The organism is Streptomyces sp. NPDC027962 (assembly GCF_055566095.1).
In genome coordinates this window covers 56640-112259 of record NZ_JBVHTA010000018.1, presented here as the reverse complement: position 1 = coordinate 112259, position 55620 = coordinate 56640, and the positions used below count along the sequence as shown (strand labels likewise).

Genomic DNA, 55620 nt, shown 5'->3' with positions numbered 1-55620 from the left:
CGTCCAGGCACTCGCCTCCCCGATGAACTCGGGGACGGGGGCCTGTTCGGGACGCAGCCAGCCGTCGAGATGCTCCAGGGTGTGGTCGATCTCGCGTATGACGAAGTCGATCTCGGTGCGGTAGGCCTCGGTGGAGCTCTTTCCCAAGTCGGCGTGGAGCGCCGCGGCGAATGTCTCCCCCTGTTCGGTGAGCAGGGTACGCATCCGGTGCAGCTGCCCGGTACGCCAGGACACGGGCTTGGTGGTGCCGGTGCGGAAGGTGGCGCGCAGACGGGCGACGAGCTCGGCGGGCTGCTCGGGCGCAGGGTTGTTCATGGTTCCCTCACAGGTGCGGTACGTGGACGGGGGCGCCGGGCCGCCGCGGGGCAGGCCCGGCGGCGGCGTCGGCAGGGGGGTCAGCCGCGGTTCAGGATGTCGATGACGTTCCGGGCGAGCTGTTCGGAGGAGGCCGGGTTCTGGCCGGTGTGCAGGTTGCGGTCCGTCACCACGTGTGCGGTGAACGGGGAAGCGGCGTGGAAGTCGGCGCCGAGTTCCACCAGGCGGTCCTGGAGCAGCCATGCGGCCTTGTCGGCGAAGCCGGCCATGGTCTCCTCGTCGTTGGTGAAGCCGGTCATGCGGTAACCGGCGAACGGCCAGCTGCCGTCCTCGCGCCGGGCGGCGAGCAGGGCCGCGGGGGCGTGGCACAGCACCGCGAGCGGCTTGCCGGAGTCCAGCGCCGCGGTGAGGAGGCGGCCCGAGGCGGCGTCGACGGCGAGGTCCTCCATGGGGCCGTGGCCACCGGGGTAGAGGACGGCGGCGTACGCGTCGAGGTCCACCTCCTCGAGCTTGACCGGGTTCTCCAGTTCGGCGCGGATGGAAGCCAGGTACGCGGCGATGGCGTCGGCCTGCTCCTTGCCGCCGGTGGACTCGGCGGCAAGGCTGACGGCGTCGACGGTCGGAGCGACGCCGCCGGGCGTGGCGACGGTGACGTCGAACCCGGCCTCGCGCAACAGCCGGTGCGGTGTGGCGAGTTCCTCGGCCCAGTAGCCGGTGGGGTGCAGGGTGCCGTCGGCGAGTGTCCAGTGGTCGGAACCGGTGACGACGAACAGAACTGCGGTCACAACTGTCTCCTTCGGGAGGTGCGCGCGTCGCGCGGGGGTGGGGGGCTTCTCGTCCGGCAGGGGGTGTGCCGGCGATGGCGTGCGGGCAGTGGCCGGCTCAGCCGGCAGGGGGGTGCCGGCGATGGCGTACGGGCTGGGGCGGCTCAGCCGATGGTGACGATCACCTTGCCGCGGGTGTGACCCTCCTGGTTGAGCCGCTGGGCGTCAGCGGCCTGCTCGAGCGGGAACGTCGCGGCCACGTCCACGCGCAGCTGTCCCCGCTCCGCGAGGACAGTGAGCGCCTCGAGGTCCTCGGCGTCGGGCCGGACGAAGACGTACCGGCCCCCGAGGCCGAGGACGGCGCCGTCCGCGACGGATGCCAGCCGGCCGCCTTCGGCGAGCAGTCCCAGGGAGAGCTTCAGGGCTTCGCCGCCGATCAGATCGAGCACGGCGTTCACACCCTGCGGCGCCAGTGCGTTGACACGGTCGGTGAGGCCCTCGCCGTAGGCGACCGGCTCGGCTCCGAGCCCGCGCAGGTAGTCGTGGTTGCGCTCGCTCGCGGTGCCGATGACACGGGCGCCGAGCGCTCGGGCGATCTGTACGGCCGAGGAGCCGACCCCACCCGCCGCGGCGTGCACCAGTACGGTGTCGCCGATGCCCACGTTCAGCGCGCGGGTCAGCGCCTGGTAGGCGGTGAGACCTGCCAGCGGGATGCCGGCGGCCTCCTCGAAGGAGAGGTTGGCGGGCTTGCGGGCGAGCGTACGGACCGGGGCGGCGACATATTCGGCGAAGGTGCCGCGGGAGACGAAGTCCTCACGGACGTAGCCGATCACTTCGTCGCCCGGGGCGAACTCGGTGACCGAGACACCGGTCTCTTCGACGACGCCTGCCACGTCCCAGCCGGGGACGACGGGGAAAACGGTGTCCATGACGCCGTCCAGGTATCCGGCCTGGATCTTCCAGTCGACCGGGTTGACGGAGGCGGCCTTCACGCGGACCAGGACGGCGTCCGGGGCGAGCTTCGGGTTCGGGACGTCGCCGTATTCCAGGACGTCCGGGCCGCCGTAGGCGCGGTAGGTGATGGCCTTCATGGTGGTGCTCCTTGCTGTGGTGGTGCGGTCGTGCGGTGGTGCAAGATCGCAGAGGTGCGGATCGTTGGGTCGTCAGGCAGCCGCAGTGGCGACAGCCGGCTCGGGGGCAGGTTCGGTGACGGGCCGGTGTTCCGGACGGGGCGCCTGCCGCTGCCGCTTCAGGCCGAGCAGTGCGATGGCCAGGACGAAGGCGAAGGCGGCACCGGCGATGGTGAAGCTCAGGGTGAACTGGCTCTCGGCAGGCAGCGGGGGCACTCCGGCCGGAAGGTTCTCGATGGTCCTGGAGGCGAGCAGCGTCGTGATCAGCGCACTGCCGATCGAGCTTCCGACCGAGCGGGAGATGGAGTTGATGCCGTTGGCGACGCCGGTCTGGTGGGGCGGCACTCCCGCGACGATCAGTGCGGGCATCGCGGCGTAGCCGAGGCTGATGGCCGTTCCGACGGCCATTCCGGCGCCGATCACCGAGGGGGTCGAGGAGTGAGCGGCGGCCAGCCACGCGAAGCCGGCCGTGCCGATCACCGCGCTGAGCGCGAGGGTGAGGCGTGGGCCGATCCTGCGGATCAGCAGGCCGCCGAACTGGGAGGCGACGAGGGAGGCGATCGTGCTGGGCAGCAGGTACTCGACCGAGGCGCGGAGAACGGATGCGCCGAAGCCGTAGCCCGCGATGTCCTGCGGTATCTGAGCCAGATAGGAGACGCCCAGGAACTGGGCGAACATCCCGAATCCGACGAAGAGGCCCGCGAGGTTGCTGAACAGTACCGGGCGGTGGAGGAACATCCTCATGTCGACCAGTGGTTCGCGTACGCGGTTCTCGGTGAAGGCCCAGACACCGGCCATGACGATCGCTCCGGCGAAGCTGCCCAGAGTGCGGGCGGAGGTCCAGCCCCACTCGTGACCCTGCGAGATCGGCAGCAACAGCAGGACCAGGAAGAGCCCGAGGGTGAGGGCGCCGAGGATGTCGGTGCGCCCTCCGGTCCTGGTGCGGCTTGCCGGTACGAGGAGGACGACGGCGACGAGTGTGGCCAGAGCCAGCCCGGCGGCCAGCCAGAAGACGGGGTGGTAGTCGGCGTTGTCGCCGCGGGTCAGCAGGCCGGTGGTGACCAGCGCGAAGCCGCTGCCGAACGCCAGGGTGCCGCTGACCAGTGACATCGCTCCGGGCAGCCGGTGGGCGGAGACCTCCTCGCGGAGTACCGAGAGCGCGAGCGGGAAGATCGCCGTGGCGGCTCCCTGGAGAACGCGGCCGACGATCAGCCAGAGAAGCGAGTCCGTGGTGGCCGCCAGGACCGAGCCGGCGATCATCACCACCAGCACGCCGATGAGGGTCGGCTTCTTCCCGTGCTGGTCGCCCAAGCGGCCGAGCAGGGGAGTGAAGACGGCTGCGGAGAGCAGGGTCGCGGTCGTGACCCAGCTGACCTCGGCGGCACTGCTGCCGAGGCTGGTCCCGATCAGACCGAGTATCGGGATCACCAGTGTCTGCATCATCGACACGACCATGGCTGCGAGGCTCAGGACGAGAACGACTGCGATCTCACGTCGGTGTCGGCCGGGCGACGGGGCAACGGTTCGGGACACGGGTGCTCTCTTCGGGGCGGGGGCCGGGCGGGAGCCCGGAGAAGGGCTCGGCTCGAAACAGTTAGATGCTTGATGAACTCAAGCAACGACGTAGAAGGTAAACGTCAATGGTTGAGGAAGTCAAACTTTGAGTTCATCTAAACTGGAGACATGTCCCGAATCCCCGCCCCGCACCCGGCACCCGAAACCCCTGACCCGAAGGGGAGCGGCCCCACTCACGTCGATCTCCTGGAGCGCCTGGCGCGCGCCGCTGCCGGCTACTACCGGGACCTCGCAGCGGCGGCCGCGGTGCAGGGGCTCACCATGACGCAGGCCAAGATGCTCATCCTGCTCCGGCAGCCACTGCCGATGCGCGCTCTCGCAGGACTGCTCGCCTGCGACGCTTCCAACATCACCGGGCTTGTCGACCGGCTGGAGGCTCATGGACTGGTCTCCAGGCACCTCGACCCGGCCGACCGGCGGATCAAGAACGTGGTCGCGACGGAAAAGGGCCTGGAGGCCGTCCGTGTGATCCGCGCCGATATGCGGGCCACCTCGGCGGCGTTCAACCGTCTCGACGACGAGGGCCGCCGCAGCCTCTATGAACTGCTGGGGCGCCTGCACCCCGACGGCACGGTCTGACCACCACCGCCGGGGCAGCTGAAGGTGGCCCGTTCCTCTTTGACCACGGGCTCGGACGCTCTCGGGGCGGGCTGACGACCAAGCTCCACCTGGCGGTCGAACAGGCCCAGAAGCCGATGTCACTGGTGATCACGGCCGGGCAGCGCGGTGACTCCGCGCAGTTCCAGGTGGTCCTGGGCCGTATCCGGGTGCCCAGACTCGGACCGGGCCGCCAGCGCACCCGCCCGGACAAGGTCCGCGCCGACAAGGCGTACGGCTCCCGCACGAACCGTGCCTACCTGTGCAAGCGCGGTATCCGCTGCACGATCCCGGAGAAGCGCGACCAGATCGCCAACCGCAAGTAACGCTGTTCGCACGGCGGCCGGCCACCGAAGTTCGACAAGACCGACTACAAAGGGCGGCACGTGGTGGAGTGCGGCATCAATCGCCTAAAACGCCACCGCGCGGTCGCCACTAGATACGACAAGCTCGCCGTCCGATACGAGGCGACCGTGCTGGTCGCGGCCATCAACGAATGGCTGTGACCAGCACTTTCGAAACGCGCCCTAGGCTAGGTGGTGGTCCGTTCCTGGTCGGACATGACGACGGCTGCGAGGTCTGCGCCTGCTCGGAGTAACCCCACGGTCTGTGAGGCGATTTGGTCGAGACGTTGTCGCAGGATGCGTTGGGTCTCTCCCAGGCCGTCGAGCTGGTGCAGGGAGCCCATGATCTCCCGCACTGCGAGAATGCTGTAACCGGTGCCGCGGAGGGCCGCAACGATTCGGGCCGCTCTGATGGCTGAGAGATCGTAGCGGCGTGCTCGCAGTGAGGTCACTCGCTCGGGGGTCACAAGCCCTTCCTGCTCCCAGAACCGCAGGGTCGAGGGACGTACATTGAGCGCCCCGGCGAGCTCTGTGATCGTCATCGCGTCCCTCTCTTGCTCGAACTCGGGTGTGTTCGCTTCGGCCTGGATCGCACGCAACGCTTGCTGAGCGCGCAGAGCCTCGTCTCGTTCCCGCGCGAGCCGAACATGAACCGCGTTGATCGCCGAGGCTGCCTGCGCGATCGTCCCTGTTCGCAGCTCCGCGAGCATCTGCCGGGCTGCGACAGGCCCAACGGCACCTGCGAGGCCTCGATAGGCGCGAAGAGCGTGCACGTGAATCGGTGTGTAGGAACGGTAACCGTTGCTCGATCGAGCGGCCGGCGGAATGACTCCCAGGCGCTCCAGGTCGCGAACCTGTTGCACCGAGTACCCCGACTCCCTGGCGACATCGACTGTTCGAAGCAGCACCCGTTGCGAACCGCTCACCGGCTCGTCCATCAGCCAACCCCACATAAGCACTTGAAGGTGATGCTTGAACCATGAGTATGGAACAGATCATCGCGGCCGTGCGAGACTTCGACGGCGCGCTCGTGGTTGTCCCGGAGCCGGGAGGCGACTTCCCCGAGCTCGCGTGGGGGGATGCGTTCTTCTACTACACCCCCGACGGCCACATGTCCCAGAACGCCCAGCCCTACGGGACGATCGTCATCAAGAACTACCCCGACGACGCCGTTTCCGACCTTGATCCTCCGGGCCGCTGGCGTGTGAACATTCACGTCGACCGGCCGACGTTCCGGGAGCTCACCGGGGAAGAGCCGCGCAGTCTCAGCCGCCCCCGCGACTACGCAGCCGCCGACAGCGTGATGCCGCACCCGGTATACGGCGCGCTCGGCTGGATCTCTGTCGTCAATCCCGGTGAGAGAACGACGGACACGGTCGTGCAGCTTCTGCGCGGCGCCCACGAGGCCTCTCGCGCCCGGTTCGAGCGGCGACACGAACCGGGGAGGTCGCTGGAGAAATGACTGACACGGCTCCAGAGCAAGCGGACTTGCTCCTGCCCGAATCCGACCGCCGCGAGCTGCACACGCGCTCGCGGTGCACAAGCACCTGCCCCTGCGCTACGCCCTCGCGGACCTCCCCTTGCCGGACGGGCAGACGATTGCCCAGGGCGAGGCGATCCTGGCCTCTTGTGCCGCGGCAGGCGCGAAGCCGTCTTCTCCGCGCTCGGACCGGATGGGAAATGAGGAGTGGGCCTTGTCGCCGGCCACGGCAGCGGGCCACAGTGCGGGGACCGCACGGTGGAGTTGTCGCCCAGCCGTGCTACAGCGGGACATGGATGTCGAGGACGGGTCCGACGGAGCGAGGGGGCGGTGCGTCCAGACTCTCCAGGACGTGGAGCATCGGTACGTTCTGCGCAGCGACCGCCGCGGTCAAGGTGTGGTGGCCCGCCCGGCGGGCCACCACGGCCGCGTGTGCGGCCAGGGCGGTGCCCAGCCCCTTGGACTGCCAGGCGTCCTCGACCAGCACGGCGAGTTCGCCCACCCCTTGCCGGTCGGTGCGCATCACGTTGGTCATGGCGATGATGTGGTCCATGCGCTCGGCAGGGGTGGTCACCAACGTGGTGCCGCGCCCCGGGTCGGAGAGCAGTCGCCATCCGGCGGGAGAGAGCTGGGGTTTGCCGGCGTGGTAGCGCAGGGCCCGGCTGCCCGGCGAGCAGCGGCGGTGCAGAGCCTGGATCGGTTCGAGATCGGCGGGTGTCACTTCGCGGGTCCTGGTGGCGGTGCCGTCGTTCAACGTGATCGGGTGCGCGGTGTCTAGGCCGGCGTCGGGCATGCGATGGTCTCCTGACAATGGCACACGTGACGGGCGTGCGGGCGGACCCCTCGGGACGGATGTCCGCTTCGGCACACGAGCAGTCTTTTGCCACTCCTCGTCCGACTCAAGGCGGGTTTGCGCCAAAGCGATTACGCATCGTATTTGTTTTGTCGCTCAACGGAGTCGGTGCGGTCAGTCGGAAGACAGCCTCCGGACGGACTCGGCGCCGAACGAGCGGATGAGTTCGGCGCGCGATGTGATGTGCAACCGCTGGAAGACGCGGCGAAGGTGGTAGTCGACCGTGCGCGGGCTCAGGCAGAGCCGAGCAGCCGCTTCCTTGTTGGTGGCGCCCGCGGCGACCAGGCGGACGATCTCGTGTTGACGTGCCGTCAGGCCTTCCGTCCCCACCGAGCCGGCGGGGAGGCTACTCTCCCCGGCTTCGGCAGTCGCGTTGTCACCGCTGGCGCGCAGCTCCGCACAGGCTCGGTCGAGCCACAGCCGGGCCCGGTGCCTGCGGAAGGTCTCCGCGGCTTCCCGGAGCTGGACACGGGATTCCGCCCGCCGTCGTTCGCGTATGAGGTACTCGCCGTAGAGGAGGGCGGTACGTGCCAGTTCAAGTTCAAGTTCAAGTTCACGTTCACGGGGCGGGTGCAGGCGTAGAGCGAGGCGGAAGTACTCCTCGGGGTCTCCGTCTGCCAGTACTGCGCGGCACTGGACCAACAGCGCGGTCGGCCAGCGCCGGCCGACCCCCTCCGCCCACCGCGCGAACGCTGCGGTGGCCCGTTCCGCCCGCGGGCGGAGCCCGGCCCGGACGGCCGCCTCCACATAGGCGGGCACCGCCTGGTGTGCGACACCGGGGTGCCCCGGTTTCATGCGGGTGATCCGACGCAGCTTCGCAGTTGCCTCCTCCCAGCGTCCAGAGGCGAGATCCACATGCGCCAGGCCCCACAGGCCAAGGGCGCAGGCGAGCCCGTTTCCGTGTTCCGCGGCGTCGTCGACCACCCGGTCCGCGTAACGCTCGCAGGTCTCGACGTCACCGGCGAGCCCGGCGGCGAGCATCAGCATCCCCATCGGGTTGCGTACACAGGTGAGCCGGCCTGTTCCGCGGGCTGGCCGCAGTGCCTCGGTCGCGTGAGCCGCGCAGAGTCCGGTCCGCTCAGCCAGCATTCGCTGTAGGCGAGGTACTGCATGGCGTGCGCAACTGTTGGGACGTCACCTGCCCTACGTGCCAGTGCCACCGCACATGCCGCCAGTGAACGAGCGTGGGCGTCGTCGGCGGTGAACAGTGCCCCATGGGCCGCCCAGGCGAGCAGGAGTGGGTCCTGCGCCTGCGCGGCATCTGCGATGTTCTCGCGCAGCCGGATACCGGCGGTGGGCAACCATCGTAACGACTCGGCGACTCCGAGGAGGCAGTGGGCGGCGAGCCGGGCGTCGGGCTCGGCCGGGACCTCGGATCCACCGAGAAGCGCGCGTGCTTGCCGGGCCGCCCGTACCGGCAAGTCCTCGTTTCCCGCGTAGAGGCCGGCCTCTCCTGCCGCGGCCAGTGCCTTGGCCGCGAGACGGGCGTCCTGAGCGACCCCCAGCCCGTCAGTAGCGGCTGTGCGGACCGCAAGCCTTCGCACAGGGCACGCCTTCGGCCCCCCGGCCCACTCCGGCCTGTCCCACGGTCACCGGCCGTCGGGTGCACATGCGCACCCTGAAGCGCTGGTGACCGTGGCTGGCGCGATGGGGACGTGGTCGCGCGGACCGCGCTGTCACACCGCGGTGAGACCACCGTCCACCACCAGGTTCTGGCCGGTGATGTAGGAGGCCCGATCGGAGAGCAGGAAGGTGACGGCCTCCGCCACTTCCCAGGCGGTGCCCTGACGGCCGAGCGGAATGCGGGCGAAGGAGGCCGTCCGGGAAGTCCGGTTCGCAGATGCTTGGCGGCCCATCGGCGTGTCGATCAGGCCGGGGACGACCATATTGGCGCGGATGCCTCGTGCTGCTCCCTCCCTCGCCACATGGCGGGTCAGCCCGAAGAGGCCGGCCTTGGAGCTGTCGTAGGCCGGAGAGCCGGTCGCGGCTCGCAGTCCGGCGACCGACCCGATGAAGACGACGGCGCCTTCATCTGCCATGGACGGAAGGCCGTGTTTGGCGGCGAGGAAAGGAGCACGCAGATTCAGGCCGAGGACCTCGTCCCATTCCTCGGGCGACGAGTCCGCCAGCCCGGAGCCGAGGCCCACCCCCACATTGACCACCAGCGCGTCCAGCCCGCCCAGAGCGCGGACCGCTTCGGCGACCATGGCGGCCGACTGGTCCGCGTCCGTGGCATCAGCGAACACGGGAACACCCAGGGCACCTTCGGCGGTGACCAGGTCAGCGGTCACGGCGGCTGCCGGGCGGAGGACGTCGGCGCATGCCACGTCCGCACCTTCGCGGGCGGCGAGAACGGCGATTGCCCGGCCGTTGCCGACGGGCGCCTGCGGGGAGTCGTCGGGACGCGTGCCCGCGCCGACGACCAGCACTTTGCGGCCCGCGAGTATGCGGGCGGCGCGGTCCCGTTCCGCCGCAATCACCGCTCCCGTTCCCTTCCGTCAAGGCCTGCGCTGTCGAAGCCCGGGTCCAGCTCCACACCGACGGAGTTCAAGAAGAACGCCACCATGTGGTACTGCCCGACCAGCATGGTGATCTCGATCATTTCCGCGTCGCCGAAGTGCTCGGTCAGGACTTCCCACGTGGCGTCGCAGAGCCACGCATCGCGGTTCAGCTCGTCCGCGGCCCGCATGAGACTCCTTTCGAGGGCGGTCCACCCGTCGGCCTCCGGGCCCTGGACGATGCGGTCGATGTCCGCGTCGGTCAGGCCCGACGCCTTGGCCAGGGGGACATGGCGTCCCCACTCGTACGGGGCGCCGGTGTTGTACGAGGTGCGCAGGATCAGCAGTTCACGGAACCTTCCCGACAGCCGGCCCCGGCGGAGCAGCTGACCTCCGAAGGGCATGAACTGTTCGTAGAGCTCGGGATGACGCACGAGAGTGGTGAAGATGTTCGGAACCCGGCCCCCCGGGTCCCGCGGGAGGGCGGCCAGCAGGTGGCGGGTCCGCGTATCCCAGTCGCCCTCGGGCAGGGGCACGAGTCGAAGGAGGGCGTTGCGCACAGGGTCTCGCTCCGGCATGGAGTCTCCAGGTGAAGTGCCCACGCGATGCAGGGACGGGTGGGTGGTTTCGGCCATTGCGTGGGCTCGTGTCTGTCGGGGGCATGGCAGGTCCGCGTGGGACCGGGAGGGCCGGCCGGTGTGCGCAACCGCCCCTCCCGGTCAGCTGGACGTCAGCCGGTCACGGGGCCGAACTTCTGCCGGGTGTCGAGGGGTTCTCCGAAGAGGACCCAGCGTTCCCCTTGGAAGCGCACGAGTTGCATGGTCTCGATGGGGAATCGGTCGTCGGCGCCGGTGTTCAGAGCGACGCCGGGGAGCAGCATGTCCACCTTGACGTCCTTGAGCTTTTGGACGGAGTCCCTCAGCCCTTCTCGCGTCGGGCATTCCATGGCGTCAAGGGCCTTGTGCAGGCTGGACGCCACGGCCCAGCCGTAGGCGTTGAACTGGATCGAGGGATCGGCGTCCGGGGCGTACTTCTTCATCGCCGCCCGGTAGGTCTTCATCTCCGCGTCGTCAGCCCACTGGGGGTCGGCAGGATCCTTGAAGTAGGTGGCGGAGACGACGCCCTGCACGCGCTTGAAGCCGACGGGCTTGAGCACGCTGGTCGACGCCGAGACGCTGTTGACGATGTGCAGCGGGTTCCACTTGGGGTTCTTCGCGTCCGCGGCCAGGGCCTGGCTGCCGAACTTGGGCGTGGTGATGTTCAGCAGTACATCCGCCTCGGAGCGAGCGAGGCTGGTCATCTGGGCCGAGACGGACGGGTCGGTGACCTCGTAGCTCTCCTCGGCGACGACCGTGACATCGCTGCCCTTGACGGCCTGTTTGAAGCCGCCCAGCAGGTCCTTGCCGAAGTCGTCGTTCTGGAAGAGCACGGCCACCCTGGCCTTCGGCTTCTCCTTCTTGAGGTAGTCGGCATACATACGGGACTCGGCCACGTAGTTGGGCTGCCAGCCCATGGTCCACGGGTGCCCGGTGTCCGTACCCCACTTGGAGGCGCCGGTGGCCACGAACGGCTGCGGCACCTTCTGCTGGTTGAGGTAGTCCCACACGGCTGAGGTGGAGGGCGTTCCCAGTGTCTGGAAAACGGCGAAGACCTTCTCCCGTTCCACCAGTCTGCGGGCTTCCTCCACGGCCTTCGGCGGCTGGTAGCCGTCGTCCCGGACGACGAACTCGACCTTGCGGCCGCCGATACCGCCCTTCTCCGCGTTGACGTACTTGAAGTATGTGCTGACGCCGTTGCCGATGGTGCCGTAGGCGGAGGCCGGTCCGGACATCGGGTAGATGCCTCCGAGCTTGATGCTCTTGTCGGTGATACCGGTGGTCTGCTGGCCCTTGCAGGCGCCGTCGGCAGAGGCGGCGGCATCGTCCTGTCCCCGCTGACTTGAGCAGGCGGTGGCGGTGAGCAGGGCGGCGATGCCCGCGGCGGCTGCCCGCAGGGTGGTGGTGTGGCGCATCCGGATCATCCCTTTCCAATGGTGGGCGGAGCGGTGAGGGGCTGGGGTTCGGGCTGTGGGGGACCGGTCTGTTCCGCGGGGGAGGCGGGCTCCGGTCGGCGGCTGGTGTGGCGGAGGTGTTCCACACACCGCCGGACCCCCTGTCGGGCGCGGGCAGCCAGGCCGGCCAGTCCCGTCGGGGCCAGATACATCACGGCGATGATCAGAAGACCGAAGACCACTCCTGGCGCGGCGGGGCTGATGTCCTGTGCCAGGTTCGGCACGTACATCACGAAAGCCGCGCCCAGCAGTGGCCCGTACACCGATGCCAGGCCACCCACGACGAGGCCGGCCAGCAGGGTGATGGACAGGTTGATGCTGAAGGAGTCAGGAGACACGAAACCGATCACCCAGGTGTACAGGCACCCGGCGACACCTGCGAACATCGCGCTCCAGGCGAAGGCGAGCGCCTTGTGGAAGGAGAGTCTCACCCCCATCACCTCCGCCGCGCTCTCGTTCTCCCGGATGGCGAGCAGCGCCCGGCCGACACGTGAGCGCAGCAGGTTGCGCACGACCAGCAGCGTGACCGCGGCGACGGTGAGGGTAAGGAAGTACAGCCACTGGTCCTCGGCAAGGCCGGTCCAGGAAGGCGGCTGCGGCTTGGGGACGGTCAGGCCCATGGAGCCGCCCGTCACGTGCTCGAACCGCTTCAGCAGCGGGGGCAGGAACACGGCGAACGCCAAGGTGACCAGGGCCAGGTAGAGGCCGCGGAGCCGTAGCGCGGGTACCCCGAAGCCCAGACCGAGGAGGAAGCATCCTGCGGCCGCGACCGGGAGCGTCGCCAGATGGCCGATGGTGAAGCGGTCGAGCATGACGGCCGCCGTGTAGGCACCCACGGCGAAGAACGCGCCGTGGCCGAGCGAGATCTGTCCGCCGTAACCGACGAGCAGGTTCAGGCCGGCCAGCACGACGGCGTACAGCAGCACCATGGTCAGCTGGAAGACCCGGAATGGGGCGAAGTAGTACGGCGTCGCGATCAGGGCGGCCGCGATGACCAGCGCCGCGAGCGGACGTGCCCAGCGCGCGGTGCGCGAAGCGTGCATCGTGAGTTCTCCCGTGCTCATGCCCGCTCCACCGCCGCCCGGCCGAACAGCCCCTGGGGCCGCACCAGCAGCACCACGAGGATGATCAGCAGCGGTACGCCGATCTTCAGGTCGGCGCCGACGAATCCGACGTAGGCCCCGGCCAGAGTCTCGGCCACGCCCACGACCAGCCCGCCCGCCACCGCGCCCACCGGGCTGTCGAAGCCGCCGAGGGTGGCGGCGGCGAAGGCGTAGATGAGGGCGCCGCCCATCATGTTGGGTTCCAGGAACAGCAGCGGGGCGACCAGGACGCCCGACAGTGCGCCGACCGTCGCGGCCAGCCCCCAGCCGAGCATCAGCACCCGGCCCATCCGGATGCCGGAGAGCCTCGCCGAGGCGGGATTGGCCGCGACCGCCCGCATCACCAGGCCGGTCCTGGTGTGCTGGAACAGCAGGTACAGCAGTCCCATCACCACTGCCACGACGCCGATGACGCCCAGCGTCGACCAGCCGATGCCGACCCCGGCCAGGGCGACGCTGCCTTCGGGGAACGGCTGAGGGAAGTCCTTCACGGTGAACGACCAGATCAGGCCCGCAGCAGCGTTGACGAAGATGAACAGGCCCACGGTGACGATGACGATGGTCAGCTCGGGCGCTCCCTCGACCGGCCGGATGAGCAGGCGCTCGATGAGCATGCCGCCCGCGAAGGAGATCGCGAGCGTGACCGGCAGGGCCAGCCAGAACGGCATCCCCGAGGCGACCAGCTGCCACGCCACGTAGGTGGAGATCATGGCGAGCTCGCCCTGGGCGAAGTTGACGATGCCGGTGAACCGGTGGATCAGCACCAGGGCCAGTGCCAGGCTCGCGTAGATCGAGCCGGCGCCCACTCCTTCCACGACCTGCTGGAGGAATTCGCTCACGACCCTCACCCGCCTTTCCGGGCCTGGACGGAGATGCCGAGGTACACCTCGGCGACCTGGCCGTCCTGGCGGATCTGATCGGCCGGGCCCGACAGCACCAGGCGACCCGACTCCAATACGTGCGCCTGATGCGCGATGTCCAGCGCGAGCTGGGCGTTCTGCTCGACGACGACCACGGTCGTGCGCTCCTCCTCGTTGACGGTACGGACGATCCGGAACAGCTCACGGGTGACGAGGGGCGCCAGGCCCAGCGAGGGCTCGTCGAGGAGCAGCAGTGCAGGACGGAGCATCAGTGCCCTGCCGACCGCGAGCATCTGCTGCTCGCCGCCACTGAGGCTGCCGGCCGCCTGGCGGGAGCGTTCGCGCAGTTTGGGGAAATAGCCGTAGACCCGCTCCAGGTCCGCTGCCACCGCCACCCGCTCGCTCCTGGCCCGGCGCCCTCGCCGGTGGCGCAGATACGCGCCGACGTGCAGGTTCTCCTCCACGGTGAGGTCGTTGAACGTGCCCCGGCCCTCGGGTACGTGCGCCACACCGAGTCGGGCGGTCTGTTCGGGAAGGCGCCCCAGCAGCTGGGCGCCGTCCAGCGTCACCGATCCGCGTCCCTTGACCATGCCGCTCAGCGCCCGCAGGGTCGTGGTCTTGCCCGCGCCGTTGGGCCCGAGGATCGCGCAGATCTCGCCGCGGCCGACAGAGAAGCCGATGCCGTGCAGGACACGGGCCTGCCCGTAGCCGGCGTGCAGGTCCGACACCTCGAGGAAGGCCCCTGTCATGGGTTCGCCGGCGGGAGAGTCCTTGACCTGCTCGCTCACGCCGCTGCTCCCAGGTAGGCCTCGATGACGGCCGGGTCACGCTGTACCTGTTCCGGCGGCCCGTCGGCGATCGTGCGTCCGAAGTCCAGGCACACCACGCGATCGCACAGTCCCATCACGAAGCCCATGTGGTGCTCGACCACGACCAGGGTGAGGTCGAAGTCCTCGCGCACCGCCCGGATCAGGTCGGCGAAGACCTCGACCTCGCCGTGGCTGAGGCCGTTGACCGGCTCGTCGAGCAGCAGCAGCCGGGGCTCCGCGGCCAGCGCCCTGGCCAACTCGACCCGTTTGAGGGTGCCGAAGGGCAGGCCGGAGGCGGGATGGTCCGCGACGTCGGCCAGGTCCAGCCGCCGCAGCAGTTCCTGCGCAAGGGAGTGCAGCCGCGCCTCCTCACGCCGCACCCGCGGCAGCCGCAGCGCGGCGGCGAGATACCCGGTGCGGCCCCGGTGGTGAGCGCCGACCATCACGTTCTCCCGGACCGTGAGGTGCTGGAACAGGCCCAGGTTCTGGAAGGTGCGCGCGATGCCGTGCCCGGCCACGGCGTGCGGTGGCAGGGACAGCAGGTCCTCGCCTTCGTAGCGCACCGTGCCCTTGTCGGGAGTGCACCGCCGGGTCAGACAGTTGAAGAGCGTGGTCTTGCCCGCTCCGTTGGGCCCGATGAGTCCCACGGCGGTGCCCTGCTCGACGGCGAATCCGACGCCGTCCAGAGCCGTGATTCCGCCGAAACGCATGGTGATGCCGTCGACCGTGAGCATGTGCTGCGCCCTTTCGACAAGGTCCCTGGGGGGTGGGCGAGCGCCACAGTAGGAGGGCCCCGTCTGCGCGGGCATTGGGTGTGACCACTCAACTTCGCGGCCGTCGCCCTGTGCGCCGCGCACAATCCGATATGAAGAACCGGTCCCGACCCTGTTGACCGGTCACGATTCGGCGACGACGATCGCGCCATGCCTCCCGCGATCGTTCCGAGTGTGCCGCCCCTGACCGAGCAGCTGCGCCGCGAGCGGCTGCGGATCCTGTGCGCCATGAAGGAGCGCGTGGAGCAGGTGACGGAGTCCGCGCTTGCGATGATGCGCGCCGAGATCCCCGCCTACGCGGTGCAGGACGAGCACTTCTTCGAGGACGTGCGTCACCAGGTGCTCTCGCACTACCGGGTCCAGCTGGCGCTGCTGGCGGGCGAGCGGAGCTTCGCCTCCGAGGAGTTGGCCTTCAGCCGCGCGGCGGCGATGCGCAGGGCCCGCGAGGGGTTCGCGCTGGAGGACTACATCAGCGCGTTCCGGGTCGGCCGGCAGGTCTTCTGGGAGGCCCTGCGCGACTGCGCGGGCCCGTCGGCCGCCGGGCAGGACGCCGTGCTCACCCTGGTCGCCCCGCTGATGCGGTACATGGACTTCGCCAGCACCCAGGCAGCACAGGCCTACCTGGAGTTCCAGCAGTACGTCGTGGCCGACGCGGACCGCGAGCGCAGGGACCTGCTCGAGCAACTGCTCGCCGGCCACATGCCCGCCCGGGGGCCTCTCCTGGCCGCGGCACAGGCCTACGGCATCGGTGCGCACCTGCCGATGATGGTGGTCGTGGCGGTCGGCGTCGACGGCGCCCGGCACGGGGGAGCGGACACGGCGGCCGAGAGCGGGTACATCACCAGCGCGGCGATCTCCGCCGCCGGCGTGCGGGCCGCCAGAGTCCTGGTGGTCGTGCGGCACGGCGAGGTCGTGGCCGTGCCGGTGCTGCGCACGGGCACGGAGCCGGACGAGATATGCGCGCGCTTCGAAGAGGCGCAGCGTCACCTGGCCCGGGACGGAACGGTCCTGGCGATGGGGATCAGCACGGTGGCCGGGGGAACGGCCGAACTGCCGCGTGCCTACCAGGAGGCCAGAGCCGCCCTGGAGTTCGTACCCAGCGGGGGAGGGGTGGCGGCGCTACCGCGGCTGTCTCCGTTCCAGTACCTCGCCCTGCGCGCGGACGCCATCGCCCGCCAGCTGGTCGACCCGCGGATCAGCGCCCTGCTCGATGAGGACGTCCGGCGCGGGGGTTCGCTCGCGGCCACGGTACGGGCGTTCGCCGATGCAGATCTGAACCTGAGGCTGGCGGCGGAGCGGCTGCAGGTGCACCACAACACGGCGCACTACCGGTTGCGCCGCATCGAGGAACGCACCGGGCGTAACCCGCGCCGGATCGCCGATCTGCTGGAACTGCTGGTCGCTCTCGCCATCCGCGACGCGCCCTGGGAAACGGAGGACGTGCAGTGAGCCAAACTCGTCCGGAGCCGACGGCCGGTTCACCGGAGGTGTCGGCGAAGACCGTGGCGGAGGGGGTGGAGGCCGCGGCGGAGACGACGGTGCAGACTCCCGCAGACGCCGCGGCCGCCGCCGAAGTCCCGGTGCGGCGCGCGTTGCTGGACGCGGCGCTCGATGTGTTCACCGAGCGCGGCTACGGCAACGCGAGCGTGACGGAGATCGCGGCGCGTTCGGGCATCGCCGTCGGCAGCCTCTTCCACCACTACGGGGGCAAGAGGGGCCTGTACCTGGCGTTGTGGGAGGAGTTCCAGGAAGAGCAGGAGCAGCGGACCGCGGCGGTGGTGGCGGCAGCGCGGCAGCACGGCGTGACCGACCCGATGGCACTGTTCCTCGCGGGAGCGAGGGCGTATCTCGAGGGCGCCTGGGTGCGCCGGCGTATGGGCAGGTTGCTGCAGCAGGAGGACGGCCCGGCCGGTTTCGGCGCGCTGCGGCGGCAGTGGGACCGCTCGTGGGTACGGCGCAACGCCAAGCTGCTCAAGGTGGATGAGACGCGGCGCGTCGGCCGAGTCCGGGGCGTCGTGCTGACCAGGGTGATCAGGGGTGCCGCCGAAGAGCTGAGCGACTGCGCGGACATGGCCGAGGCCCAGGAGATCATCGAGGAAGTCCTCGGCATCCTGGCGCACCTGTCGGAGCCCCCCGGGTGACCGGCGCGCCACCAGGGGGCATCCACTCAGACGGTGTAACGGTTTCCGAACGATGTTCGGTTAGGTGTAGGATGAAACCAGAAGCAGGGCGCTGCCGACTGTGGCGCCTCACGGTGTGGGGGTGCATCGGTGGGCCGACCGACCAAGCCGATTCTCAGTCGCGGGCGCATCTGCGCCGCGGCGCTGGCGATCGTGGACCAGGACGGGCTTGCCGAACTCTCGATGCGCAGGCTCGCACGGGAACTCGGAGTTCAGGTCTCCTCGCTCTACGAGCACGTCAAGACCAAGGACGACGTCCTCCACGAAGTCGCCAACACCATCATGGAGGACGTGGACGTCTCCGGCTTCGAGACCGGCGACTGGCGACACGGCGTGGCCTCCTGGGCCCGGTCCTACCGTGCCGCGCTGGCTGCGCATCCTCAGATCGTCCCGTTCCTGGCCTATGGCCCCGCCCGCCGTGAGGCCTCTCTGCGGCGCGCTGACGCCGTTCATGGCGGTCTCGTGGGCGCCGGCTGGCCGCCACGCTATGCCACATTGATCGGTGCCTCGACCAAGTACCTGGTGGTCGGATCCGCGATGAGTTCGTTCGCCGGGGGGTTCGACGACGACGTCCAGATCTACGTCGAGCGCTATCCACACCTCGCGGGGGCCCACCGCCTGCGCGGCCGCGCAGGCGTGATCGACCGGGACAGCTTCGAACTCGCCCTGGAGATGTTCCTCGACGGCCTCACCGCACTGCACGCCCGTGTCGCTGTGCCTACGGAGCCCGCCGGGCCCTGATCTCCCGCAGGATCGCAGCCGACCCCGGGCCGGCGCGGAGGGCGACTCGCCGGCGACGTCTTGCTCTGCACGGTGGGCACCTCTAGGCTCCCCAACCGAACGCTGTTCGGTATTGTTCCGGTGCCGCGCGGCGCATCTTTCGCTTGCCCTGGTTCGACGGCGGCCGCCCGTGAACCGGAGGACCGTGGTCGACTTCCCTCGCTGATCGAGGAGATCAGGACCCCCAAGGGCTGAGCACGTCACTGCGACACGGCTCGGACACCGAGGCGTGCCCTGGCGGGGACCGACCCGGTCGACCGCCCTGCGGTGACGTCTCGCCCTCGACGCGGCCTGCAGCCAAGAGGAGTTGATGTCGTCTTGACCAGTCCCTTTGAGCCGTTCGAACGACCGCGATCGTACGTCGGCAGCCCCTACGTGCACCCGCCTTACGCCGAGCCGGCTCCCCCGACGGGGGTGGAACGGTTGCGCGCGGAGCGCCGCTCCAGGGTCCTTCCCGTTGCCGCCGCCGTGGTCGGCTTCTATCTGCTCAACGCCCTTCTGGCCAATGTGGCCGGCGGGTTGATGGCCGTGAGGCTGGTCGGCCACCTGAACCTCGGGCTCGCTCTGGCGCTTCTGCAGTGCGCCACCACGCTCCTCGTGTGCCGTTGGTACGCGCGTTACGCCCGCACCACCCTGGATCCGCTGGCCGAGAGCGTGCGGGCCGGGCTCGAACCAAAAGGGAGACTTCGGTGAGCGCCTCTCAGCTTTCCGCCCAGATTGCTCACAACGGAACAACCCTGATCGTCTTCGCCGTCTTTGTCGTCTGCGTCATTCTCATCGCCTTGTGGGGTGCGGCGGACAGCGACACCCCCCGCCGCTTCTTCGTCAGCGGCCGCGAACTGCCCTCCGCGCGCAACGGGATCGCCCTGTTCGGCGACTTCATCTCCGCAGCGACGCTTCTTGGCACTCCGGGACTGATTGCACTGGCCGGCTTCGACGGCATCCCGTATCTGGTGGGGCCCGTCGTGGTCTGGGCCGTCATTCTGCTGGTGATCGCCGAGCCGTTCCACAACACCGGCAGCTATACGGTGGGCGACGCGCTGGCGCGCCGGCTGCGGCCGCGGCCCGTCCATCTGGCCATGGGCCTCGCCACGTTGGTGATCTCGCTGTTCTACCTCACCGCCCAACTCGTGGGTGCCGGTGCGCTCGCGGCACCTCTGCTGGGCATATCCGGCGAGGCGGCCCAGAACTACCTGATGGTCTTCCTCGGCGTCCTGATGATCATCTACGTGGCCCTCAGCGGTATGCACGGCGCCACGCTCGTACAGTTGCTCAAGGCGGCCGTCCTGCTGATCGCGAGCATCTTCCTGGCAGGGCTCGTGCTGGCGAAGTTCCATTGGAACCCCAGTGACCTGCTGGGAACCGCGGCCCGCCGCAGCGGCGTCGGCGAGAACTTCCTCGCCCCCGGCGCCCGCGCCCAGGGCACCGGCACCGAGGCGCTGGACAGAGTGAGCCTCCAACTCGGGGCCCTGATCGGCGCCGCCGGACTCCCACACATCCTGATGCGCATGTCTGTGGTGCGCTCCGCGCGCGCCGCGCGGCGTTCAGTGCAGTGGACAGCGGTTCTGACGTGCGTGTTCTGTGTGACCGCGGGGATTTTGGGATTCGGCGCCGCGGCGGTTCTCGGCCCGGAGACCATCGTCGCCGGGAGCCCCTCGGGGAACACGGCCACCCTGCTGCTCGCCCACTCCCTCGGCGGCTCGTGGATGCTCACCGTCATGGCCTGCGTGGCGTTCGCCACGATCCTGGCCGTTGTTGCGGGCATCGCCCTCGCGGCAGCGACATCCGTGGCGCACGACCTCTACGGCGCGGTGCTCAAACGGGGACGCGCGACCGAGGAGAAGGAACTGATGGTCGCCCGCTGGGCAGTCGTGCTGATCGGTTGCGCCGCGGTGGGCCTGTCCCTGCGCGCCGAGCGCCTCAACGTCTCCTTCGCCGCCGGGCTGGCGTTCTGCGTCGCGGCTTCGGCGATTCTTCCCGCGCTGCTGTACGGCCTCTACTGGCGGAGCTTCACCACCACCGGCGCGCTGTGGAGCATCTACGGCGGGCTGGTTTCCTCGGTGGTCCTGGCCCTGCTGTCCCCGGCGGTTTCGGGAGGCCCGACCGCGCTGTTCCCGGACATGGACTTCAACCTGTTCCCCTTGCAGTACCCGACCATCGTCTCCGCTCCCCTGGGATTCTTCCTGGGATGGCTCGGTTCGGTGCTGGGGAGGGAAAAGCCGGACCCGGCCACGTACTCCGCGCTCGAGTTGCGCACGCTCGCGAGCGCGGACGACACCTCGGTCTGTTCCGGCGCTGGCGGCGGGACGGCACCTGGCACCGCATCTTCACGCAGTTGCAGGCCCGGGCCGACGCCGAAGGGCTGATCACCTGGGACGTCTCGGTGGACTCGACCATCGCCCGCGCCCACCAGCACGCGGCGGGTGCCCGCAAAAAGGGGATCTGCAGGTCGAGCCGCCCGGTGGTGTCTTCACCGAGCCCGACGACCACGGGCTCGGACGCTCCCGGGGCGGGCTGCCGGGCCCCGGCAGGGGACGCCCTGCGCCTCCTGCCGGTGGAGGTGCAGGCCATGCCCGTATTCCGGTAGGGTCCGCGCGCGACAGGGCCGTCCGAAGGATCACCGATATGACAAACAAATCCGCGTCGTTCGACGAGCTGGACCGCAAGATCGTCGCCGCCCTCGTCGCTAACGCCCGGACGAGTTTCACGGAGATCGGCGCCGCGATCGGGCTCTCGTCCACGGCCGTCAAACGCCGCGTCGACCGGATGCGCGAGAACGACATCATCACCGGGTTCACCACCACCGTGCGCCCGGCGGCGCTGGGCTGGCGGACCGAGGCGTACGTGGAGGTGTACTGCGACAGCGCCGCTCCGCCCCGGCGGCTCGCCGAGGTCGTGCGCAACCATCCGGAGATCACGGCCGCGATGACGGTGACCGGCGGCGCGGACGCGCTGCTGCACGTACGGGCGACGGACGTCGAGCACTTCGAGGAAGTGCTCGAACGCATCAGGTCCGAGCCGTTCATCCGCAAGACGATCAGCTACATGGTCCTGTCGCACCTGCTGACCGGCAGCCCGGAGGCCGGCGCCGGCCGCGCCGCCACCTCGGGCGACGCCGACATGTGACAGCCCGGGGCCCCGGCCCGGACAGCCGCCCGCGTCAGCGTCCCCCGCATGTCGCCAACAGCCGCAGCATCGCGCCGCCCCGTCACCGCCGACGACCTCGCCCGGGCCGTTCAGCTCGCCGTCGCCGCCCTCCGCGCGGTTCCCCCGGCCTCCTGGGACGGCAAGGCCGGCACGCTGGAGTGGGCGCCGCCCCCTGGCTTGCCCTGCTGTGGTGCACAGGCCGCTCCGACCTGCCGGAACGCTCCCGCCCGACCACCTGGCGCTGGTACGGCGCGCCTGCCGAGCAGCCGGAAAGGGCGGTGTGAGCCGACGGGCGACGCAAAACGCCGCCGAACGGCTCTATGACGCAGCATTCCTGCGTATACGCGCAGCACTTGTTCCTTGTCGCCCTAACCTCCCGATTCCTACCGTGGAGACGTCACCGGTCGTCACCGGTCGTCACCGGCCATCTCAGGAAGCGGGAGGATCCCGGGTGCCACCCAGCCGCGTGCCTCGCCCCAGGCGTTATCTGGTCTGCGAACCCCGTTACTTCGACGTGAAGTACGCCATCAATCCGTGGATGAGCGAGCACACAGAGGTCGATCTTGATCTCGCCCGGTCCCAGTGGACCGCGCTCGCCGACACCTATCGCGCCCTCGGCCACAAGGTCGAGAGCGTCGAGCCGCACGCCGAACTGCCCGACATGGTGTTCGCCGCCAACTCGGCGCTCGTCCTGGACGGCAAGGTCTTCGGCTCCCGTTTCCACGCACCGCAGCGCCGGCCGGAGGAGGAGGAGTACGCGGCCTGGTTCAAGGTCAACGGGTTCGACGTGCACCGGCCCGCATCCGTGGTCGAGGGGGAGGGCGACCTCGTGCCCGTCGGCGGCTACGTGCTGGCCGGCACCGGCTTCCGCACCACCGTCGAGGCACACCGCGAGGTGCAGGAGTTCTTCGGCGTGCCGGTGATCGGCCTCCAGCTGGTCGACCCGTACTTCTACCACCTCGACACGGCTCTGTTCGTCCTCGACGACGGGCACGAGGACCCGCACACGGCGAACATCGCCTACTACCCGGAGGCCTTCTCACCGGGCAGCCTTGCGGTGCTGCGGCGGCTCTTCCCGGAGGCCGTCGTCGCCACCCGCGACGACGCCATGGCCTTCGGTCTCAACTCCGTCTCCGACGGCCGTCATGTCGTCGTCGCCCCGCAGGCGGAGGCCCTCGTCGGACAGCTCGCCGCGCGCGGCTACGAACCCGTCCCCGTCGACATGTCCGAATTCCACAAGGCCGGCGGCGGCATCAAGTGCTGCACTCAGGAGATCCGCGCATGACGCTCACCCCCGTACGCACCCAGCGCTCCTCCGAGGAGCTGATCCGCGCCGAGGACACGGCGCTGGCGCACAACTACCACCCGCTGCCCGTCGTCGTCGCCCGCGCGGAAGGCGTATGGGTCGAGGACGTCGAGGGCCGCCGCTACCTCGACATGCTGGCCGGCTACTCGGCACTCAACTTCGGTCACCGCCACCCCGGCCTCGTCGCCGCCGCCCACCGCCAGCTCGACGAGCTCACCCTCACCTCGCGCGCCTTCCACAACGACAGACTCGCCGGCTTCGCCGAAGGCCTCGCCGAGCTCACCGGCCTCGAGATGACCCTGCCGATGAACACCGGCGCGGAGGCGGTCGAGAGCGCCGTCAAGGTCGCCCGCAAGTGGGCGTACGAGGTGAAGGGCGTCGCCCCGGACCGGGCGACGATCATCGTGGCCGACGGCAACTTCCACGGCCGCACCACCACCATCGTCAGCTTCTCCACCGACGAGACGGCGCGCGGCGGCTTCGGACCGTTCACCCCCGGCTTCCGCATCGTGCCGTACAACGACCCGGCCGCCCTCGAGAACGCCATCGACGAGACAACGGCCGCCGTGCTCATCGAGCCGATCCAGGGTGAGGCCGGCGTCCTCATCCCCGACGACGGCTACCTGGCCGGCGTCCGCGACCTGACCCGGCGGGCCGGCTGTCTGTTCATCGCGGACGAGATCCAGTCCGGTCTCGGCCGCACCGGAACCACCCTCGCCGTCGACCACGAGTCCGTGCTGCCGGACATGCTGCTGCTCGGCAAGGCGCTCGGCGGAGGCATCGTCCCCGTCTCCGCGGTCGTCGCCCGCCGCGACGTCCTCGGTGTGCTGCGCCCGGGCGAGCACGGCTCCACGTTCGGCGGCAACCCGCTGTCCGCTGCGGTCGGTTCGGCCGTGGTGGACCTGCTGGCCACCGGCGAGTTCCAGCGCAGGGCCACCGAGCTGGGCGGGGTGCTGCGCGACGGCCTCGCCGCACTCGTCGGCAAGGGCGTCGTCGGCTTCCGCGCGCGGGGCCTGTGGGCCGGCGTCGACGTGGACCCGGCCATCGGCACCGGCCGGGAGATCAGCGAACGGCTGATGGCCGAGGGCATCCTCGTCAAGGACACCCACGGCTCCACGATCCGCATCGCCCCGCCGCTGACCATCACCCGGGAGGAACTCGGGTCGGCTCTCGCCTCCTTGGAGAAGATCCTCGGCTGACCACCCGCCCGCCCCGGGCCTCCCGCACCACGGGTCCGGGGCGCGTGTCAACAGGCCCTCCGGTCCACGGCCACGCTGTCGTAAGGTGCACTTCTGGCAGCGTGGCCGAGGCGGAACGGAGAGAGCTGTGAAGATCCTCATCAGCGCCGACATGGAGGGCGCCACGGGGGTGACATGGCCCGCCGACGTGCTGCCCGGTACACCCCAGTGGGAGCGCTGCCGGTCCATGTTCACCTCGGACGTGAACGCGGCCGTCCTCGGGTTCTTCGACGGCGGCGCCGACGAGGTGCTCATCAACGAGGCGCACTGGACCATGCGCAACCTCCTCCTCGAAGAACTCGACGAACGCGCCCAGATGCTCACCGGCCGTCACAAGTCGCTGTCCATGGTCGAAGGCGTCCAGCACGGTGATGTCGACGGCATCGCCTTCGTCGGCTACCACACCGGTGCCGGCACGGAAGGCGTCCTCGCCCACACCTACCTCGCGAACTCCATCACGGGCGTCTGGCTGAACGGCGTCCGCGCCGGCGAGGGCCTGCTCAACGCCCGCGTCGTGGCCGAGTACGGCGTCCCCGTCGTCCTCGTCACCGGAGACGACCTGACCTGCGAGGACGCGCTCGGCTACGCGCCCGGGGCGCTCAAGGTCGCCGTGAAGGACCATGTGTCCCGCTACGCGGCCGTCTGCCGCGCCCCGGCCCGCACCGCGGCCGACATCCGGGCCGCGGCGAAGGAGGCCGCCGCGCTCGCCGTTCGCCACGACCCCGCCGAGGGCGGTCCCTTCACCGTGGAGGTCGAGTTCGACGCCGAGCACCTCGCCGCCGCAGCCACCGTCGTCCCCGGAGTCGCCAGAGCGCCGGGCGAGCGGCGCGTCGTCTACACCAGCGGGACGATGTACGAGGGCATCCGCACATTCAAGGCGGTCACGACGATCGTCTCCGCCGCCGTGGAGGAGCAGTATGGCTGACGTGACCGAAACCACCATCGACGCCCGTGCCCTCGACGAGGTGGTGACGTTCACCTCCGAACTCATCCGCATCGACACCACCAACCGGGGCGGCGGCGACTGCCGGGAGCGGCCCGCGGCCGAGTACGTCGCGGAGCGGCTGGTCAACGCGGGACTCGAACCGGTCCTGCTGGAGCGCACCCCCGGCCGCACCAATGTGGTGGCCCGCTACGAGGGCTGGGACCCGGGAGCCGACGCGCTGCTCGTCCACGGCCACCTCGACGTGGTCCCCGCGGAGCCCGACGACTGGACCGTGCACCCCTTCTCCGGAGAGGTTCGCGACGGTGTCGTCTGGGGCCGTGGCGCGGTCGACATGAAGAACATGGACGCGATGGTCCTGTCGGTCGTGCGTGCGTGGGCCAGGCACGGCATCAGGCCCCGTCGTGACATCGTCATCGCGTACACCGCCGACGAGGAGGCCAGCGCGGCCGACGGCTCGGGCTTCCTCGCCGCCGAGCACCCGGAGCTCTTCGAGGGCTGCACCGAAGGCATCAGTGAATCCGGCGCCTACACCTTCCACGCCGGACCCGGCCTGGCCCTGTACCCCGTCGCGGCCGGCGAACGCGGCACGGCATGGATGAAGCTCACCGCGGACGGCAGGGCCGGACACGGCTCCAAGGTCAACCGGGAGAACGCGGTGACCAGGCTCGCCGCCGCCGTCGCCCGGATCGGCGAGCACCGGTGGCCGGTCCGGCTCACCCCGACCGTGAAGGCGGCGCTGCTCGAGCTCGCCGCGCTGCACGGCATCGACCTGACCGCGGCCACCCTCGAAGCCCGAGGGTTCGACGTCGACGAGCTGCTCCACAAACTCGGCCCGGCCGCCAAGCTCGTCGAGGCGACGGTACGCAACAGCTCCAACCCGACCGTGCTGGAAGCCGGCTACAAGGTCAATGTGATCCCGGGGACCGCCTCCGCCTTCGTGGACGGCCGGATCCTTCCCGGCACCGACGACGAGTTCCACGCCACGATGGACGCGCTCACCGGCCCGGACGTCCACTGGGAGTTCGACCACAACGAGATCGCCCTCCAGGCGCCGGTGGACTCCCCGACCTTCGCCAAACTGCGCGCCGCCCTCGAAGCGTTCGACCCCGCCGCGCACGTGGTCCCGTTCTGCATGTCGGGCGGCACCGACGCGAAGCAGTTCGCCCGCCTCGGCATCACCGGCTACGGCTTCTCGCCGCTGAAGCTGCCGCCCGGCTTCGACTACCAGGCCCTCTTCCACGGGGTCGACGAACGCGTCCCCGTCGACGCGCTCCACTTCGGTGTCCGGGTCCTCGACCACTATCTGCAGTCCGCCTAGGGGGCGAGCATGGTACCCACCGGTGCTTACGGAACCTGGCCGTCGCCGATCGACGCCGCACTCGCCGCCTCGCACGACGGGCACCCGGAGTATCTCGGCGTGGTCGGCGACGAGGTGTGGTGGACCGCCCCGCGCCCCGCGGAGGGCGGCAGACGCGCCCTGGTGCGGCTGCGGGCCGACGGCGGCGAGGAATCGGTACTCCCCGCGCCGTGGAACGTGCGCAGCCGGGTCATGGAGTACGGCGGCATGCCATGGGCCGGCGCTCCCCGCGAAGGGCAGGGCCCGCTCGTGGTGTTCGTGCACTTCGCCGACCAGCGGCTGTACGCCTGCGAACCCGACCTGCCGGGCGCCGAGCCCCGCCCCCTGACCCCGGTCTCCGCAGTCGGCGGACTGCGCTGGGCCGACCTCCAGCTGCGGCCGGAGCGCGGCGAAGTCTGGTGCGTCCTGGAGGAGTTCACCGGCCCGGCGCCCACCGACGTACGACGTGTGATCGCCGCCGTACCCCTGGACGGCTCGGCTGCCGGCGACCGGTCGGCGGTACGGGAACTCAGCGACGACCGGCACCGTTTCGTCACCGGGCCGCGGCTCTCGCCCGACCGGACCAAGGCGGCCTGGATCGCCTGGGACCATCCGCAGATGCCGTGGGACGCCACGGTCGTGATGCTCGGCGAGGTCACGGACAACGGCCCGTTCGCAGCCGTCCGGCCGGTGACCGGCGGCAGCGACGAGTCGGTCGCCCAGGTCGAATGGGCCCCGGACGGCTCACTGCTGTTCACCGCCGACCGCACCGGCTGGTGGGAGCTGCAGCGCGTCACACCCGACGCACCCGGCTCCGACAGGCGCACCCCGCTGTGCCCGGGCCGCGGCGAGGAGTTCGGCGGGCCGCTGTGGAAAGTCGGCTCCCAGTGGTTCCGGCCGCTGGAGAGCGGACTGATCGCCGCCATCCACGGCACGGGCGCCACAGCGCTGGGCATACTCGACCCCGAGACCGGCGAACTCGTCGACGCCGCGGGGCCCTGGAGCGAATGGGCGCCGACGCTCGCCGTGCACGGCGACCGGGTGATCGGCGTCGCGGCCAGCCCGCGCAGCGCCTACGAGATCGTGGAGCTCGACACACGTACCGGTCACACCCGCGTGATCGGCAGCCCGCACGACGACCCCGTCGACCCGGCCTACTACCCCGAGCCGCAGATCCGGACCTTCACCGGCCCCGACCACCGCGAGATCCACGCCCATATCTACCCGCCGCACAGCCCCGACCGGGTGGCGCCCGACGACGAACTGCCGCCCTATGTGGTGTGGGCGCACGGCGGCCCGACCGGCCGGGCAGGACTCGTACTGGACCTGGAGATCGCGTACTTCACCTCCCGAGGCATCGGCGTCGCGGAGGTCAACTACGGCGGCTCCACCGGTTACGGCCGCGAGTACCGCGAACGGCTGCGCGAACAGTGGGGCGTCGTCGACGTCGAGGACTGCGCGGCCGTCGCCCTGTCGCTGGCCGACGAGGGCACGGCGGACCCCGACCGGCTCGCGATCCGCGGCGGCAGCGCCGGAGGCTGGACCGCGGCCGTCTCCCTCGCCACCACCGACGTGTACACCTGCGGAACGATCATCTACCCGATCCTCGACCTGCTCTCCTGGGCCACGGGTGAGACGCACGACTTCGAGTCGCAGTACCTGGAGTCGCTGATCGGCCCGCTCTCCGAAGTGCCGGGACGCTACCGGGACCGCTCGCCCGTCACCCACGTCGACCGCATCACCGCGCCCTTCCTGCTGCTGCAGGGCCTCGACGACGTGATCTGCCCGCCGGTGCAGTGCGAACGGTTCCTCGAGCAGATGGCGGGCCGTCAGGTCGCCCACGCCTACATCGCCTTCGAGGGCGAGGGCCACGGATTCCGCAGGGCAGACACGATGATCCGCGCCCTGGAGGCCGAACTGTCCCTCTACGCCCAGACCTTCGGCATCGCCCGCCCCGACGTACCGCTGCTGGAGCTGAGGAAATGACGTCACCGACCAGGCCGCCGCGGCTGCGGGCAGGGGACCGGGTCGCCGTCGTCGCGCCCAGCGGTCCCGTACCCGACGAGCGCCTCGACGCCGGGCTGGACATCCTGCGCGGCTGGGACCTCGAGCCCGTGGTCATGCCCCATGTGCGCGAAACCCACCCGGAGCTGGGCTATCTGGCGGGGGCGGACGAGGCGCGCGCCCGCGATCTGACGCAAGCCTGGTGCGACCCGTCGGTGTCCGCCGTCATCTGCGCCCGCGGCGGATACGGCGCCCAGCGCATGGTCGACCTGGCCGACTGGACCGCGATGCGGGCGGCCGGCCCCAAGGTCTTCGTCGGCTACAGCGACATCACCGCGCTCCACGAGGCCTTCGCCGTACGGCTGGGCCTGGCCACCCTGCACGGCCCGATGGTCGGCGCCGTGACCTTCCTGAAGGATGTCGCCACACAGCAGTCGCTGCGGGCCACGCTCTTCGAACCGGAGACGGTGCAGTCCCTGACCGGTCTCGCGAGCGCCCGCACGATGGTGCCCGGCCGGGCGAGCGGCGTCACCTTCGGCGGCTGCCTCAGCCTCCTCGCCGCCGACCTGGGAACACCGCACGGCCGCCCGTCCGGACGGGGCGGGCTGCTGCTCATCGAGGACATCGGCGAGGAGGACTACCGCCTGGACCGGATCCTCACCCAACTGCTGCGTTCCGGACGGCTGGACGGCGTCGCGGGCGTGGTGCTCGGCTCATGGACGGAGTGCGGCCCGTACGAGCAGGTGCGGGCGGTGCTGTTCGACCGGCTGGGCGCGCTCGGTGTGCCGATCGTCGAGGAGTTCGGCTTCGGGCACGGCGAGACGACGCTGACGATGCCGCTGGGAGTGCCGGCCGTCCTGGACGCGGACGAGCGGACGCTGACGCTCGAGGATCCGGCACTGGTCTGACGCGGGGCGGGGGGTCACGGCGCGCCGGGCAGCGGTGGCCTTCTCCGCTCCCGGGGCCGGGCCTCCCCGTCGGGTGCCCGGGGCCGGGGCCGTCGCCCGTCCGGTCAGTCCGCCGCCACCGAGAGCACGATCTTGCCCCGCGTGCGGCCGGCCTCACCAGGCGGTGGGCGTCGGCCGAGCGTTCCAGCGGCAGCACCGTCTCGACGACGGGCCGCAGCCTGCCCTCCTCGGCCGGCCGGGCGAACGCCCGCATCCCCGTGGAGTCGGGTTCCCCCAGCGTGAACCCGGTACGGACGCCCTCCGTGCCGGCCTCCTCGGCGGCGGGCACGTCGTCGGGGGAGGGTAGCGTGACGAGGGTGCCGCCGGCACGCAGCACCTGCAGGGACCGGACCCCGTAGTCGCCACCGACGGCGTCGAGGACCACGTCGACGCTCCGCCCGAGCCGTTCGGCGAAGCCCTCACCGGTGTAGTCGATCGCCTCGTCGGCGCCCAGTTCCTTGAGCAGCGCGTGCTTGTCCTCCCTGGCGCTCGCGATGACGTACGCGCCGCGGGCTGCGGTGATCTGTACTGCGAGATGCCCGACACCTCCCGCGGCGGCGTGGATCAGGACCTGCTGACCGGCGTCGAGGCCCGCGGTCTCCACCAGGGCCTGCCAGGCGGTGAGGCCGGCCGGCGGCAGCGCGGCGGCCTCCGCGTGCGTGAGGCCTGCGGGCGGGCCAGGTGCCCGCGCAGCCGGAAGTCACCGCATCACCCGTGTGACGGCCGCTCGTTGACGAGCGCAGGTGGATGTCACGGCCGGCCTTCCGGACGGTGTCCCCAGGCGGTGAGCATGCCGGGTGAATGGCCGCAGAAGCCTGGTGCGGCCAGGCAGCGCAAGGCGTCGTCGAGCGTGGTGCCGTCCACCAGTCCCGTCGCGATCATCGAGGCACGGGCCCGGCCCCAGGTTTCGACCCAGAACCGGCTGATGGCGCTGCCGGGCAGGAGCGGCGGCACGTAGATCTCCGCCGCGACGGACTCCAGCGAGGCCGCCTCCAGCAGCCACGGGCAGTCGGGCACCCATGTCACGTCGGTGCCGATGGTGTCGCGCAGGCCCTGCCACATGGCGCGCATGGCGGAGGTGAACGAGCCGGCGGGGGCGCCGGCTGTCGTCAGGTCCACCGCGTCGGACACCACCAGGACTCCTCCCGGTGCGAGCATGTCCGCCAGCCTGGCGACCATGCGCCCGGGGTCGGGCAGGTGCATGAGGACGAACCGGGCATGCACGAGGTCGAAGACTCCGGGCGCGAAGCCGTCCGTGGTGATGTCCGTTTCGAGGACGGTCAGGCCCCGGGGCGGATCGGCGGCCAGGAAGCGTACGTCCCGGTCCGCGGCCACCACCTCGTCCGCCCCTGCCTCCAGCAGCGCCCGCGCCACGGTGCCGGTACCGGCACCGACGTCGAGACAGCGCCGGCCCGGACCGGCCCCCAGCTCGCGCAGCCGGGCCATGGTCGTGGCGTCGTAGGCGAGCGCCCCGAGGTCGATCCGATCGGCCTCGCCCTCGTCCTGTGGGCGGAAGACCTGCTCGCCGTAGCGGGACCCGCCCAGGGCCCGCGCGTCGCTCCTGGAGGAGGCGTGTGCCATGACCTCATTGTCGCGCCGGCCGCACTGCCCGGCCTGCCGGCCGCACCGCCCGCCCGGCAGCCTCCGGCCGACGGGCCCGACGGGCCCGACGGGCCCGACGGGCCGACGGAGCGCCCGGCGCGGACGCCCGAGGCCGCCCGTGGTCAGCCGCGCAGGGCCGCGTAGCCCGGGCGGATCACCTCGTCGATCAGGCGCTGCCGCTCCGGCAGGGGCAGGAACGCCGACTCGGCCGCCGCGACCGTGAACTCCTCGAACACCTCGGAGCCGTAGCCGAAGGCGTCCACCATGTGCCCGAATTCCTGGCTCATGGTGGTCCCGGAGACCAGACGGTTGTCGGTGTTGAGCGTGACGCGGAAACCGAGGCGACGCAGCAGGTCAACGGGGTGCGTGTCGTAGGACTTCGCCGCGCCGGTCTGGAGGTTGGAGGTCGGGCACACCTCGAGGGCGATGCGGTTGTCGCGCACGTACGAGGCGAGGTGGCCGAGGGTGGCCGTGCCGTCGTCGTGGACCTGGATGTCGTCCGTGATACGGACGCCGTGGCCGATGCGCTCGGCGCCGCAGACCTGGACGGCCTCGTGGATCGACTCGGCGCCGACCGCCTCGCCTGCGTGGATCGTGAAGTGGCAGTTGTGACGCTTGAGGTGCCGGAAGGCGGCCAGGTGACGGGCCGGCGGGTTGCCGATCTCGCCGCCCGCGATGTCGAAGCCGGCGACCCCGAGCTCGCGGTGCGCGACCGTCAACTCGGCTATCTCGAGGGAGCGTTCGGTGTGCCGCATGCCGGTGAGCAGTGCCCGCACGGTGACCCGCCCGCCGGTGCGCCGCTCGCCCTCGCGCAGGCCGGCGTTGACCGCCTCCACGACCTCGTCCAGGGTGAGCCCGCGCTCCTGGTGCTGCTCGGGCGCGTACCGCACCTCGGCGTACACGACGCCGTCGGCCGCCAGATCCTCCGCGCACTCGGCGGCGATGCGCTCGAGGGCCTCGCGCGTCTGCATCACGGCGCACGTGTGCGCGAAGGTCTCCAGGTACCTCTCCAGCGACCCGGAATCCGCGGCGTCCCGGAACCACACCGCGAGCGCGTCCGGGTCCTCGGTGGGCAGGTTCTGGTAGCCGCACTCGCGGGCGAGCTCGATGATGGTGGCGGGGCGCAGACCGCCGTCGAGGTGGTCATGCAGGACGACCTTGGGTGCGCGCAGGATGTCAGACAAGTACATCCGGGGAGTGTACGGCAAGGAAACGTTCCCCGTAACAGTGTCCTCGCGGACGCGCCCCCGCAGCGCCCCTTCAGTGCGACAGCACCGGAAGCGCCGCCACTCCCGTCGGCAGCATGTGCTTCGCCGCCAGCACCGGTGTCTCCCCGGCGCGCACCACCTGTGTCACCAGCACCGCCGGTGTGTCCGCCGCCCGGCCCAGTTGTTCCCCGCGGCGGCGCCCCAGCAGCGTGGCGCTGATGCCGCTGTGCGCGGTCAGGGGCACGCCCCGGGAGGCGGCGGTCAGGACCGAGAGCATCGACGTGGCGGGCGGAGCGGCCTTCAGGGCATGCGCGAACGACGGGTGGGCCGCCTCGAGGGTCTCCTCGGCGGCCGCCCACTCGTGGCTGAGCGCCGCCGCGGAGCCGTCGCCCGAGAGCAGTGACTCCCAGAACCGGAGCTCGGCTCCGGCCGCGGCGAGCAGATGCTGTGTGGTGAAGTCCGTCGGCTCCTCCGTCGTCCGCAACAGCGGTCGCACCCGGAGTGGCGAGCCGGTGGACAGCAGTTGCTCCAGCGGCTGGATGTTCTCGTAGCCGCGCCGGAGCGGACGGTCGTTGACGGTCCGGCCGACACCGCGGCGCACCGACAGCAGGCCGTCCTCCTGGAGCAGCAGCAGCGCTTCGCGCAGCGCGGGGCGGCTGACTCCCAGTTCGGAAGCGAGCCGGGGCTCGGAGGGCAGGGTGGACCCCGGCGGGTAGACGCCGTCGCGGATGGCGTCCGCAATCCGCTCGTACAGGACGACGACCGGTCGGCGCTGCCGCCCGCTGACTGCTGCCACTGACTCTCCTCGGCTCATTGATCAGCACGGTAAGCGGCGGTTGCTTGTCTGACAAGCTGGGGTGTGCCCGTTCGGATGCAACGGCAGCCGGACGCAACTGCCCCGCACGGCGCACGGCTGGGCCGGCCTGATGTCCCGAACGGCCGCCCCCTGCCTTGTCACCGGCGAACGCGTCGGGTTGCGCCCCTTCACCTAGGGCGTGTTTCGAAAGTAGCGTCGTCCGCCCGCAGGGCGGGGCCCGCGGCGTCTGGTGCGTGCGATCGCAAGGCGGAGGATCATCCTCGTACTGGACGTACCTGGATGACTCCGACAACGCAGCGAGTGTGCGTGCCAGGCGTCGTGGGCCAGGCGGGACTTTCGAAACACGCCCTAGGACGGCGCCGCATTCGATCACCCGTGAGATGACGGACCGGGCGCGTCAGCGACGGCCCTTGTAGTTGATCTTCATGGTGTCCATGTCCGTCACCGTCGACTTCAGTTCGCGGAAGCCGTGCCCGAGCGCCGCCAGCGCCCTCTCTGCGCGGTCCTCGGCGATCGCCGCGGCCATCTCCTCGCCGTCCGCCGCGTCCGAGACGACGACGAAGCGGTACGAGAAGTGCTTGAGCCCGCTGTCGTAGGTGAGCGAGCCCTCCTCGGTGAAGCGCATCTGCGCCAGCCCGTGCTCCTCCACCTGCGCGAGCAGCGCCGCGCGCCCCTCGCCGGTCAGCCCCTCCCAGGTGCCGCGCACAATCACCCGGTACGTGTGCTGCGTGCTCATCTCCGCCGCCGTTTTCGTCGCCACTGTGTCGACGATCGAGACTACGGCGGCCGGCGCACGGCGCCCACTCAATATCGCCTCGCCCCCAGTGGCTTCGACCGCAGCCGCCTCCGCCCGTGCGGGTCGGCTTTTGCCGAAGCCTGTTGTGCGAAGCCCCTGGCCCGCGCGTGGACTTGGTTGTTCCATGGTCGGCGGGACGCGTCGGCCGGACAAGGTACCGACCGCCCGCGCGAGCGAGGCGAGGTTGCCTTGGCCACCACTGCGCGCCGTACCGTACTGATCCTGCCTGCTGCCCCGCTGGGCGGGCCGAACCCACTGCCCGCCCTGCGGCCCCTCGACGAGGTGCACACCCTCGACGAGCGTGCGAAGCAGGACCTGCCGAGGGACATGGCCCGCCAGATCGGCGCGGAGATCCTGGGCGAGGTGTGGTCCGAGCTCACCGACGAACCGCTGCCGGACGCCTACGACTACCGGATGCGTCCGCAGGACTGAGCGGAGCCATCGCGGGGGATCGGCGCAGGTTCAGGCGGCGGGCTTCCGGTCGACGTACTCGAAGACGGACCCGTCGGGATGGACGGCGATCAGGTTGCGGCCCACCGGAGTCTCCACCGGACCCGCGAGGATCTGTGCGCCGACCTCGGTGAGTGTGGCGCGGGCGTCCTCGATGTCCTTGACGGCGATGGTGGCAGACACCTTCCGGAGGATCTCCAGCTCCGATTCCGGTCCGCTCATCAGCAGGAAGCAGCCGACAGCGGCCACCGAGACCCCGCCGCGCTCGAAACGGAGCGGCGGGGCGCCGGTGAGGCGTTCGTAGAAGACGGCGGAGCTGTCCAGGTCGTCGACGCAGATGCGCAGGGTGGTTCCGAGGATCTCCATACGGAGGAGGGTAGTTGGCGCGTGCGCCGGACGGCATCGGCGGTCGCGGACCTGATCCCCGGTCCGGTCGTCAACCCCCGGGCAAGCGCCGGGCCGGTGTTCAAGCCCCGGTCCGGTGGTCAATCCCCGGGCGGGTGTTCAAGCCCGGGCCGGGGTCACACCCGGCAGAGCACCTCGCCGTGCGGAACCAGGAACCAGGCGTCCTCATGCTCGCCCCACGCCCGCCAGGCAGCGGCGATCTCCTCCAGCTGATCCTGCGTGGTGTGGCCTCCTTCCACGGCCAGCTTGGCGTACACCGAGGTGACCGTACGGTCGGCCCACAGGCCGCTCCACCATGTGCGGTCGGCAGGTGTGGCGAAACACCACGTGGCCGCGGAGGGGGTGATGTCGCTGAAGCCGGCCGCCTGCGCCCAGGACAGCAGTCTGCGGCCGGCATCGGGCTCGCCGCCGTTGGCACGGGCCACGCGCCGGTACAGCTCCTGCCACGTGTCCAGCGCCGGTGGCTGCGGGTACCAGGCGAAGGCCCCGTAGTCGCTGTCGCGCGCCGCGACGATTCCGCCGGGGCGGCACACCCGCCGCATCTCGCGCAGCGCCTGCACCGGGTCCCCTACGTGCTGGAGCACCTGATGGGCGTGGACGACGTCGAAGGAGTCGTCCGGGAAGTCCAGGGCGTGGACGTCGGCGATCGCGAAGCGGACGTTGTCCAGCCCGCGTCGGTCCGCACACGCACGCGCCTGCCGCAGTACGTCCTCTGCCGCGTCGACCGCCGTGACCCGGCCCGGTGCCACCAGCTCCGCCAGGTCGGCGGTGATGGTGCCGGGGCCGCAGCCGACGTCCAGAACGTCTTGCCCGGACGTGAGTTCGCCGACCAGATACGCCGCCGAGTTCGCGGCGGTGCGCCAGGTGTGCGAGCGCAGCACGGACTCGTGGTGCCCATGGGTGTAGACGGCGGTCTCCTGCGGCATGACGTCTCCTTCGGCTGAGGCGAGTAACGTCACCGTACGCCGATGTCCCGCATTGCGAGACCTGTTTCTCATCATGTGGGACTGTGTCAGTCCCGCTGCAGCGGCCCCTAGAGCAGTTCCTGCGGCCGGTAGACCGTGAGCGCCTCGACCACCTTGTCCAAGACCAACTCCTCCGGCGCCCGGGCCACTTCGCCGTCGTAGGCCAGCAGCGTCCCCGGGGCCAGCCCGTCGATGCGCAGCTGCCTCAGTTGCCGGGCGGCGTGGACGGGGGAGCGGTTCAGCCTGCCGGCGAGGGCCGCGCCGAGCAGCCGCAGGCCCGGCACGCTGCCACCGTGCACCACCCGCACGTCCAGCAGACCGTCCACCAGGTTGTGGCGGTGGCCGGGTGTCGGGCCGACGCCCTTGTAGATGCCGTTGCCCGCGAACAGCAGCCACATCGGGCGCCGCTTGCCCTGTACGACCGCCTCCAGCGGACGCCTGTCGCGCAGCACCTTCGTCGCCGCCAGCACACCGGCCGGCCAGCCGCCGATCCGCGGCGACCAGCGTTCCCTGATGCGCACCAGGTCCGGATACACGCCGAGGCTGAACGTGTTGAGGAAATAGCCTGGCTCCGGGCTGCCGTCCGGGCCCGGCGTGAACCGTCCCAGGTCGACGCGGACCGCGTCGCCCGCCGCCAGCGCCCGGCAGGTGTCCTGGATGGACTCGATGCCCAGGTCGTACGCGAAATGGTTGAGCGTGCCTCCCGGGAAGACCGCCAGCGGTACGCCGATCCCGGCGGCCACCGCCGCCGCCCGGTTGATCGTCCCGTCACCGCCGAGGATGCCCAGCGCCCGCCCGCGCCCAGCCGCCTTCTCCAACTCGGCCGACAATTCAGCCGGGTCGCACTCGACCACCTCGGCGAGCGGCAGCGCGTCCCGGAGCAGAGGCGCCATGTCGGCGGACCCGGATTCCTTGTTGACGACCACGACCAGGCCCTCGCCGTCCGGCAGCGCCGGCGCGTCGGTGTGCGGCCGGCCCGGCGCCGGCAGTTGCGACCGCGTGGGAACCGCGCCGCGCACCGCGAACGCCGCGCCCACCCCGAGCGCCATGCCGGCGAGCACATCGCTCGGATAATGGACGCCCGTGTACACGCGGGAGAAGGCGACCGACGCGGCGACGGGCGCGACGACCGCGCCCCACCCCTTCGACTCCAGGGCGACGCCGGTCGCGAACGCGGCGGCCGACGCGGCGTGCCCGGAAGGGAACGACGTGGTGAACGGCTGACGCTTCAGCTGCCGTATCACCGGAACCGCGTCGAGCAGCGGCCGCGACCTGCGCACCGAGCGCTTGCCGACCGTGTTGATGACGGCGGAGGCGACGGCGAGGGACGCCACGCCCCGCACCGCCGCGCGGCGGGAGCGGGCCCCGCGCCCCAGCGCGGCGATCCCGGCCGCGGTGCCGAACCAGAGCAGCCCGTGGTTGGCGCTGCGGCTCAGCCTCGGCAGCACCGGCTCCGCGCCCGGCCACTCCCGGCTCGCCACCCCATGCAGGATCCGCCGGTCCCATCCGCCGAGCAGGGCCTTGACCTGCCCGTGGAACGGCTGCTTTCCCTGTGCGTGCTCGTCAGACATGTTCCGCGAGTACCCCGCTGCCGCCCCCACCACGCAGGCCACCCCATGCGTGTCGCACCTCACGGCGTACGGGCCGCCCGCGCGGCGAACAGGACGGATCCTTCGTATAAAGGGCTCGTGGGCCGGGCAGACGATCCGGGGTGCGAGCGGCGGAGGTGGTCGGCATGGCGGCGTCGGATCCGGAAGGCCGGGGGCCGGTCCGTTACGGGCCGCCCGCACCCGACATGGGGCTGCCGGTGCTGCCCGAGCTCGCTGCCGTCGCCGCGGCGGCCGCCGACGTGGCGTCGGTCGAACCGCCCGGTGGCGGGCCGACACTGCGCGAGGCCGCCTGCGGGTACTGGTGGCGGCGGGGACTGCGCAGCCGTCCCGGCGAGGTGATCGCGGCCTCCGGCGCCCAGACCCTTCTCTTCGCGCTGCTCGGCGCGTACGACGGCGACGTACTCATGCCCCGCCCCTGCCCCGCATGGTGGACCCCCCAGGTCCGGCTGCTGGGCCGGCCCGCCTATCACGTGCCGGTCCCGGCGGAGTGCGGCGGCGTGCCGGACCCCTTCGCGCTGCTGGAGACCGTGCGCCGGGTCCGCGTGGAAGGCGGTCGGCCGCGGCTGCTCCTGCTGTCCGTCGCCGACGACCCCACGGCCACCGTCGCCCCTCCGGAGACCGTGCGCGAGGCGTGCGAGGCGGCGATCGACGAGGGGCTGCACATCATCAGCGACGAGACCTGGCGCGACACGGTGCACGAGCCGCACGAGACCGTGCTGGTCAGCCCGGCCGAGATGTGCCCCGAGGACGTGACGGTCCTGAGCGACCTCACGGGTGCGCTCACCCCCTCCTCCTGGCCGGTCGCCGTCGCCCGATTCCCGAGGGGCGAGCGGGGTGCGGCCCGGCGCGCGAGGACACTCGACATTCTCACCGCGCTGGGAGCCGTCGTCCCGGCGCCCGTCGCCGCCGCGGCGGCGCACGCGCTCGACGAGCCGCCCGAGGTCACGGACCGGGCGACGAAGGCGGCCGCGCTGCACGCCCGTGTGGCGGCCGCCGTGCACCGCCTGGTGCTCGAGGCCGGAGCCGTCTCCAGGCCACCGCAGGCCGGCCGCCATCTCTACGCGGACCTGGGCCCGTTGCGCAGCCGCCTCGCGGGGCTGGGCGTCGGCGACTCCATGGAGCTGGAGGACCACATGACCGAACGACTGGGCATGCCGGTGCCCGGCGGTCACCGGTTCGGCGACGAGCTGGGCGCCCTGCACGTACGACTGGACACGGCCCCGTTCCTGGGTGCCGACGCAGCGGAGCGGCTCGAGGCGCTCAACTCTCCGGAGCCACTGGAACTGCCCCAGGTGGCAGAGGCGTTGCGGAATCTCGGAGCGGTTCTCGGCGACCTGCGCTGAGACGGACCGGAACAAGACAGCCCCCAGCAGACACCAACACGGACCGGAACGGGACGGCCCGGAGCAGGACGGATCAGAACGGGACAGTCACGAGCAAGGCAGACAGGAACGGTACAAACCCGAGCAAGACGGACCGCGTCAAGACGGACCTGCGTGGATCGGAGACCCGGATGGCGGAACAGACCGAACGACGGGCGGAGCAGACCTCACCGGCAGCGCACCCGCCGCAGCACCGCTCGCGCCCCCGCCCGCTCTACGAGCACCGCACCTGGCCGAGAGCGTTCGCCGACCGGTTGACGGCCCCGCTGCCCGGCGTGCGCGCCATGGCCAGGTTCGCCAGGGAGGGCGCCGTCCGTCCCGGTCCCGACGGGCTGACGGACATCCCGGCACTGCCGTTCGAGCCGGGACCGCTGCCCGCAGTGGACACGACGACGGTCGCCGTCACCTGGGCCGGTCACGCGAGCTGGGTCCTGCGCATCGGCGGACTCACCGTGCTGACCGACCCCGTCTGGTCGCGCCGCATTCTCGGCACACCCGTCCGGATCACTCCGGTGGGCGTCCGGTGGGAGGATCTGCCTCCCGTCGACGCGGTGGTCGTCAGCCACAACCACTTCGACCATCTCGATGCCCCCACCCTCAAGCGTCTGCCCCGCGACACGTCGCTGTTCGTCCCCGCGGGGCTGGGCCGCTGGTTCAGGCGCCGGCGATTCACGCATGTGACGGAGCTGGACTGGTGGGAGGGCGCGGAACTCGGCGGCGTACGGTTCGACTTCGTCCCGGCGCACCACTGGTCGAAGCGCACCCTGCTCGACACCTGCCGCACGCTGTGGGGCGGCTGGGTCCTCACCGACGCCGACGGCCAGGCTGTGTACTTCGCGGGAGACACCGGATACGGCCACTGGTTCGAGGAGATCGGCCGCCGCCACCCCGGCCTCGACCTGGCACTGCTCCCCATCGGCGCCTACGCGCCGCGCTGGTGGCTCAAGGACGTGCACACCGATCCCGAGGAGGCCGTACGCGCCTTCACCGACCTGGGAGCGAGGAACATGGCGCCCATGCACTGGGCGACGTTCGTGCTCTCGGCGGAGCCGGTGCTGGAGCCGCTGGTGCGGCTGCGGGCGGCATGGGAGCGGACCGGCCGCCCCCGCCACGAGCTGTGGGACCTGCCGGTCGGCGGTTCACGCGTGCTGGCTGTCTGAACCGCCCGCGCCGCGCAGTCTGCGCCACAGCGCCGGTGCCCCGCTGACGGCCACCGCGAGCACGACCGCCGCGACGACGCCCTGCCACGGCTCCGCGAAGAGCGAGCCGCCCAGGATGCCGATCAGCCCGTAGGCCGCCGCCCATGCCAGGCAGGCCGGGGCGTCGCCGCGGACGAACCGGTGCAAGGGCATCTTCGCCAGCAGGCACGCCAGCATGACCGGGATGCGTCCGGCGGGCATGAGCCGGGAGAGCACCAGCACCGTCACACCGTGCTCGTCCAGCTTCTGCTGTGCCTGAGCGAGCCGGTCGGGCGCGGCGCGGCCGCGCAGGGCGGCGAGCCAGCGCGAACCGTTCTTGGAGTTGACGCCGCGCCGCCCCAGCCAGTAGAGCGCCACATCGCCGAGGAACGCGGCCGTCGAGGCCACCAGAAAGACGAACAGCAGGGCGAGCGGAGCGCTCTGGTGGAAGGCCACCACGGCCGCGGAGCTGACGACCGCGCCCGTCGGTACCACCGGCACCAGCGCCCCGAGCGCCACCAGAAGGAACAGTGACGGATAGCCGACGGCCTGCTGGGTCGACTCCGGCGGCAGTTGGCGCGCGACCTCCGACAACTGGCTGAGAACGTAGGGGAGTTCCGCGGTCACCGCGTCTCCTCCGGTCTGACCCGCTCGCCGTGCCCGAGCCGGTGCACCGTCACCTTCGGTGCCAGCTGTGCCGCCTTGCGCACGAACTCGTCGCCGGGCGCGTAGAATTCGTGCGGCCGGATGCCGTCCATCCCGATCGGCCAGTACGTGCCGTAGTGCACGGGAACCGCCGCCCGCGGCGAGAGCGCCGTAAGCGCCTGCGCCGCGCGGCCCGCGTCCAGGTGGCCGTGGCCCAGGTAGGGGCCCCAGCCGCCGACCGGCAGCAGCGCCACGTCGACCGGGCCGACTTCGTCGGCCATCGAGTCGAACAGCCCGGTGTCCCCCGCGAAATACGTGTGCGACGCGCCGCTCACCACGAAGCCGAGCGCCGGGGAACGGTGCGGTCCGAACGGCAGCCGCCGCCCGTCGTGCCGCGCGGGCACGGCTCGTACGAGCAGCTCGCCCACCCGCACCTCGTCGCCGGGAACGACCTCGGTGACCGGCAGCCCCGCCGAGCCGGCGAGCCGCCCCAGCCCCGGCACCGACCGTGCGGCGCCGTGCGGCACGATCAGCCGCGTGCCGGGTGCGAGCCGGGCGAGCGACGCGAGATGGAGGTGGTCGGAGTGCAGATGGGAGACGAGGACCGCGTCGGCGACGGCCGCCTGCGCGGGCGGCAGCGCACCACGGCGCCGGCGCAGATGCGCCAGCCGCCGCACGAACAGCGGGTCGGTCAGCACCCGGGCCCCGGAGTCCTCGATCGTGCAGGTGGCATGACCCCACCAGGTGACCTCCACCGGCACGCGATGCCTCCTCGTTGCGGATCCCCCTACGGTACGAGGGTAGTGGCGGTCCCGGAGCCGCTCCGGCGGGACGAGGACCGGGACCAGGACGGGCCCCGGGACCGCACGGCCGGACGGAGTCCCGCTCTGTGCCACGCTGGAGGCCTGCTCCAGGGGGGGGAGGTGAACGGCGTGGTCGAAGGTCGGTGGCGTACGGTCGGCAGTGCCCTGGTGCGTGTGGTCGTGGTGTGGGCGGTGTCGACCCTGACGATGCTCGCGCTCGCGGGGCTGCTGCCCGACTTCCGGCTCCAGTCCGGCGACGGCGACAGCATCACGCGGACCGCGATCACGGCCGCGTGGGGGGCGGGCGCGTTCGGTCTCCTCACCGGCCTGGTGTGGCCCGTCGTCGTACGCGCCCTGTTGCTCGTGCCGGCCCTGGTGCTCGGCCTGCTGGTGTTCTTCCTCAACGGCTCGCTGCTGCTGATCGCCCTGTGGCTGATCCCCGACGACCGCGGCGCCGCCAACCCGGAGACCGCGGTGGTCGTCGCGGCCGTGATGTCCGCGGTCGCGTCCGCGACGTCGACCGCCCTCGCCGTCCGCGACGACAACGCCTACCGGCGCCGGCTCTCCCGGCTCGCCCACCGGCGCGGCCGCGGCAGGGCATCCGGGGAGGGCAGGTCGGGCCCGCCCGGCACGCTCTTCCTGCAACTCGACGGCGTCGGCCACGAGGTGCTGCGCAGTGCCGCGGAAAGCGGTGTGATGCCGACCGTCGCCGGCTGGGCCGGCGCCACACACCGGCTGACCGCCTGGCGCACCGACTGGTCGAGCCAGACCGGCGCCAGCCAGCTCGGCATTCTGCACGGCTCCAACCACGACGTGCCGGCCTTCCGCTGGTACGAGAAGGACAGCCGCCGGATCATGGTGAGCAACCGGCCGGCGAGCGCGGTGGAACTGCAGCGGCGGGCCATCGAGCACACCGGCGACGGCGGGCTGCTGACGCTGGACGGCGCGAGCCGGGGCAACCTGTTCAGCGGCGGCGCGCACCAGCTGGCGCTGGTTCTGTCGATGGCGGCGAGGCGCGGCAGAGCCAACCGCTCACGGGCGGGCTACTTCGCGTACTTCTCCGATCCCGCGAACGCGGTGCGCACCGCGGTGTCCTTCGTCGCCGAAGTGGGGCGCGAGATCGGGCAGTCGACCCGTGCCAGGCTGCGCGGCGACACACCGCGCGTCGGCCGTGGCGGGCTCTACCCGTTCATCCGGGCGTTCGCGACCGTCGTCGAACGCGATGTGGTCGTCGCCGCGGTGATCGGGGACATGCTCGCCGGGCGCAGAGCCATCTACGCCGACCTGGTCGCCTACGACGAGGTGGCGCACCACTCCGGGCCGCGCAGCGCGGACGCGCAGGCGGTGCTCGAGCGGCTGGACCGCTCCATCGCGCTTCTCGCCAAGGTCGCCGAGCATGCGCCCCGCACGTACCGGATCGTGCTGCTGTCCGATCACGGCCAGAGCCCCGGCGAAACGTTCGAGGGGGCGTACGGGTTGACCCTGAAGGACCTGGTGCGCGCGGGGTGCGGGCTGCCGGTGTCGCGGCGGGCCGAGCGTTCCAAGAGCGGGGCCGAGGCCCGCGACGCGGCGCGTGACGCGTTGCGGACCGCGCTGCACCGGCAGCCGTCCCCGTCCGGCGAGGAGGAACGTCCGGCGTCGGGGTCCGACCCGATCGTGCTGGCCTCGGGGAATCTCGCCCTGATCTCGTTCCCCGACGTGCCGTACCGCATGAGCCGCGAGGAGATCGGCCGCCGTCACCCCGCGCTGCTGACGACTCTCGCCAATCATCCCGGCATCGGGTTCCTGCTGGTGCGCAGTGAGGAGCACGGCTCGGTGGTGCTCGGCGCCGACGGCGTCGAGGTGGGCGTGGACGCGCTGAAGGACGACGACGGTCCGCTGGCCGGCTTCGGTCTTGGCGCGGCCGACGCCGTGCGCCGTACCGACTCGTTCCCGCACACCGCCGACATCATGGTCAACTCGATGCACGACCCGAGAACCGGTGTGGTGCATGCTTTCGAGGAGCAGATCGGGTCGCACGGGGGGCTCGGCGGCGAGCAGTCGCAGGCCTTCCTGCTGTCGCCGTTCGCGTTGTCGCCGCCGACCCGGCCCGGTGCCGAGCTGATCGGCGCGGAGCAGGTGCACCAGGTGCTGAGGCGCTGGCTGAAGGAGGGTGACGGGCCGCAGGTCCCGATCGGTCCGGCCGCAGGTTTCCGGCCCGAGAGCGAAACGGAAGTAGAAGAACCGGTTGATCGCGGCGCGACGCCGGACAAAAAGATGTGACGGCTTCCTTGCCGCCTGGCCGTACTGGATCACCATCTGGGAATCCAACGCGGCGCTCGCCGTCGCCGCCGTGGGCCACCTCGACGTACTTGGCTGCTCCTGACCCTGTGTCTTCGCCTGGTCTTCGGCTTGTGCCGCTGCCTGCTCCCGCGTGATCCCCCGTGTTGCTGCTCAAGGTCCGGTCCTCCTTGGGTGACGCCGGACCTTGATCATTGGTTGCTTCGGCGGGGGTTCAGCGCCCGCAAGAGCAGCCGGCGGTGGCCTTGGCCCGCTGACCGGTGGTGGCCGGGCCGGTCACTTCCTCGGCCGGGGTGCAGCAGGCGGTGACCCCGCAGCAGGCGTCCGCGGCGGGGGCGGCGGCCGCCGTGATGGGCTTGACCGCCCGGACGATGGCGGAGTGCATGCCGTCGGCGACCGGGTGGGTGGGGGTGATCTCGATGTCGGTGAAGCCTGCGGCTTCGAGGCCGTCGCGGTATTCGGCGAAGGACAGGGCGCCGGCGATGCAGCCGACGTAGTCCCCGCGCTCGGCCCGCTGCTCGGCGGTGAGCGTGTCGTCGGCGACGACGTCGGAGACGCCGATGCGGCCTCCGGGCTTCAGGACGCGGAAGGTCTCGGTGAAGACGGCCGGCTTGTCGGTGGACAGGTTGATCACGCAGTTCGAGATCACGACGTCGATGCTGTTCGCGGGCAGGGGGATGGCCTCGATGATGCCCTTGAGGAACTCGACGTTGGTGGCGCCGGTCTTCGCGGCGTTGGCCAGGGCCAGGGCCAGCATCTCCTCGGTCATGTCGAGGCCGTATGCCCTGCCGGTGGGACCGACGCGCCGGGCGGAGAGAAGGACGTCGATGCCTCCGCCGGATCCCAGGTCGAGAACACGCTCGCCCTCGTTCAGCTCGGCGACCGCGGTGGGGTTCCCGCAGCCGAGGGAGGCGGCGACGGCCTCGGCCGGCAGCGCCTCGCGCGCACCGGCAGCGTAGAGGGCGCCGCCGAAGTTGTCGTCGGGCTCGACGGCCTGGGGCCCGCAGCAGGCGGTGCCACCCTCGGTGACCTGGACGGCTGCTGCGGCATAGCGGCGGCGGACGGTCTCGCGCAGGTCGGTGGACTGCTCGCTCATGACGATGCCTCCCGGTGGTTGAAGGCCCTGCCTCAGGTAGCAGCAGGCAGGTTGTATTGGTGTTCCTCGATGCAAGCTTGCGCCCTGGATCGAAGGGCGTCAATGTAAAGGCGTTTCGAAACAAGAGCTGGTGGTGCTCGAGCAGGCCGCCGACGGCGCCTGCTGCGGGCAGCCGGCGGCAGCGCCGCTGGACGAGGACCGGGCCGTGCAGCTGGCGAAGGTGTTCAAGGCCCTGGGTGCGATGCCCCGGTTTGCGGCGAGCGCGTGGTAGGTGCCGTCGACGAGGAGCGCGGGGTACGGCTCGTAGCCCTGAAGGAGCCGTCCCATGCCCTCACGCGGCGCCTCCATCGCCGGGTCGCCCAGCAGCGTCTCGGTGTAGCGGGGTGCGTAACCGGCGGCCGGCAGGAGGGAGTTGCGCTCCCGTACAGGGACGTCGAGGTGCTCCGCGAGGCGCAGGGACCATCTCCTCGCTGGGGCGGGAGCGGCCCGTCTCGACGAAGCTGATGTGGCGGGCGGAGGACCCGGCGCGCAGGGCGAGTTCGAGCCGGCTGATCCGCAGCCGCTCGCGCCAGCCGCGCAGCAGCGGCCCTACTCCCGTGCCGGACAGGGCAGTTGTCATAGCCGGACCGTAGTGCGGCGCGCAGCTGCCTTACTCTCTCAGACCCCGTGCGTTGCCCAGGAGTGCGGCAAGGGCCCGTTCGAGGTCCATGGCACCCGTCTCGTTGCCGGCCGGCACGGTCGTGTACGAGCGCACGAGGAAGCGGCGCAGGCTCGCGGTGTCCAGTTGGAGCAGCGCGACCCCTTCCGGGGAGCGCAGCTCCACCATGGTCTGCACCCGCCCGCAGGGCCAGATGTGCACGTCACCGTCGCCGGATGGGGCACGCAGGCCCGCGTCGAGCAGACTGCGGGCGAAGGTCCAGGTGACGCTGGTGTCGTTCAGGCAGGCCTCCGGCGGGAAGACCATACGGACGGCGAACGGGTCGCTGTCGCTGTAGCGCAGGATCACCGGCACGGCCAGGGAGTGGGGCGCATCGCTGATGAGGCGGGCCCGGACGGATTGCTCGATGGTCGACGACATCGCTCACTCCTCTGCTGCTGTTCCGCTCCTCGTGCACGTACGGCGTCACGGGCAGGGCTCACACTTGCGCGAGCGACACCAGTGGCGTGTGTGACCTGCATCACCCAGCCTGAAACGATTCGGTCAGGATGGCTAGAGTTTTGCGGCATCACATATCCCCGCAAATGGTGCCGACCCCTGGTTACGGACGGGTATCCCGGCAGTGGGCCCGTTCCGCGCCGCCGCAGGGCGGTCGCCGGTGTGGGAACCGGGAGAAGGACCGGCGCAGAGGCGGGGAGAAAAGGGGCCCCGGCCGGACGGGGGTTTCCGGCCGGGGCGGTCACTGGGTGTGGGCGCGCATGGCGGTCGCCTCTCGGCGAAACGCTCCGCAGGGCTTCCGTGAGCGATCGTCTCTACGGGCAAAAGGCGAGGCCCGGGGGCGCTGTCCTGTCCGCACCCACGCATAGATGAACGATAAACCACTCGGGGCTGATCCGGGAAACCCCGAGGGCCCGCTGTGATGCGCGTTACCCCCAGTTACCGGCTGCGGCGTGATTTCCGGACACAGGTCACCTGCCCGGTTGCGTTCCGCCCCTTGCGACCACCGATCCCAGCACCGACGGCAGCGGATACCAGTCGGCCGACACCACGCTCGCGTGCTGCCCCGCCAGCAGAGAAAGGCGGTCACGGGCCTGCTGCTCGGTCGGATTCGTGCCGTCGATCGACGGGGCGACGCTGTGCGCGGCGGTCATCACGACGAGGGCCGCGGGCCCGCGGCGCTGCGGCGCGCGAGAACGTGCCCATGGGGGACCCTGCCTTTGCGTCGAGGGGTGGGCCCCGCCTGGCGGATCAGGTTCCGGCAGAGCCAAGTCGACGGAAGGCTAGGGGAGTTGGACGAACCGTGGGGAGGCTGTACCCGGCCAGGGCTGACGCTTTTGACGGTGTTGCGCCCGGGCGGTTCCCGTGCGCCGTACGGGGCCGTTTCGACGGGCGCCGTGCCGGGGTGCGTGCACCGCCGGGCCGGGGCACGATGGCCGCATGCTGCTCGCCCGCGTCGCCGAAGTCTCCCGCGAGGTCGCCGCCACGTCGGCCCGTTCGCGCAAGATCGCCGCGCTGGCGGACCTGTTCGCGGAGGCCTGGCCGGCGGACGTCGCCCTCGTCATCTCCTACCTCGCCGGGCAGCTGCCCCAGGGCCGTATCGGCATCGGCTGGAGCGTCCTGAAAGAGCCGGTCCCGCCGGCCGCCGTCCCGGCCCTCACCGTCGGAGAGGCCGACGCCGCGTTCACCGCCCTCGCCGGAGTCTCCGGCACCGGAGCCCAGGCGGAACGCCGCAACCGGGTGCAGCGGCTGATGTCCGCGGCCACCGCGGACGAGCAGCAGTTCCTGGTGCGTCTCCTCACCGGCGAGGTGCGTCAGGGCGCACTGGACGCCGTCGCGCTCGAGGCCGTCGCCCGGGCCGCGGGTGCGCCCGCGGCGGATGTGCGCCGAGCTGTGATGCTGGAGGGCTCGCTGCCCCGGGTGGCCCGTGCGCTGCTCGCGGAGGGGCCGGCGGCACTGGAACAGTTCCGGCTGCGCGTCGGCAGCCCCGTGCAGCCGATGCTCGCGCACACCGCCGGATCCGTCACCGAAGCGGTCCGGACACTGGGGGCCGCCTGCGTGGTCGAGGAGAAACTCGACGGCATCCGCGTCCAGGTGCACCGCGCCGGGAGCGAGGTCCGGATCTACACCAGGTCCCTCGACGACATCACCGACCGGCTCCCCGAAGTGGCCCACCAGGCCCTCGAGATGACCGGCGACGGGTTCATCCTCGACGGCGAGGTCATCGCCCTGGCCGCCGACGGGCGGCCCGTCCCCTTCCAGGACATCGCGTCACGCGTGGGGTCCCGCCTCGACGTCGAGGCGGCCCGCACCGCGCTGCCGTTGTACCCGGTCTACTTCGACGTCCTGGCCGCCGACGGCGAGTCGGTGCTCGACCAGCCGGGCAGTGAGCGACACGAGGTTCTCGCCCGGCTCGTTCCCGAACCGACCCGGGTCGGGCGCGTTGTCGTCGACGACCCGGCAGCCCCCGATCAGGTCGTCGCGGCAGAGGAGTTCTTGGCTGCGACACTGGAGCGCGGCCACGAGGGAGTCCTGGTCAAGGCCCTGGACGCGCCGTACAGCGCAGGGCGCCGCGGTCGCTCGTGGCTCAAGGTCAAGCCCGTCCACACCCTGGACCTGGTGGTCCTGGCCGCCGAACGGGGCCACGGCCGGCGCACCGGACTGCTGTCCAACCTCCACCTGGGCGCCCGCGCGGAGAACGGCGGGTTCGTGATGCTCGGCAAGACCTTCAAAGGTCTCACCGACGAGATGCTGCGCTGGCAGACCGGACGACTCCACGAACTCGCCGTCGACGACGACGGTTTCACGGTGCGGGTCCGCCCCGAACTGGTCGTGGAGATCGCCTACGACGGGCTGCAGCGCTCCACCCGCTATCCGGCGGGCGTGGCCCTGCGCTTCGCCCGGGTGCTCCGCCACCGGCCCGACAAGTCCGCGGCAGAGGCGGACACCATCGACCAGGTCCTGGCGGCGCGGGCCTGACCGAACGACGGGCGGGGACCCGACGGCCTCGCCGGCGCGGGACCGGACGGGCTCGCCGGCCCAGGCCTCAGCAGCAGGCGCGTCAGCGCAGGCCCAGCACCTTGTCGGCGAACGCCGTCAAGTTGTCAGTGGACCGCGCGATCTGCTCCTCGAGCGTGAGGCTCTCCTCGTAGCGGCCGTGTCGCAGCTTCGGCTGCTTCTTGCCGCGTACGTACAGCGAGCAGGCCAGATCCGCGCAGAGGTAGATGCCCACCGTGTTCCCCTCCCGGCCCGCCGCGCCGGCCAGCGGCGCGGCGAACAGGGTCACCCCCGAGGACGCGTGCGCGGTGAGACACGCCTGGCACATGCTGGACTTGAGAACGCTGGTCCGCCCGGTGGACGGGATGCGCAGGGTGATGCCGACCGGCCCGTCCTCCCGGGGCAGGACAAGATGCGCCCTCAGCGGCGCGCCCGGATCGACCCAACCGAGAAAGTCCAGGTCGTCCCACGGAAGTTCGGCGAAGTCGGCAGGCAGCCGCATCCGGCCGGCCTCGCCCTTCGTGCAGTTCACGAAAGACGTACGGATCTGTTTGTCGGTCAATGGTTCCACTCGGTGGAACGTACACAGCGTGGCCCGGTGCAGGCATCCGAATTACCGGGCATCCGATCTATGGTGTCCCCGTCCGCCGCCCCCTCCTCGGAAGGATCCTGGTCATGCCCACAGAGCCCCTGTCGCAGAAGGAGATCGAGGACCGGCTGCGTGAGCTCCCCGGCTGGTCCCTCGAGGGCGCGAGGATCGCCCGCTCCTACCGTCTCGACTCGCACTTCGCTGCGACCGCCATGGTCGTGCACATCGCACAGATCCAGGAGGAGCTGAACCACCACTCGGAGCTGACGCTCGGCTACAACTCGGTCGCGCTGACAGTTCAGTCCCACGACGTGAACGCGATCACCGAACGGGACTTCCGGCTGGCCGAGCGAGTGGAGGAGATTGCGCCGGGCCACGGGGCGAACCAGGCGGGCACGGGGGCGAACTGACGCCTCGCGGACAGCTGCCGGAGGTGCCCTTCGGCCCGCCCGTAACGCCCTTCCGCAAGGAGGGCAGACCGTCGGCGGGCGCACGGTGACCGGCCGGGCTCGCCCGGAGGTGTGACTCCCGCAGGCGGAGGTGTGACTCCCGCAGGTGCGCAGCCGCGCCGTCATACGCGTCCGTCTACGCTGGTGGGCATGGACGCTCTCGCCGGACTTCTGGACGGGCCGCGGGCCAGGGGGGCTTTTCTGCTGCGCATGGTGATGGAGCCGCCGTGGTCCGTGCACATCGACGACGAGGCCCCGCTCTGCCTGATGTGCGTCACCCACGGCGAGGCCTGGATCGCCCCCGCGTCGGGGGAGCCGGTGCTGCTGCGGCCCGGTGACGTGGCCGTCGCGCGCGGCCCCGAGCCGTACACGGTCTCCCATGCGCGCGGTGCCGATCCGCACGCCCGGATCGGTCCCGGCGGCACCTGCCACACCCTCCAGGGCGAACCGCTCAACCAGTCCATGAGACTGGGCGTGCGGACCTGGGGCAACGCGCCCGACGGCTCGACCTCCATGCTCATCGGGACGTACCAGATGAAGGGCGAGGTCAGCGGTCGGCTGCTGGACGCGCTGCCGCCGCTGCTTCACCTGTCGGCGCAGGTGTGGAACCACCCCCTCACGTCCGTGCTCGACGAGGAGATCGCCCGTGACGACCCGGGTCAGAGTGTGGTGCTCGACCGGGTGCTCGACCTGCTGCTGATCGCCGTGCTGCGCACCTGGTTCTCCCGGCCCGACGCCGAGGCGCCCGCCTGGTACCGGGCCATGGGCGATCCGGTGGTGGGGCAGGCGCTGCGGCTGATCCAGGACGGCCCGGCCCGCCCCTGGAGCGTCGCCTCGCTCGCAGCCGAGTGCGGTGTGTCGAGAGCAGCGCTTGCCCGGCGCTTCACCGAACTGGTCGGCGAGCCGCCCATGATGTACCTCACCGGCTGGCGGCTCGCGCTCGCCGCGGACCTGCTGCGTGAGAGCGACGCGACGGTCGAGGCGGTGGCGCGGAAGGTCGGCTACAGCGGCTCGTTCGCGCTGAGTGCGGCTTTCAAACGGGTACGGGGCATCAGCCCGCAGGAGCACCGTACAGGTGGTGTTTTGCCGGACCGGCAACGTCGCTTGCCGTAGGAGGGCGGCCGGGTCACCCTGGGCCCATGAGCAACCACCACGACTCCACCCACATCGACTGGGACGAACTCGGACCGCTGCTGGAGCGCGGCGCGGAGGTGCAGAGCCCCCTGTACCGGCAGGCGACCGACTGGCTGCGGGAGCTGGTACCCGCCGGAGGCGTCCGGCGGATCCTCGACATCGGCAGCGGACCCGGCGTGATCACCGGGCTGCTCGCCGAGGCGTTCCCGTACGCCGAGGTCGTTGCCGTGGACGGCACCGAGCCGCTGCTGGATCGTGCCCTCGCGCGCGCGGCCCGGGCCGGCCAGGGCGACCGTATCCGTACGCGCCCGGCCGATCTGCCGGACGACATGGCGGAGTTGGGCGAGGCGGACCTCATCTGGGCGGGCGGCTTCGTGCACCACCTGGGCGACCAGCGTGCCGCACTCGGCACCCTTGCCCGGCTGCTGCGGCCCGGCGGGCTGCTCGCCGTCGTCGAGGGCGGACTGCCGGCCCGCCACCTCCCGCGCGACATCGGGATCGGCAGGCCCGGCCTCGAGGGCAGGGTCGGCGCGGCGATGGAGGACTGGTTCGCCAGGATGCGGGCCGACCTGACCGGAGCCAAGGACGAGGTCGAGGACTGGCGGGCACTGCTCGCCGCGTCCGGGCTCGACCCGAGCGGCACCCGCTCCTTCCTGCTCGATGTCCCGGCGCCGGTCCCCCTGGCCGTGCGCGAGCAGCTGGTGTCCACCTTCGCCTGGCAGCGCAGGCTGGTCGAGGGCCTGCTGCCGGACGACGACATCGCCGTCCTCGACCGGCTGCTCGACCCCGAGGACGCCGAGGGGCTGCTGCGGCGTTCCGACGCGTACCTGCTGACGGCCCGCACCGTCTTCACGGCGCGCAGGGACTGAGGCGGGCACGAAGGGACTGAGCCGGGCGAGCGGGGCCGGCCGTCAGTGGTCCGGGCCGTCAGGGACCACCGGCGCCAACTGCCACCACTGGCCGGGGGAGTCGGTGTCCTCCCACTGCTGCACGTTCGCCCCGTCGCCGGTGGCGGCATCGGCCACCTCGAGCAGCAGCCCGCTGATGAAGCTGACGATGGTCACCGTGCCCGGCGAGTCGAGATGGCGTTCGACGATCCATTCCTGGGCGCCGAAGTTGTTCGCCTTCCACTGCTGGACGTTGGCGCCGTTCTCCGTGGAGGCGTTCGCCACGTCGAGCCGTTTGCCGCTGGCCGCGTTGATGAAGTGGTACAGCCCGTTCCCGTTCGGCACGGGGTCGATACGCCACTGCTGGGCGGGGGTGCCGGACTCCTTGCCCTGCTGGACGTTGACGCCGCTGCCTTTGCCGCCGCCGTACACCTCCAGCAGCAGCCCGCTGTTGACGTTCCGCACCCGATAGAGCCCTGCCTCAAGTGGTCCGTCCATTGTTCCCCTGTTCCCCCTCGTGCCCGGTCTCCGATTGACGACCGGGATCATCGTCCCAGCCCCCACTGACAACGACCTGCGCCGACAACGGTCCGCCCCACCGGTGGAGAACGGAAACGGCGCAGCCGCGTGCCCGCGACTGCGCCGTTTCGGTCCGGAGGCCCGACCCGGCTCCGGCTCTCGTCCGGTCAGGAGTTGATGTCGCCCGGGTGCGGGCCGAGACGCTTGCCGTCGTCCAGTGCCGCGAAGGCGGCCAGGTCGTCGGCGTCCAGCTCGAAGTCGAACACGTCGATGTTCTCCCGGATCCGCGACGGCGTGGAGGACTTGGGGATCACCACGTTGCTCACCTGGAGGTGCCAGCGCAGTACCACCTGGGCCGGGGTGCGGTCGTGCTTGCGGGCCACCGCGACGACGGCCGGGGCCTGCAGCAGTTCCTTGCCCTGGCCGAGCGGGGACCAGGCCTCGGTGGCGATGCCGTGCTTCGCGTGGAAGTCGCGTGCGGCGGACTGCTGGAGCTGCGGATGCAGCTCGATCTGGTTCACCGCCGGGACCACCGCGGTCTCGTCCATGAGGCGCTCGAGGTGCTCCGGAAGGAAGTTCGACACGCCGATGGCCTTGGCGCGGCCGTCCGCGAGGATCCTCTCCAGGGCCTTGTAGGTCTCCACGAAGGTCTCGCGCGCCGGCATCGGCCAGTGGATCAGGTACAGATCGACGTAGTCGAGGCCCAGCTTCGCGAGGGACGTGTCGAAGGCGCGCAGCGTGCTGTCGTGACCCTGGTCGGAATTCCACAGCTTCGTGGTGACGAACAGCTCGTCGCGGGCGATTCCGGAGCCGCTGACGGCCTTGCCGGTGCCCGCTTCGTTCCCGTAGACGGCCGCGGTGTCGATGCTGCGGTATCCGGCCTCCAGGGCCGCGCCCACCGTCTGCTCCGCCTCGTCGTCGGGCACCTGCCAGACGCCGAAGCCGAGCTGCGGCATCGCGACGCCGTTGTTGAGGGTGATGAAGGGGACCTTGCTCACGAGCGGTCGATCCTTACGTCGTCGGTTGGGTACTCCCATCGTCAACGATCATCCCCCTGATCGCATTCCCGTCACCGAAACCGGCCGTTGCGGTGCTGTCTTGCGGCGCCGTCGGCCCTCACCGGTAGAGGGCGTCCACTTCGGCCGCGTACGCGTTCTCGATCGCCTTCCGCTTCAGCTTCAGCGACGGTGTCAGCAACCCGTGCTCCTCGCTGAACGGATGCGCCAGGATCCGGAACGTACGGATCGACTCCGCCTGGGACACCAGGGTGTTCGCGGACACCACCGCACGCCGGATCTCCATTTCCAGGTCCGGGTCGCGCACCATGTCCGCCGGCGGCAGCGCCGGCCTGCCCTGGATGGACAGCCAGTGGTCCACCGCTTCCTGGTCGAGGGTGACGAGTGCCGCGATGTACGGCCGGTCGTTGCCGACGACGATGCACTGCGCGAGGAGCGGATGCGACCGCACCCGCTCCTCCAGGCCCACGGGCGAGACGCTCTTGCCGCCCGAGGTCACCAGGATCTCCTTCTTCCGCCCGGTGATCGTGAGATAGCCGTCCTCGTCGAGCGCGCCAAGGTCCCCGGTGGCCAGCCAGCCGTCGTGGAGCACGGCGTCCGTTGCCTTCGGGTCTCCCAGGTAGCCCTGGAAGATGTGCCCGCCGTGCAGCCACACCTCGCCGTCCTCCGCGATGTGCACGGTGGTCCCGGGGATCGGCAGGCCGACCGTGCCGTAGCGGGTGCGCTCGGGAGGGTTGGCGGTGGCCGCCGCGCTCGACTCGGTCAGACCGTAGCCCTCGTAGATGGTGACGCCCGCGCCCTCGAAGAAGAGGCCGAGGCGACGGTCCATGGCGGAGCCGCCGGACATCGCGTGCCGCACCCGGCCGCCCATCGCGTCGCGGACCTTGCCGTACACCAGCTTCTCGAAGAGCTGGTGCTGCACACGCAGACCGGCGGAGGGGCCGTGCCCGAGGCCGAAGGCCCGGTGCTCCAGGGCCTCCGCGTACTTCACGGCCACCTCGACGGCCTTGTCGAAGGCGCCCACCTTGCCGGCGCTCTCCGCCTTGCGGCGGGCGGCGTTGAAGACTTTCTCGAAGATGTACGGCACAGCCAGGATGAACGTGGGCCGGAACGAGGCGAGATCGGGCAGCAGCGCGCTCGCCTGGAGGACCGGCTGGTGACCGATCTTGACGCGCCCCCGGATCGCCGACACCTCGACCATCCGGCCGAAGACGTGCGACAGGGGCAGGAAGAGCAGCGTCGACGCCTCGTCACCCGGCTTGGAGGTGAACACCGGTTCCCACCGGGTGAGCATCGTGTCCGTCTCGAACATGAAGTTGGAGTGGGTGAGGACGCATCCCTTGGGGCGGCCCGTGGTGCCCGACGTGTAGATGATCGTGGCCACCGAGTCGGGGGTCACCGCCCGCCGGTGCCGGTGCACCACCTCGTCGTCGATCTGCGCGCCCGCCTGGACCAGCTGCTCCACCGCGCCGGCGTCCAGCTGCCACAGCCGTTTCATCAGCGGCAGCCGGTCGATGACGGAACCGATGGTCATGGCGTGGTCCTCGTGCTCCACCATGCACGCGGAGACCTCCGCGTCGTGCAGCATCCAGAAGACCTGCTCGGCCGACGAGGTGGGATACAGCGGTACGGACTGGGCCCCGACCGTCCAGAGCGCGAAGTCGAACAGCGTCCACTCGTAGCGGGTACGGCACAACAGGGCGACACGGTCGCCGAACCGGACGCCGTGCGCGAGCAGGCCCTTGGCCAGTGCCAGTACCTCGTCGCGGAACTGGGCCGACGTCACCTCCTGCCAGACGCCCTCGGCGTCCTTGCGGCCCAGCGCCACGCGGTCGGGATCGTCCGCGGCATGGTCGAAGACCGCGTCCGCAAGTCCGCCGACCTGAGGCGCCGCGGCCATGGGTGGGACAGTGAACTCGCGCAATGGCTGCTCCTTGTGGCGCTTCGCACAGCGCCGTGACCGTACCCCACGATTTCGCCGGGCGGGAGGGCCCTCGTCAACTGTGGACGAATGGAGTAGACACAGGTCAGCGACCGTAGCGTGCTGTCGCAGGGGGCCCGTCGGGTTGTCCACTGACTGGCGAGTAAGTAGCGGCGGCCGAATCTCCACCGAATCTGCCCGGGGTGATCACCGCCGCTCTACCTGCCCGTCGGCATTGGTCCGTACCAGGGTCGATGCGGAAGTTGTTCAGCGCGCCGACGGTCCTTGGAGCCGGTCGCCCGCCGCGAGCAGGGCGCCCGCCAGTGCGTCGGCCGCCTCCTTGGCCGCCTCCCTGCGCCGGCCGTGCAGCAGGACGAAGTCGACCGTGCCGAGTTCAGGCAGGCCCACCCGCTCCGGCACGGTGACCAGCCCGGGCGGGATCAGCCCGCGGGTGTGCGCCATCACGCCCAGCCCCGCGCGGGCGGCGGCCACGAGACCGCTGAGGCTGCCGCTCGTGCACGTGATGTGCCAGGGGCGGCCCGCCTGCTCCAGCACGTCCAGCGCCCGGGCTCGGGTGACGGCCGGCGGCGGGAACAGGATCAGCGGCAGCGGACGCTCCGGATCGACCCGCAGGCCCTCCGCGGAGATCCACGCCATCCGGTCCCGCCACACCAGTTCGCCGTGCGTCGCCCCAGGCCCCCGCTTGGCGAGCACCAAGTCCAGCCGGCCCGCCTCCAGCCGCTTGTGCAGGGTGCCCGACAACTCGACGGTGAGCTCCAGGTCCACCTCGGGATGGTCGCGGCGGAACGCCTCCAGGATCTCCGGCAGCCGCGTCAGCACGAAGTCCTCCGACGCGCCGAACCGCAGCCGTCCGCGCAGTCGCGTCCCCGTGAAGTAGGCGGAGGCCCGCTCGTGCGCCTGCAGGATGGTGCGGGCGAAGCCGAGCATCGCCTCACCGTCCTCCGTCAGCTCCACGCTGTGGGTGTCCCGGCTGAACAGCGGCCGCCCTGTCGCGTCCTCGAGCCGGCGCACATGCTGACTGACCGTCGACTGCCGCAGCCCGAGCCGGCGGGCGGCCTGGGTGAAGCTCAGGGTCTGTGCGACCGCGAGAAAGGTCCGAAGCTGCGTGGGCTCGTACACGCCGTCGATCCTATGACCGCGCAGCGGGCCGGCGGGCGGGC

The 55620-nt window shown here is 71.0% G+C and carries 54 protein-coding genes and 5 pseudogenes (1 of these 59 cut by a window edge); 25 read left to right on the top strand and 34 right to left on the bottom strand.

Annotation, left to right across the window (positions count from 1 at the left end; translation table 11 throughout):
* The 4 genes from ACZ4SA_RS18945 to ACZ4SA_RS18930 all read right to left on the bottom strand — a co-directional run.
* Window positions 1–315, bottom strand: partial view of an aldehyde dehydrogenase family protein gene (locus tag ACZ4SA_RS18945; RefSeq protein ID WP_468275706.1) — the 5' end (the start) only. Its footprint begins 1005 nt before the window's first position; only the first 315 of its 1320 coding nucleotides appear in the window; its start codon is at window positions 313–315; its stop codon lies beyond the left edge, outside the window.
* 80 nt (window positions 316–395) lie between these two features.
* The gene (locus tag ACZ4SA_RS18940) at window positions 396–1100 is read right to left on the bottom strand and encodes a type 1 glutamine amidotransferase domain-containing protein (RefSeq protein ID WP_468275703.1); all 705 of its coding nucleotides are present in this window, start codon (window positions 1098–1100) and stop codon (window positions 396–398) included.
* Between the two features lie 143 nt (window positions 1101–1243).
* On the bottom strand, window positions 1244–2170 hold the full coding sequence (locus tag ACZ4SA_RS18935) for an NADP-dependent oxidoreductase (protein WP_468275700.1): 927 nt from the start codon (window positions 2168–2170) through the stop codon (window positions 1244–1246).
* A 72-nt stretch (window positions 2171–2242) separates the two neighbouring features.
* Entirely contained in the window at window positions 2243–3742 is a 1500-nt protein-coding gene (locus ACZ4SA_RS18930) for an MFS transporter (RefSeq protein ID WP_468275697.1), read from the bottom strand.
* 150 nt (window positions 3743–3892) lie between these two features.
* Here ACZ4SA_RS18930 and ACZ4SA_RS18925 point away from each other — a divergent pair, with 150 nt between their 5' ends.
* Entirely contained in the window at window positions 3893–4363 is a 471-nt protein-coding gene (locus ACZ4SA_RS18925; protein WP_468275695.1) for a MarR family winged helix-turn-helix transcriptional regulator, read from the top strand.
* A 41-nt stretch (window positions 4364–4404) separates the two neighbouring features.
* Window positions 4405–4887, top strand: a pseudogene (locus ACZ4SA_RS18920) (IS5 family transposase); the annotation flags it as partial.
* Window positions 4888–4913: 26 nt separating this feature from the next.
* Here ACZ4SA_RS18920 and ACZ4SA_RS18915 read toward each other — a convergent pair.
* Window positions 4914–5663 carry a MerR family transcriptional regulator gene (locus ACZ4SA_RS18915; protein ID WP_468275693.1) on the bottom strand — a complete coding sequence of 250 codons (750 nt, stop codon included), beginning with the start codon at window positions 5661–5663 and terminating at the stop codon, window positions 4914–4916.
* A gap of 47 nt (window positions 5664–5710) precedes the next feature.
* Between ACZ4SA_RS18915 and ACZ4SA_RS18910 the strand changes: the two genes are divergently transcribed.
* Window positions 5711–6187: a DUF6194 family protein gene (locus ACZ4SA_RS18910; protein ID WP_468275779.1), complete on the top strand. Its 477-nt coding sequence runs from the start codon at window positions 5711–5713 to the stop codon at window positions 6185–6187.
* Between the two features lie 298 nt (window positions 6188–6485).
* On the opposite strand, the gene ACZ4SA_RS18905 is transcribed toward ACZ4SA_RS18910, so the two are convergent.
* The 10 genes from ACZ4SA_RS18905 to ACZ4SA_RS18860 all read right to left on the bottom strand — a co-directional run bounded on the left by ACZ4SA_RS18905 (window position 6486) and on the right by ACZ4SA_RS18860 (window position 15112).
* Window positions 6486–6998: a GNAT family N-acetyltransferase gene (locus ACZ4SA_RS18905; protein WP_468275691.1), complete on the bottom strand. Its 513-nt coding sequence runs from the start codon at window positions 6996–6998 to the stop codon at window positions 6486–6488.
* A 174-nt stretch (window positions 6999–7172) separates the two neighbouring features.
* Window positions 7173–8051: a helix-turn-helix transcriptional regulator gene (locus tag ACZ4SA_RS18900; RefSeq protein ID WP_468275689.1), complete on the bottom strand. Its 879-nt coding sequence runs from the start codon at window positions 8049–8051 to the stop codon at window positions 7173–7175.
* Entirely contained in the window at window positions 8039–8602 is a 564-nt protein-coding gene (locus tag ACZ4SA_RS18895) for a hypothetical protein (protein ID WP_468275686.1), read from the bottom strand. Before ACZ4SA_RS18895 ends, ACZ4SA_RS18900 begins: the two co-directional genes overlap by 13 nt.
* Window positions 8603–8734: 132 nt before the next feature.
* Window positions 8735–9538 (bottom strand): SDR family NAD(P)-dependent oxidoreductase, encoded by an 804-nt coding sequence (locus ACZ4SA_RS18890; protein WP_468275684.1) that lies wholly within the window; start codon window positions 9536–9538, stop codon window positions 8735–8737.
* The gene (locus ACZ4SA_RS18885) at window positions 9535–10134 is read right to left on the bottom strand and encodes a carboxymuconolactone decarboxylase family protein (RefSeq protein ID WP_468275682.1); all 600 of its coding nucleotides are present in this window, start codon (window positions 10132–10134) and stop codon (window positions 9535–9537) included. The genes ACZ4SA_RS18890 and ACZ4SA_RS18885 overlap by 4 nt, the downstream gene beginning before the upstream one ends.
* A gap of 152 nt (window positions 10135–10286) precedes the next feature.
* The gene (locus tag ACZ4SA_RS18880; RefSeq protein WP_468275680.1) at window positions 10287–11567 is read right to left on the bottom strand and encodes an ABC transporter substrate-binding protein; all 1281 of its coding nucleotides are present in this window, start codon (window positions 11565–11567) and stop codon (window positions 10287–10289) included.
* Between the two features lie 5 nt (window positions 11568–11572).
* Entirely contained in the window at window positions 11573–12670 is a 1098-nt protein-coding gene (locus ACZ4SA_RS18875; RefSeq protein WP_468275677.1) for a branched-chain amino acid ABC transporter permease, read from the bottom strand.
* Entirely contained in the window at window positions 12667–13548 is an 882-nt protein-coding gene (locus tag ACZ4SA_RS18870) for a branched-chain amino acid ABC transporter permease (protein ID WP_351977215.1), read from the bottom strand. The genes ACZ4SA_RS18875 and ACZ4SA_RS18870 overlap by 4 nt, the downstream gene beginning before the upstream one ends.
* Before the next feature lie 5 nt (window positions 13549–13553).
* Window positions 13554–14357, bottom strand: a complete 804-nt coding sequence (locus ACZ4SA_RS18865) for an ABC transporter ATP-binding protein (protein ID WP_468275675.1) — start codon at window positions 14355–14357, stop codon at window positions 13554–13556.
* Window positions 14354–15112, bottom strand: coding sequence for an ABC transporter ATP-binding protein (locus ACZ4SA_RS18860; RefSeq protein ID WP_468275673.1), 759 nt, complete (start codon window positions 15110–15112; stop codon window positions 14354–14356). The genes ACZ4SA_RS18865 and ACZ4SA_RS18860 overlap by 4 nt, the downstream gene beginning before the upstream one ends.
* A 189-nt stretch (window positions 15113–15301) precedes the next feature.
* Here ACZ4SA_RS18860 and ACZ4SA_RS18855 point away from each other — a divergent pair, with 189 nt between their 5' ends.
* From ACZ4SA_RS18855 to ACZ4SA_RS18795, 13 genes and pseudogenes are all read left to right on the top strand, one after another.
* Complete coding sequence (locus ACZ4SA_RS18855) at window positions 15302–16600, top strand: PucR family transcriptional regulator (protein ID WP_468275670.1); 1299 nt, start codon at window positions 15302–15304, stop codon at window positions 16598–16600.
* Window positions 16597–17292, top strand: coding sequence for a TetR/AcrR family transcriptional regulator (locus tag ACZ4SA_RS18850; RefSeq protein WP_468275668.1), 696 nt, complete (start codon window positions 16597–16599; stop codon window positions 17290–17292). The genes ACZ4SA_RS18855 and ACZ4SA_RS18850 overlap by 4 nt, the downstream gene beginning before the upstream one ends.
* A gap of 129 nt (window positions 17293–17421) precedes the next feature.
* Window positions 17422–18072, top strand: coding sequence for a TetR/AcrR family transcriptional regulator (locus ACZ4SA_RS18845; RefSeq protein WP_468275665.1), 651 nt, complete (start codon window positions 17422–17424; stop codon window positions 18070–18072).
* Window positions 18073–18429: 357 nt separating this feature from the next.
* Entirely contained in the window at window positions 18430–18804 is a 375-nt protein-coding gene (locus ACZ4SA_RS18840; RefSeq protein WP_468275659.1) for a DUF485 domain-containing protein, read from the top strand.
* Window positions 18801–20477 carry a solute symporter family protein gene (locus tag ACZ4SA_RS18835; RefSeq protein WP_468275658.1) on the top strand — a complete coding sequence of 559 codons (1677 nt, stop codon included), beginning with the start codon at window positions 18801–18803 and terminating at the stop codon, window positions 20475–20477. The genes ACZ4SA_RS18840 and ACZ4SA_RS18835 overlap by 4 nt, the downstream gene beginning before the upstream one ends.
* Window positions 20399–20628, top strand: a pseudogene (locus ACZ4SA_RS18830) (IS5 family transposase); the annotation flags it as partial. The gene ACZ4SA_RS18835 and the pseudogene ACZ4SA_RS18830, both read left to right, overlap by 79 nt.
* A 108-nt stretch (window positions 20629–20736) precedes the next feature.
* Window positions 20737–21237 (top strand): Lrp/AsnC family transcriptional regulator, encoded by a 501-nt coding sequence (locus ACZ4SA_RS18825; protein WP_468275777.1) that lies wholly within the window; start codon window positions 20737–20739, stop codon window positions 21235–21237.
* A gap of 472 nt (window positions 21238–21709) precedes the next feature.
* Complete coding sequence (gene ddaH / locus ACZ4SA_RS18820; protein ID WP_468275656.1) at window positions 21710–22543, top strand: dimethylargininase; 834 nt, start codon at window positions 21710–21712, stop codon at window positions 22541–22543.
* Window positions 22540–23763: an ornithine--oxo-acid transaminase gene (rocD, locus tag ACZ4SA_RS18815; protein ID WP_468275653.1), complete on the top strand. Its 1224-nt coding sequence runs from the start codon at window positions 22540–22542 to the stop codon at window positions 23761–23763. The genes ddaH and rocD overlap by 4 nt, the downstream gene beginning before the upstream one ends.
* Window positions 23764–23890: 127 nt before the next feature.
* Window positions 23891–24727: a M55 family metallopeptidase gene (locus ACZ4SA_RS18810; RefSeq protein ID WP_468275651.1), complete on the top strand. Its 837-nt coding sequence runs from the start codon at window positions 23891–23893 to the stop codon at window positions 24725–24727.
* Window positions 24720–26066 carry a M20/M25/M40 family metallo-hydrolase gene (locus tag ACZ4SA_RS18805; RefSeq protein WP_468275649.1) on the top strand — a complete coding sequence of 449 codons (1347 nt, stop codon included), beginning with the start codon at window positions 24720–24722 and terminating at the stop codon, window positions 26064–26066. Before ACZ4SA_RS18810 ends, ACZ4SA_RS18805 begins: the two co-directional genes overlap by 8 nt.
* A gap of 9 nt (window positions 26067–26075) precedes the next feature.
* Entirely contained in the window at window positions 26076–28070 is a 1995-nt protein-coding gene (locus ACZ4SA_RS18800) for a S9 family peptidase (RefSeq protein ID WP_468275646.1), read from the top strand.
* Window positions 28067–28996, top strand: coding sequence for a S66 peptidase family protein (locus ACZ4SA_RS18795; RefSeq protein ID WP_468275640.1), 930 nt, complete (start codon window positions 28067–28069; stop codon window positions 28994–28996). The genes ACZ4SA_RS18800 and ACZ4SA_RS18795 overlap by 4 nt, the downstream gene beginning before the upstream one ends.
* 211 nt (window positions 28997–29207) lie before the next feature.
* On the opposite strand, the pseudogene ACZ4SA_RS18790 reads toward ACZ4SA_RS18795, so the two are convergent.
* The 5 genes and pseudogenes from ACZ4SA_RS18790 to ACZ4SA_RS18770 all read right to left on the bottom strand — a co-directional run.
* Window positions 29208–29639: pseudogene (locus ACZ4SA_RS18790) on the bottom strand (zinc-binding dehydrogenase); the annotation flags it as partial.
* 146 nt (window positions 29640–29785) lie between these two features.
* Complete coding sequence (locus ACZ4SA_RS18785) at window positions 29786–30616, bottom strand: class I SAM-dependent methyltransferase (protein ID WP_468275639.1); 831 nt, start codon at window positions 30614–30616, stop codon at window positions 29786–29788.
* A 143-nt stretch (window positions 30617–30759) separates the two neighbouring features.
* The gene (locus ACZ4SA_RS18780) at window positions 30760–31827 is read right to left on the bottom strand and encodes an adenosine deaminase (protein WP_468275637.1); all 1068 of its coding nucleotides are present in this window, start codon (window positions 31825–31827) and stop codon (window positions 30760–30762) included.
* Window positions 31828–31897: 70 nt separating this feature from the next.
* Complete coding sequence (locus ACZ4SA_RS18775) at window positions 31898–32641, bottom strand: GntR family transcriptional regulator (protein ID WP_468275634.1); 744 nt, start codon at window positions 32639–32641, stop codon at window positions 31898–31900.
* Between the two features lie 418 nt (window positions 32642–33059).
* On the bottom strand, window positions 33060–33398 hold the full coding sequence (locus ACZ4SA_RS18770; protein ID WP_468275775.1) for a DUF6204 family protein: 339 nt from the start codon (window positions 33396–33398) through the stop codon (window positions 33060–33062).
* A 249-nt stretch (window positions 33399–33647) separates the two neighbouring features.
* Between ACZ4SA_RS18770 and ACZ4SA_RS18765 the strand changes: the two genes are divergently transcribed.
* Complete coding sequence (locus tag ACZ4SA_RS18765) at window positions 33648–33890, top strand: hypothetical protein (RefSeq protein WP_468275632.1); 243 nt, start codon at window positions 33648–33650, stop codon at window positions 33888–33890.
* Window positions 33891–33920: 30 nt separating this feature from the next.
* Here ACZ4SA_RS18765 and ACZ4SA_RS18760 read toward each other — a convergent pair whose 3' ends face one another.
* The 3 genes from ACZ4SA_RS18760 to ACZ4SA_RS18750 all read right to left on the bottom strand — a co-directional run bounded on the left by ACZ4SA_RS18760 (window position 33921) and on the right by ACZ4SA_RS18750 (window position 36849).
* On the bottom strand, window positions 33921–34274 hold the full coding sequence (locus tag ACZ4SA_RS18760; RefSeq protein ID WP_468275630.1) for a VOC family protein: 354 nt from the start codon (window positions 34272–34274) through the stop codon (window positions 33921–33923).
* Window positions 34275–34429: 155 nt separating this feature from the next.
* Window positions 34430–35239, bottom strand: a complete 810-nt coding sequence (locus ACZ4SA_RS18755; protein WP_468275628.1) for a class I SAM-dependent methyltransferase — start codon at window positions 35237–35239, stop codon at window positions 34430–34432.
* Between the two features lie 107 nt (window positions 35240–35346).
* Window positions 35347–36849 (bottom strand): phosphatase PAP2 family protein, encoded by a 1503-nt coding sequence (locus ACZ4SA_RS18750; RefSeq protein WP_468275625.1) that lies wholly within the window; start codon window positions 36847–36849, stop codon window positions 35347–35349.
* Between the two features lie 164 nt (window positions 36850–37013).
* Here ACZ4SA_RS18750 and ACZ4SA_RS18745 point away from each other — a divergent pair, with 164 nt between their 5' ends.
* A complete protein-coding gene (locus ACZ4SA_RS18745) occupies window positions 37014–38231 on the top strand; it encodes an aminotransferase class I/II-fold pyridoxal phosphate-dependent enzyme (RefSeq protein WP_468275623.1) in 1218 nt (405 codons plus the stop codon).
* A gap of 170 nt (window positions 38232–38401) precedes the next feature.
* Window positions 38402–39430: an MBL fold metallo-hydrolase gene (locus tag ACZ4SA_RS18740; RefSeq protein WP_468275621.1), complete on the top strand. Its 1029-nt coding sequence runs from the start codon at window positions 38402–38404 to the stop codon at window positions 39428–39430.
* Here ACZ4SA_RS18740 and ACZ4SA_RS18735 read toward each other — a convergent pair.
* Together ACZ4SA_RS18735 and ACZ4SA_RS18730 are read right to left on the bottom strand one after the other, a co-directional pair.
* Complete coding sequence (locus ACZ4SA_RS18735; RefSeq protein ID WP_468275619.1) at window positions 39410–40075, bottom strand: DedA family protein; 666 nt, start codon at window positions 40073–40075, stop codon at window positions 39410–39412. The two genes, ACZ4SA_RS18740 and ACZ4SA_RS18735, sit on opposite strands and share 21 nt — an antisense overlap.
* Complete coding sequence (locus tag ACZ4SA_RS18730) at window positions 40072–40854, bottom strand: MBL fold metallo-hydrolase (protein WP_468275617.1); 783 nt, start codon at window positions 40852–40854, stop codon at window positions 40072–40074. Before ACZ4SA_RS18730 ends, ACZ4SA_RS18735 begins: the two co-directional genes overlap by 4 nt.
* A gap of 171 nt (window positions 40855–41025) precedes the next feature.
* On the opposite strand from ACZ4SA_RS18730, the gene ACZ4SA_RS18725 reads away from it, so the two are divergent.
* Window positions 41026–43158, top strand: a complete 2133-nt coding sequence (locus tag ACZ4SA_RS18725) for a phage holin family protein (RefSeq protein ID WP_468275615.1) — start codon at window positions 41026–41028, stop codon at window positions 43156–43158.
* Window positions 43159–43390: 232 nt separating this feature from the next.
* Here ACZ4SA_RS18725 and arsM read toward each other — a convergent pair whose 3' ends face one another.
* Window positions 43391–44272 carry an arsenite methyltransferase gene (gene arsM / locus ACZ4SA_RS18720; protein ID WP_468275613.1) on the bottom strand — a complete coding sequence of 294 codons (882 nt, stop codon included), beginning with the start codon at window positions 44270–44272 and terminating at the stop codon, window positions 43391–43393.
* Between the two features lie 130 nt (window positions 44273–44402).
* Here arsM and ACZ4SA_RS18715 point away from each other — a divergent pair, with 130 nt between their 5' ends.
* Complete coding sequence (locus ACZ4SA_RS18715) at window positions 44403–44543, top strand: hypothetical protein (protein WP_468275786.1); 141 nt, start codon at window positions 44403–44405, stop codon at window positions 44541–44543.
* On the opposite strand, the pseudogene ACZ4SA_RS18710 reads toward ACZ4SA_RS18715, so the two are convergent.
* From ACZ4SA_RS18710 to ACZ4SA_RS18700, 3 genes and pseudogenes are all read right to left on the bottom strand, one after another.
* Window positions 44513–44891 (bottom strand): annotated as a pseudogene (locus tag ACZ4SA_RS18710) (helix-turn-helix domain-containing protein); the annotation flags it as partial. The gene ACZ4SA_RS18715 and the pseudogene ACZ4SA_RS18710 overlap by 31 nt on opposite strands.
* Window positions 44892–44921: 30 nt before the next feature.
* A complete protein-coding gene (locus ACZ4SA_RS18705) occupies window positions 44922–45350 on the bottom strand; it encodes an SsgA family sporulation/cell division regulator (protein ID WP_468275611.1) in 429 nt (142 codons plus the stop codon).
* A gap of 548 nt (window positions 45351–45898) precedes the next feature.
* A pseudogene (locus ACZ4SA_RS18700) lies at window positions 45899–46090 on the bottom strand (hypothetical protein); the annotation flags it as partial.
* A gap of 277 nt (window positions 46091–46367) precedes the next feature.
* Here ACZ4SA_RS18700 and ACZ4SA_RS18695 point away from each other — a divergent pair.
* Entirely contained in the window at window positions 46368–47906 is a 1539-nt protein-coding gene (locus tag ACZ4SA_RS18695) for an ATP-dependent DNA ligase (protein ID WP_468275608.1), read from the top strand.
* An 82-nt stretch (window positions 47907–47988) separates the two neighbouring features.
* Here ACZ4SA_RS18695 and ACZ4SA_RS18690 read toward each other — a convergent pair whose 3' ends face one another.
* Window positions 47989–48495 carry an FBP domain-containing protein gene (locus ACZ4SA_RS18690; RefSeq protein WP_468275605.1) on the bottom strand — a complete coding sequence of 169 codons (507 nt, stop codon included), beginning with the start codon at window positions 48493–48495 and terminating at the stop codon, window positions 47989–47991.
* A 104-nt stretch (window positions 48496–48599) separates the two neighbouring features.
* On the opposite strand from ACZ4SA_RS18690, the gene ACZ4SA_RS18685 reads away from it, so the two are divergent.
* The 3 genes from ACZ4SA_RS18685 to ACZ4SA_RS18675 all read left to right on the top strand — a co-directional run bounded on the left by ACZ4SA_RS18685 (window position 48600) and on the right by ACZ4SA_RS18675 (window position 50965).
* Window positions 48600–48923 carry a 4a-hydroxytetrahydrobiopterin dehydratase gene (locus ACZ4SA_RS18685; protein ID WP_468275603.1) on the top strand — a complete coding sequence of 108 codons (324 nt, stop codon included), beginning with the start codon at window positions 48600–48602 and terminating at the stop codon, window positions 48921–48923.
* Window positions 48924–49112: 189 nt separating this feature from the next.
* Window positions 49113–50075, top strand: a complete 963-nt coding sequence (locus tag ACZ4SA_RS18680; RefSeq protein WP_468275601.1) for an AraC family transcriptional regulator — start codon at window positions 49113–49115, stop codon at window positions 50073–50075.
* Window positions 50076–50101: 26 nt separating this feature from the next.
* Window positions 50102–50965, top strand: coding sequence for a class I SAM-dependent methyltransferase (locus ACZ4SA_RS18675; RefSeq protein ID WP_468275599.1), 864 nt, complete (start codon window positions 50102–50104; stop codon window positions 50963–50965).
* A 42-nt stretch (window positions 50966–51007) separates the two neighbouring features.
* Here ACZ4SA_RS18675 and ACZ4SA_RS18670 read toward each other — a convergent pair whose 3' ends face one another.
* The 4 genes from ACZ4SA_RS18670 to ACZ4SA_RS18655 form a co-directional block, all read right to left on the bottom strand.
* The gene (locus ACZ4SA_RS18670) at window positions 51008–51481 is read right to left on the bottom strand and encodes an RICIN domain-containing protein (RefSeq protein ID WP_468275597.1); all 474 of its coding nucleotides are present in this window, start codon (window positions 51479–51481) and stop codon (window positions 51008–51010) included.
* 188 nt (window positions 51482–51669) lie between these two features.
* Window positions 51670–52500: an aldo/keto reductase gene (locus ACZ4SA_RS18665; RefSeq protein WP_468275594.1), complete on the bottom strand. Its 831-nt coding sequence runs from the start codon at window positions 52498–52500 to the stop codon at window positions 51670–51672.
* Between the two features lie 118 nt (window positions 52501–52618).
* Complete coding sequence (locus ACZ4SA_RS18660; protein ID WP_468275592.1) at window positions 52619–54418, bottom strand: AMP-dependent synthetase/ligase; 1800 nt, start codon at window positions 54416–54418, stop codon at window positions 52619–52621.
* Window positions 54419–54706: 288 nt separating this feature from the next.
* On the bottom strand, window positions 54707–55588 hold the full coding sequence (locus ACZ4SA_RS18655) for a LysR family transcriptional regulator (protein ID WP_468275773.1): 882 nt from the start codon (window positions 55586–55588) through the stop codon (window positions 54707–54709).
* Window positions 55589–55620: the final 32 nt, after the last annotated feature.

Excerpts from the sequence above, each read along its gene's own strand:
- ACZ4SA_RS18875 (WP_468275677.1), bottom strand. The coding sequence starts at position 12,670 with ATGAGCACGGGAGAACTCACGATGCACGCTTCGCGCACCGCGCGCTGG.
- ACZ4SA_RS18760 (WP_468275630.1), bottom strand. The coding sequence starts at position 34,274 with ATGGAGATCCTCGGAACCACCCTGCGCATCTGCGTCGACGACCTGGAC.
- ACZ4SA_RS18670 (WP_468275597.1), bottom strand. The coding sequence starts at position 51,481 with ATGGACGGACCACTTGAGGCAGGGCTCTATCGGGTGCGGAACGTCAAC.
- ACZ4SA_RS18785 (WP_468275639.1), bottom strand. The coding sequence starts at position 30,616 with ATGGCACACGCCTCCTCCAGGAGCGACGCGCGGGCCCTGGGCGGGTCC.
- ACZ4SA_RS18805 (WP_468275649.1), top strand. The coding sequence starts at position 24,720 with ATGGCTGACGTGACCGAAACCACCATCGACGCCCGTGCCCTCGACGAG.
- ACZ4SA_RS18740 (WP_468275621.1), top strand. The coding sequence starts at position 38,402 with ATGGCGGAACAGACCGAACGACGGGCGGAGCAGACCTCACCGGCAGCG.
- ACZ4SA_RS18780 (WP_468275637.1), bottom strand. The coding sequence starts at position 31,827 with ATGTACTTGTCTGACATCCTGCGCGCACCCAAGGTCGTCCTGCATGAC.
- ACZ4SA_RS18745 (WP_468275623.1), top strand. The coding sequence starts at position 37,014 with ATGGCGGCGTCGGATCCGGAAGGCCGGGGGCCGGTCCGTTACGGGCCG.
- rocD (WP_468275653.1), top strand. The coding sequence starts at position 22,540 with ATGACGCTCACCCCCGTACGCACCCAGCGCTCCTCCGAGGAGCTGATC.
- ACZ4SA_RS18825 (WP_468275777.1), top strand. The coding sequence starts at position 20,737 with ATGACAAACAAATCCGCGTCGTTCGACGAGCTGGACCGCAAGATCGTC.
- ACZ4SA_RS18855 (WP_468275670.1), top strand. The coding sequence starts at position 15,302 with ATGCCTCCCGCGATCGTTCCGAGTGTGCCGCCCCTGACCGAGCAGCTG.
- ACZ4SA_RS18680 (WP_468275601.1), top strand. The coding sequence starts at position 49,113 with ATGGACGCTCTCGCCGGACTTCTGGACGGGCCGCGGGCCAGGGGGGCT.
- ACZ4SA_RS18770 (WP_468275775.1), bottom strand. The coding sequence starts at position 33,398 with ATGAGCACGCAGCACACGTACCGGGTGATTGTGCGCGGCACCTGGGAG.
- ACZ4SA_RS18695 (WP_468275608.1), top strand. The coding sequence starts at position 46,368 with ATGCTGCTCGCCCGCGTCGCCGAAGTCTCCCGCGAGGTCGCCGCCACG.
- ACZ4SA_RS18660 (WP_468275592.1), bottom strand. The coding sequence starts at position 54,418 with ATGGCCGCGGCGCCTCAGGTCGGCGGACTTGCGGACGCGGTCTTCGAC.
- ACZ4SA_RS18925 (WP_468275695.1), top strand. The coding sequence starts at position 3,893 with ATGTCCCGAATCCCCGCCCCGCACCCGGCACCCGAAACCCCTGACCCG.
- ACZ4SA_RS18915 (WP_468275693.1), bottom strand. The coding sequence starts at position 5,663 with ATGGACGAGCCGGTGAGCGGTTCGCAACGGGTGCTGCTTCGAACAGTC.
- ACZ4SA_RS18935 (WP_468275700.1), bottom strand. The coding sequence starts at position 2,170 with ATGAAGGCCATCACCTACCGCGCCTACGGCGGCCCGGACGTCCTGGAA.
- ACZ4SA_RS18755 (WP_468275628.1), bottom strand. The coding sequence starts at position 35,239 with ATGCCGCAGGAGACCGCCGTCTACACCCATGGGCACCACGAGTCCGTG.
- ACZ4SA_RS18860 (WP_468275673.1), bottom strand. The coding sequence starts at position 15,112 with ATGCTCACGGTCGACGGCATCACCATGCGTTTCGGCGGAATCACGGCT.
- ACZ4SA_RS18880 (WP_468275680.1), bottom strand. The coding sequence starts at position 11,567 with ATGCGCCACACCACCACCCTGCGGGCAGCCGCCGCGGGCATCGCCGCC.
- ACZ4SA_RS18675 (WP_468275599.1), top strand. The coding sequence starts at position 50,102 with ATGAGCAACCACCACGACTCCACCCACATCGACTGGGACGAACTCGGA.
- ACZ4SA_RS18685 (WP_468275603.1), top strand. The coding sequence starts at position 48,600 with ATGCCCACAGAGCCCCTGTCGCAGAAGGAGATCGAGGACCGGCTGCGT.
- ACZ4SA_RS18750 (WP_468275625.1), bottom strand. The coding sequence starts at position 36,849 with ATGTCTGACGAGCACGCACAGGGAAAGCAGCCGTTCCACGGGCAGGTC.
- ACZ4SA_RS18910 (WP_468275779.1), top strand. The coding sequence starts at position 5,711 with ATGGAACAGATCATCGCGGCCGTGCGAGACTTCGACGGCGCGCTCGTG.
- ACZ4SA_RS18800 (WP_468275646.1), top strand. The coding sequence starts at position 26,076 with ATGGTACCCACCGGTGCTTACGGAACCTGGCCGTCGCCGATCGACGCC.
- ACZ4SA_RS18795 (WP_468275640.1), top strand. The coding sequence starts at position 28,067 with ATGACGTCACCGACCAGGCCGCCGCGGCTGCGGGCAGGGGACCGGGTC.
- arsM (WP_468275613.1), bottom strand. The coding sequence starts at position 44,272 with ATGAGCGAGCAGTCCACCGACCTGCGCGAGACCGTCCGCCGCCGCTAT.
- ACZ4SA_RS18705 (WP_468275611.1), bottom strand. The coding sequence starts at position 45,350 with ATGTCGTCGACCATCGAGCAATCCGTCCGGGCCCGCCTCATCAGCGAT.
- ACZ4SA_RS18905 (WP_468275691.1), bottom strand. The coding sequence starts at position 6,998 with ATGCCCGACGCCGGCCTAGACACCGCGCACCCGATCACGTTGAACGAC.
- ACZ4SA_RS18900 (WP_468275689.1), bottom strand. The coding sequence starts at position 8,051 with ATGGGGATGCTGATGCTCGCCGCCGGGCTCGCCGGTGACGTCGAGACC.
- ACZ4SA_RS18885 (WP_468275682.1), bottom strand. The coding sequence starts at position 10,134 with ATGCCGGAGCGAGACCCTGTGCGCAACGCCCTCCTTCGACTCGTGCCC.